The 52,209-nt window shown below is 56.7% G+C and carries 38 protein-coding genes, 3 tRNA genes and 10 pseudogenes; 27 read left to right on the top strand and 24 right to left on the bottom strand.

Annotated features, from left to right (window positions below):
* Positions 1 to 178: 178 nt before the first annotated feature.
* The 6 genes from B4968_RS10035 to B4968_RS10015 form a co-directional block, all read right to left on the bottom strand.
* Positions 179 to 255 (bottom strand) — tRNA-Arg (locus B4968_RS10035).
* A 149-nt stretch (positions 256 to 404) separates the two neighbouring features.
* Entirely contained in the window at positions 405 to 575 is a 171-nt protein-coding gene (locus B4968_RS23480) for a hypothetical protein (RefSeq protein WP_161492569.1), read from the bottom strand.
* Positions 576 to 783: 208 nt separating this feature from the next.
* A tRNA-Leu gene (locus B4968_RS10030) sits at positions 784 to 869 on the bottom strand.
* Between the two features lie 334 nt (positions 870 to 1,203).
* A complete protein-coding gene (locus B4968_RS10025) occupies positions 1,204 to 2,991 on the bottom strand; it encodes a hypothetical protein (protein WP_083098671.1) in 1,788 nt (595 codons plus the stop codon).
* Between the two features lie 7 nt (positions 2,992 to 2,998).
* Complete coding sequence (locus B4968_RS10020) at positions 2,999 to 4,018, bottom strand: phospholipase D-like domain-containing protein (protein ID WP_083098669.1); 1,020 nt, start codon at positions 4,016 to 4,018, stop codon at positions 2,999 to 3,001.
* Positions 4,015 to 4,626 (bottom strand): hypothetical protein, encoded by a 612-nt coding sequence (locus B4968_RS10015; protein ID WP_139792717.1) that lies wholly within the window; start codon positions 4,624 to 4,626, stop codon positions 4,015 to 4,017. Before B4968_RS10015 ends, B4968_RS10020 begins: the two co-directional genes overlap by 4 nt.
* A 524-nt stretch (positions 4,627 to 5,150) precedes the next feature.
* Here B4968_RS10015 and B4968_RS10010 point away from each other — a divergent pair.
* From B4968_RS10010 to B4968_RS09980, 5 genes and pseudogenes are all read left to right on the top strand, one after another.
* Positions 5,151 to 5,255, top strand: a pseudogene (locus B4968_RS10010) (transposase); the annotation flags it as partial.
* Positions 5,256 to 6,283: 1,028 nt separating this feature from the next.
* Positions 6,284 to 6,604, top strand: coding sequence for a Fic family protein (locus B4968_RS23050; RefSeq protein WP_161492568.1), 321 nt, complete (start codon positions 6,284 to 6,286; stop codon positions 6,602 to 6,604).
* Positions 6,576 to 6,998 carry a Fic family protein gene (locus B4968_RS25200; protein ID WP_277620936.1) on the top strand — a complete coding sequence of 141 codons (423 nt, stop codon included), beginning with the start codon at positions 6,576 to 6,578 and terminating at the stop codon, positions 6,996 to 6,998. Before B4968_RS23050 ends, B4968_RS25200 begins: the two co-directional genes overlap by 29 nt.
* A gap of 144 nt (positions 6,999 to 7,142) precedes the next feature.
* Positions 7,143 to 7,352: pseudogene (locus B4968_RS26380) on the top strand (IS110 family transposase); the annotation flags it as partial.
* Between the two features lie 983 nt (positions 7,353 to 8,335).
* A pseudogene (locus B4968_RS09980) lies at positions 8,336 to 8,629 on the top strand (DDE-type integrase/transposase/recombinase); the annotation flags it as partial.
* A 235-nt stretch (positions 8,630 to 8,864) separates the two neighbouring features.
* On the opposite strand, the gene B4968_RS09975 reads toward B4968_RS09980, so the two are convergent.
* Positions 8,865 to 9,170 (bottom strand): transposase, encoded by a 306-nt coding sequence (locus tag B4968_RS09975; RefSeq protein ID WP_083098655.1) that lies wholly within the window; start codon positions 9,168 to 9,170, stop codon positions 8,865 to 8,867.
* Between the two features lie 1,171 nt (positions 9,171 to 10,341).
* Here B4968_RS09975 and B4968_RS09965 point away from each other — a divergent pair.
* Positions 10,342 to 10,530, top strand: coding sequence for a hypothetical protein (locus tag B4968_RS09965; protein ID WP_083098650.1), 189 nt, complete (start codon positions 10,342 to 10,344; stop codon positions 10,528 to 10,530).
* A gap of 58 nt (positions 10,531 to 10,588) precedes the next feature.
* Positions 10,589 to 10,921 (top strand): IS66 family transposase, encoded by a 333-nt coding sequence (locus B4968_RS26130; RefSeq protein ID WP_420916503.1) that lies wholly within the window; start codon positions 10,589 to 10,591, stop codon positions 10,919 to 10,921.
* Here the strand turns inward: B4968_RS26130 and B4968_RS09955 are convergent.
* From B4968_RS09955 to B4968_RS09945, 3 genes are all read right to left on the bottom strand, one after another.
* Complete coding sequence (locus B4968_RS09955) at positions 10,809 to 13,478, bottom strand: tyrosine-type recombinase/integrase (RefSeq protein ID WP_083098647.1); 2,670 nt, start codon at positions 13,476 to 13,478, stop codon at positions 10,809 to 10,811. The genes B4968_RS26130 and B4968_RS09955 overlap by 113 nt on opposite strands.
* Before the next feature lie 153 nt (positions 13,479 to 13,631).
* Positions 13,632 to 13,706, bottom strand: a tRNA-Asn gene (locus B4968_RS09950).
* 436 nt (positions 13,707 to 14,142) lie between these two features.
* Positions 14,143 to 14,508 (bottom strand): hypothetical protein, encoded by a 366-nt coding sequence (locus B4968_RS09945; protein ID WP_083098644.1) that lies wholly within the window; start codon positions 14,506 to 14,508, stop codon positions 14,143 to 14,145.
* Positions 14,509 to 14,811: 303 nt separating this feature from the next.
* Between B4968_RS09945 and B4968_RS09940 the strand changes: the two genes are divergently transcribed.
* A complete protein-coding gene (locus B4968_RS09940; protein WP_241525671.1) occupies positions 14,812 to 15,327 on the top strand; it encodes a hypothetical protein in 516 nt (171 codons plus the stop codon).
* 39 nt (positions 15,328 to 15,366) lie between these two features.
* Here the strand turns inward: B4968_RS09940 and ocd are convergent.
* Positions 15,367 to 16,413, bottom strand: a pseudogene (ocd, locus tag B4968_RS09935) (ornithine cyclodeaminase).
* A 125-nt stretch (positions 16,414 to 16,538) separates the two neighbouring features.
* Positions 16,539 to 17,462: an arginase gene (gene rocF / locus B4968_RS09930; RefSeq protein WP_420916502.1), complete on the bottom strand. Its 924-nt coding sequence runs from the start codon at positions 17,460 to 17,462 to the stop codon at positions 16,539 to 16,541.
* Between the two features lie 117 nt (positions 17,463 to 17,579).
* Between rocF and B4968_RS09925 the strand changes: the two genes are divergently transcribed.
* Positions 17,580 to 18,005 (top strand): Lrp/AsnC family transcriptional regulator, encoded by a 426-nt coding sequence (locus B4968_RS09925; protein ID WP_083098636.1) that lies wholly within the window; start codon positions 17,580 to 17,582, stop codon positions 18,003 to 18,005.
* Between the two features lie 99 nt (positions 18,006 to 18,104).
* On the opposite strand, the gene B4968_RS09920 is transcribed toward B4968_RS09925, so the two are convergent.
* From B4968_RS09920 to mepK, 3 genes are all read right to left on the bottom strand, one after another.
* The gene (locus tag B4968_RS09920; protein ID WP_083098634.1) at positions 18,105 to 18,563 is read right to left on the bottom strand and encodes a disulfide bond formation protein B; all 459 of its coding nucleotides are present in this window, start codon (positions 18,561 to 18,563) and stop codon (positions 18,105 to 18,107) included.
* Position 18,564: 1 nt separating this feature from the next.
* Positions 18,565 to 19,143 carry a YqaA family protein gene (locus B4968_RS09915; RefSeq protein ID WP_083098631.1) on the bottom strand — a complete coding sequence of 193 codons (579 nt, stop codon included), beginning with the start codon at positions 19,141 to 19,143 and terminating at the stop codon, positions 18,565 to 18,567.
* Between the two features lie 452 nt (positions 19,144 to 19,595).
* Positions 19,596 to 20,165: a peptidoglycan L,D-endopeptidase MepK gene (mepK, locus tag B4968_RS09910; protein WP_083098628.1), complete on the bottom strand. Its 570-nt coding sequence runs from the start codon at positions 20,163 to 20,165 to the stop codon at positions 19,596 to 19,598.
* 352 nt (positions 20,166 to 20,517) lie between these two features.
* On the opposite strand from mepK, the pseudogene B4968_RS09905 reads away from it, so the two are divergent.
* The 4 genes and pseudogenes from B4968_RS09905 (at position 20,518) to B4968_RS09890 (ending at position 24,806) form a co-directional block, all read left to right on the top strand.
* Positions 20,518 to 22,141: pseudogene (locus B4968_RS09905) on the top strand (L,D-transpeptidase family protein).
* Between the two features lie 45 nt (positions 22,142 to 22,186).
* Positions 22,187 to 23,260, top strand: a complete 1,074-nt coding sequence (gene lpxD / locus B4968_RS09900; RefSeq protein ID WP_083098625.1) for a UDP-3-O-(3-hydroxymyristoyl)glucosamine N-acyltransferase — start codon at positions 22,187 to 22,189, stop codon at positions 23,258 to 23,260.
* A gap of 48 nt (positions 23,261 to 23,308) precedes the next feature.
* Positions 23,309 to 23,566 (top strand): acyl carrier protein, encoded by a 258-nt coding sequence (locus B4968_RS09895; RefSeq protein WP_083098623.1) that lies wholly within the window; start codon positions 23,309 to 23,311, stop codon positions 23,564 to 23,566.
* A 31-nt stretch (positions 23,567 to 23,597) separates the two neighbouring features.
* Positions 23,598 to 24,806 (top strand): beta-ketoacyl-[acyl-carrier-protein] synthase family protein, encoded by a 1,209-nt coding sequence (locus B4968_RS09890; protein WP_083098621.1) that lies wholly within the window; start codon positions 23,598 to 23,600, stop codon positions 24,804 to 24,806.
* Positions 24,807 to 25,005: 199 nt separating this feature from the next.
* Here the strand turns inward: B4968_RS09890 and B4968_RS09885 are convergent, their stop codons facing one another.
* The gene (locus B4968_RS09885; protein WP_083098619.1) at positions 25,006 to 25,641 is read right to left on the bottom strand and encodes an invasion associated locus B family protein; all 636 of its coding nucleotides are present in this window, start codon (positions 25,639 to 25,641) and stop codon (positions 25,006 to 25,008) included.
* Between the two features lie 605 nt (positions 25,642 to 26,246).
* Between B4968_RS09885 and B4968_RS09875 the strand changes: the two genes are divergently transcribed.
* The gene (locus B4968_RS09875) at positions 26,247 to 27,791 is read left to right on the top strand and encodes a helicase HerA-like domain-containing protein (protein ID WP_083098615.1); all 1,545 of its coding nucleotides are present in this window, start codon (positions 26,247 to 26,249) and stop codon (positions 27,789 to 27,791) included.
* A gap of 71 nt (positions 27,792 to 27,862) precedes the next feature.
* On the opposite strand, the pseudogene B4968_RS09870 reads toward B4968_RS09875, so the two are convergent.
* From B4968_RS09870 to B4968_RS09845, 6 genes and pseudogenes are all read right to left on the bottom strand, one after another.
* Positions 27,863 to 29,186, bottom strand: a pseudogene (locus tag B4968_RS09870) (ABC transporter permease subunit).
* Positions 29,183 to 30,193 (bottom strand): branched-chain amino acid ABC transporter permease, encoded by a 1,011-nt coding sequence (locus tag B4968_RS09865; protein ID WP_083098613.1) that lies wholly within the window; start codon positions 30,191 to 30,193, stop codon positions 29,183 to 29,185. The pseudogene B4968_RS09870 and the gene B4968_RS09865 overlap by 4 nt, the downstream one beginning before the upstream one ends.
* Positions 30,194 to 30,196: 3 nt before the next feature.
* On the bottom strand, positions 30,197 to 30,910 hold the full coding sequence (locus tag B4968_RS09860) for an ABC transporter ATP-binding protein (RefSeq protein WP_083098610.1): 714 nt from the start codon (positions 30,908 to 30,910) through the stop codon (positions 30,197 to 30,199).
* A 107-nt stretch (positions 30,911 to 31,017) separates the two neighbouring features.
* Positions 31,018 to 31,804: pseudogene (locus B4968_RS25195) on the bottom strand (ABC transporter ATP-binding protein).
* 99 nt (positions 31,805 to 31,903) lie between these two features.
* Positions 31,904 to 33,097, bottom strand: coding sequence for an ABC transporter substrate-binding protein (locus B4968_RS09850; RefSeq protein WP_083098607.1), 1,194 nt, complete (start codon positions 33,095 to 33,097; stop codon positions 31,904 to 31,906).
* 538 nt (positions 33,098 to 33,635) lie between these two features.
* The gene (locus B4968_RS09845; RefSeq protein ID WP_083098606.1) at positions 33,636 to 34,634 is read right to left on the bottom strand and encodes a GlxA family transcriptional regulator; all 999 of its coding nucleotides are present in this window, start codon (positions 34,632 to 34,634) and stop codon (positions 33,636 to 33,638) included.
* A 195-nt stretch (positions 34,635 to 34,829) separates the two neighbouring features.
* Between B4968_RS09845 and B4968_RS09840 the strand changes: the two genes are divergently transcribed.
* On the top strand, positions 34,830 to 36,206 hold the full coding sequence (locus B4968_RS09840; RefSeq protein WP_083098604.1) for a class II 3-deoxy-7-phosphoheptulonate synthase: 1,377 nt from the start codon (positions 34,830 to 34,832) through the stop codon (positions 36,204 to 36,206).
* Between the two features lie 203 nt (positions 36,207 to 36,409).
* Here the strand turns inward: B4968_RS09840 and B4968_RS09835 are convergent, their stop codons facing one another.
* Positions 36,410 to 37,210 carry a PAS domain-containing protein gene (locus B4968_RS09835; protein WP_083098602.1) on the bottom strand — a complete coding sequence of 267 codons (801 nt, stop codon included), beginning with the start codon at positions 37,208 to 37,210 and terminating at the stop codon, positions 36,410 to 36,412.
* A gap of 251 nt (positions 37,211 to 37,461) precedes the next feature.
* Here B4968_RS09835 and B4968_RS09830 point away from each other — a divergent pair, with 251 nt between their 5' ends.
* The 10 genes and pseudogenes from B4968_RS09830 to phoB all read left to right on the top strand — a co-directional run bounded on the left by B4968_RS09830 (position 37,462) and on the right by phoB (position 47,222).
* Positions 37,462 to 38,358, top strand: coding sequence for a YicC/YloC family endoribonuclease (locus B4968_RS09830; RefSeq protein ID WP_083098600.1), 897 nt, complete (start codon positions 37,462 to 37,464; stop codon positions 38,356 to 38,358).
* A 19-nt stretch (positions 38,359 to 38,377) separates the two neighbouring features.
* Positions 38,378 to 39,019 (top strand): guanylate kinase, encoded by a 642-nt coding sequence (gene gmk, locus B4968_RS09825; RefSeq protein ID WP_083098674.1) that lies wholly within the window; start codon positions 38,378 to 38,380, stop codon positions 39,017 to 39,019.
* The gene (locus tag B4968_RS09820) at positions 39,016 to 39,537 is read left to right on the top strand and encodes a gamma carbonic anhydrase family protein (protein WP_083098598.1); all 522 of its coding nucleotides are present in this window, start codon (positions 39,016 to 39,018) and stop codon (positions 39,535 to 39,537) included. Before gmk ends, B4968_RS09820 begins: the two co-directional genes overlap by 4 nt.
* A gap of 133 nt (positions 39,538 to 39,670) precedes the next feature.
* Positions 39,671 to 40,717, top strand: a complete 1,047-nt coding sequence (locus tag B4968_RS09815; protein ID WP_083098596.1) for an ATP-binding protein — start codon at positions 39,671 to 39,673, stop codon at positions 40,715 to 40,717.
* A gap of 277 nt (positions 40,718 to 40,994) precedes the next feature.
* Positions 40,995 to 42,050 carry a substrate-binding domain-containing protein gene (locus B4968_RS09810; protein ID WP_083098594.1) on the top strand — a complete coding sequence of 352 codons (1,056 nt, stop codon included), beginning with the start codon at positions 40,995 to 40,997 and terminating at the stop codon, positions 42,048 to 42,050.
* Between the two features lie 105 nt (positions 42,051 to 42,155).
* Positions 42,156 to 43,635 (top strand): annotated as a pseudogene (pstC, locus tag B4968_RS09805) (phosphate ABC transporter permease subunit PstC).
* A complete protein-coding gene (pstA, locus tag B4968_RS09800; protein ID WP_083098593.1) occupies positions 43,635 to 44,987 on the top strand; it encodes a phosphate ABC transporter permease PstA in 1,353 nt (450 codons plus the stop codon). Before pstC ends, pstA begins: the two are co-directional and overlap by 1 nt.
* 14 nt (positions 44,988 to 45,001) lie before the next feature.
* Positions 45,002 to 45,799, top strand: coding sequence for a phosphate ABC transporter ATP-binding protein PstB (gene pstB, locus B4968_RS09795; RefSeq protein ID WP_083098591.1), 798 nt, complete (start codon positions 45,002 to 45,004; stop codon positions 45,797 to 45,799).
* Positions 45,800 to 45,818: 19 nt separating this feature from the next.
* Positions 45,819 to 46,529, top strand: a complete 711-nt coding sequence (phoU, locus tag B4968_RS09790) for a phosphate signaling complex protein PhoU (RefSeq protein WP_083098589.1) — start codon at positions 45,819 to 45,821, stop codon at positions 46,527 to 46,529.
* Positions 46,530 to 46,532: 3 nt separating this feature from the next.
* On the top strand, positions 46,533 to 47,222 hold the full coding sequence (phoB, locus tag B4968_RS09785; RefSeq protein WP_083098587.1) for a phosphate regulon transcriptional regulator PhoB: 690 nt from the start codon (positions 46,533 to 46,535) through the stop codon (positions 47,220 to 47,222).
* Positions 47,223 to 47,298: 76 nt separating this feature from the next.
* Here phoB and B4968_RS09780 read toward each other — a convergent pair whose 3' ends face one another.
* Complete coding sequence (locus B4968_RS09780; protein WP_083098585.1) at positions 47,299 to 48,213, bottom strand: LysR family transcriptional regulator; 915 nt, start codon at positions 48,211 to 48,213, stop codon at positions 47,299 to 47,301.
* 109 nt (positions 48,214 to 48,322) lie between these two features.
* Between B4968_RS09780 and B4968_RS09775 the strand changes: the two are divergent.
* Both B4968_RS09775 and B4968_RS09770 read left to right on the top strand, forming a co-directional pair.
* A pseudogene (locus B4968_RS09775) lies at positions 48,323 to 49,542 on the top strand (acyl-CoA dehydrogenase).
* Between the two features lie 760 nt (positions 49,543 to 50,302).
* Positions 50,303 to 52,074 (top strand): annotated as a pseudogene (locus B4968_RS09770) (SulP family inorganic anion transporter).
* Positions 52,075 to 52,209: the final 135 nt, after the last annotated feature.

The raw sequence follows: 52,209 nt of genomic DNA, 5'->3' as shown, positions 1-52,209 counted from the left end.
TTCATAAGGGCGGCTGCGCCAGACGCTTACGAAATGATCGACTTCGCAGGGCTTCCAGATTCTGTTTTTGAGGCACTTAACAGATGCAAGAATTGCCAGACAGAGGCTGATCTTCTGCGGTTTCTGTTACGTGGAACAGAAACCTCGAAACACATGATCTGCTAAGTCATTGAAGTAATGGTGCACCTGAGAGGATTCGAACCTCTGGCCTCTGCCTTCGGAGGGCAGCGCTCTATCCAGCTGAGCTACAGGTGCTTAGGGTAGGGCGTATATAGCGGGCAAGCCAATGCTGTGCAATGGAAAAAACCGAAAAAATCGGGTGAACAAACAGCTGATTTCAGATGGTAGGCTATGACCCAAAGGAGGAGTAGGCAAGACAGCCAATAAGCTTAGTACAGGCATCTTCAAGCGGCGCGCTGCCCCCCAATTTGGATGTGGTTTGCAGTGCGTCTTGGCACCGATGCTTGGTCGCGATGCTTGCCAACAATGAAGGTGACAGTGGTGAAATCAGGAATGGGCAAATCGGGCATCGCGAAATCAGGCATCGCGAAATCTGGAATGGCGAAATCGGGCATCACGTCCTCTTGTTAACGCCCCCAAAGGTCGTAGTCACACCAATTTACCCGAGCATGTACCATCCGCGTCAAGGCGCTCTGAAGATCACAGACAAATGTGCCCCCTTCGCTGTTTGGGGATCCAGTTCCTCACAGTCATAAAGAGGATTATCGCTGGCCAAAAAGAAAAAACGAGATCTTCACCACAACAGTAAAGACCTCTTTGTTTTGGTACCGGTGGCCGGGCTCGAACCGGCACGCCCTTGCGAGCAAGAGATTTTGAATCTCTCGTGTCTACCATTCCACCACACCGGCAGTATCGGTGTGATAAAGGAGGTTAGACAGCAACGCAAGTAAGAAAAATGCGTTGGATCCGGCCTAGTCAATACTAGGTTAGTCCATTGAAATAAAAGGTATATTCAAACTTTCTCGCCCTCACGGACGGATCGCCCAGCTCTCTCCTGGCCCAGGCTGCCATAGAGAGGACTTTGACTTCAGGGCTGACTGTCCAGATCAAGGCGGAAGCAGGGCGTTTGATGAAGCGATCTTTGCTCACGTTGAACCGCCAACTGCGCTTCCACAAGGGGGCGTTCCGGTGCGATGGCGCGCACATGATCCGATGCTGTGATTTCAAATCGCACCAGCTCGGTCAAAAACCCGTGCCATCAGACCTGTTTCCATCTGTGCAGCGCCTCTCGCATAGCCCCGTCAGACGGCCTTTGGTGCGTCGGAAGCTCAAGGGCTGGCTTTGTTTGCGAAACACATCCGAATAGCGGTGAATCAACCCGTCCATCCCCATCGCACGCTCACTGTTGTAGGACAGCAGGGCCGCGATGGCATCGGGCACCATGGCCCATTGCGAAAAGATCAACAGTTTGCTCGCCGAAACGCGCGGCCCGAAGTAGGGCAGGCTGGGCGGCACCCAAAGGCGTTTCGCCATGTCGTCCTGAAAGGCGATCGTTTTTAATGCCCGCATCCGGCCATTGTTTTCGGAAACCGGGCGATAATTCTCGACATCTTCAACGTCAATTTGGGCAGATTTTGCCGCCCGAATGGCATTTGTCAAAGCCTCTGATGGAGCGTCTTTGAGGTGATCCAGCCGCTGCCCCAGTTTGTAGTCGCGCAAAAAGTTGAGCAGGTACGGCGCGGATTTCCAGTATTCGACAGTGTTTGGGGCATCCGCAGCAGCCGCGACATGGGCGACGGCGCGGGCCGCGATCAGATCGGCGGGTTCTACGGATATCGGTACGTCGACGTCGCGCATCATGGCGTCACGTTGTTCGGTTTCCGAAACGCGTTCGGTTCGGGCGATGACTTGGCGCAACGTCCCTTCGATCCCGGACTTGACCTGACGCGCGGTGTCAAAACTGCCGGGCAGGGCCTGCATCGCATTGCGAAAGCGGCGCATCTCGGTTTCCAGCTCCGCGCGCACAGCGGGCCCCCGGTCCCCGAAAAGAAACCCCAGCACATCCAGAAACTCGCGGTAGTGATCCGCGGCATCGGCATCATCCTCACGCAGCGACAGCATCCTATAGGGGGTGGCCGACAGCAGCAGGACCTTGGCCCGGTTTCCTTGCGGGTCCTCAGCATCAAAGAGCCTGCGGGCAAGTTCTGCGGCTTCTCCTTCGCCGTGCAGAAGGTCGGTGAAGCGCTGGAATTCGTCCATAACGATCAGGTCCGGCTCAAGTGCCTCTGCGCTTTCGCGGGCAAGGATCGTGCGGAACGCGCCAACCAGTGCCTCGCGGCGGCGATTGAGATCGGTGTTGCCTTCAGGATTGGCCTTGTAGACCTGTGCACAGTCTTCCATGGCCTTCAGTAAGTCCGATTCCTTGGCAACGGCGGTGCGAAAACGCGCGACGATTGTATGCTCAAGTTCAGTGACGCGCGGTGATTTCCGTCTGGTGCGAAGCCACCCCTTTCGGCGGGAATATCCTTGGAACATACGCGGAACGGCGACTCTGTCGCATAGAAAAGGCCACAGTAGTTTCAAAAGCAACGCGCGTTCTTTAGCCATGCCGCCACCCTGTTTGAGGTCCAGCGACGTTCCGGGGGTCAGGCTGAAGAAATTCACGCCTTTATCTTTGATTCCGCCAGCGCTGCCCAGTTCCTGTGCCAGCATCGTCAGGCGTGTCGGCAAAACCTGTGCATTCGCGTCGCCCATGACATTCAGGCGAGCCACGTTCTGTTTGGCGATCGCGCCGTTTGAACAAATATAGACAATATCGATCCGGGGAACGGTGTCCTGCAAGGCTTCAATCGTGCGGGCGATTACGCCACGTGCCACCATCGTCTTGCCCAGCCCCACCTCGTCAGCTACCAGAAAATGCCGCACGGAATCCGCATCTATCAGCAGGCGGCGCGAAACATAGTCGACCGTCGTGCGCTGAAAGGCCTTGAGCGGGCGTAGGGCATCCTCGGCACTGAAACGTTCAGTCATTGCGGCGCTACTTAGGCAGCACTTGTCGAAATGTTGCCCAAAGGTCGAGAAACTCTTCCGGGATCACGTCGCTTTGGCCGGTGTCCGGATCGCTGAGGCGGGTCACCAGCCGTTCGATGTCGCGCAGTTGACGACCATCACCTGACAGCGCGCGCACCATGTCTTCAAGGATCGGCGATTCCTGACCGGATCCGAACATGCCTGAAAAAATTCCGCCCTGACCGGCCGCGAAAAGCGCCTTGGCGGCCCCTGACACGTCGCCCAGCAAAATGCGGATATAGCGAAGGAATTTTTCTCGATCTTCGATTATGGATCGCAGTATTTCGGCCGTGCGGGTATCGCGCAGGTCTATCAGCTCGGTGCCGAGGGAGAATTCCTGCGTCACACCGGTCGCGTTGTCGTGCAATTGCACGCCGATCCAGCGCGTGACGTCCTTCAGGGCGAGCCGTGCCAGCAGGCGTTCATCCCTGTCGATGTTTGTCAGGTTGATGCCATGTTCCCTGCCTGGGACCAGCGGCCAGATCCGCAGGGCGATGTCGTGGGGCAGTTGGGTCGACTTTCGGAACTCAAGCAACAAACGGATACGTTCCTCATCGGCCGGGTCCTCTTGGCAGTGCAGCGCGGGGTCTGCCACGGCCAACCGACGACGGGTCTCGTCGAGGCGCCTGTCGGCGGCGAGTTCGACAGAGATATCCTCCGGCGTGAAGGGCACGAATTCGCGCAGATAACGGCCCAACCGGTCAGGCGTCAGCTGTTCTTCCACGGTGCCAAGGTCGCTGGTGCGTCCTGACAATGTGGCGAAGACTTCGACATTCTCGCCGCCAATCAGCGCGGGCGCTGTGGCGTTGCCGGACCCCATGGTGATCTCGGTGCTGGAATAGCGTTCCGTAATAAAGGCCTTTGCGTGCAAACCGCGCGCGGGCACTGGGCCAGTTCCTGTATCCTCGGTTTCCTCGCCGTCTTCGGTTTCCGCCATTTCATCCAGCACGTATTTCTTGCCGAAACGGGCAAGGGTTTCAGGCTTCAAGAGGGCCATTTCCTCACCACGGCCCAGAAGGCAAGCGTTGTCCGGCGAACAGAACCTGATGACGATCCGGTAGCCTTCGGAAGGTTCATGACGATGCCGTGCCGCCGCCATAGTACGACATCAAGGGGGCGGTACATGATGCGGTTTGATGACAGCTCTATCGGCTGTATCGGTGGCAGGTTGATGTCCCCAGACTTCAGCTTCTTGCGAAAAGTGTCGTAGGCATATCCGTATTCCACAGCGAGATCTGAGATATGGATCAGGCCCTGATCCCAGAGCGCGGAGGCCAGATTATTGATGCCTGAGAGTCCATCAATAAGGCAGATCCGGCCGACAGTATCATCGGCGTCGCAGGTGCCATCCCCGATGGTGCACCCGTGTGCCGTAATGAAGTTGGCAAGAGCAGCGTCCATCAACAACGGTTCCAGCCCGTGGACTTGGCGAAACACATCGTACTTGCGAAATCTGTTGTTCCTTTTCGTCAGCGCAAATTTCGCCATGATCGCAGGCACAGAATTTCTGGAAATGCCCAAATGCCCTGCCAAGGCATTGGATGTTATATCCTCGTCAGGGTTGCTCCCCAAACCGTCGCAGATTTGTTTTGCCATTTATCAGCTCCTTTCGAAGGAACTGGTGACAATGGCTGCGTAGGCAAAATGCTACACCGCAAAAAAAAGGTCGATTGTAGGAAAATATTTCAATATCGTGTAAACACGGCTATCAGAGATCTGGGATGAGCCTGAGACCTTGATAAAGGGCGGAAAACAGCCCTTCGCGGCGGCACCGCCCAAGGGCCGCTTTTGGCTTAATTTGCCTATCCGCTCAGCGAGGAATAATTGCGAAAAGTTGCCCGGCAGCCGCCAATTAAATCCAAGTCCACCTTTCCGGAGTCGTTTTGAAGATATCACCGACGCCGGAAGCGTGCGAATACCCGCCGAACGGTAGCCTGCACCCCGGCATTGAGCTCGTAATCGTTCGCAAGATCGGATCGGCCATATAGTCCAAACTCGTCCGAAGACCGAGCAAGCTCGTATCCAGACGCGTCGAGCCAGATTACTTCGTTTCCATCGGCCATAGGAAGAACATTGTATAGGGCGTTATGACAGGTTCCTGATGCACGTTTTTGTAGGCGCTGCGCTTGACCCCGCGCAACCACTCCAGTGGCGGTAAGGAGCGGTTGGGAAAGATCACAAAAATGGGGGACCGATACCCCAGCCCCTTACGGAAAATGTTGATATGAGCGCTTCCATTTGCCCCCGGAAGGGCCAGCATTGCTTTTGAAACAAGGTTCTTGTGGAAACTCTGAGGGAGAACGCAAGTGTGTTAAGTCTCGAAAATATCTTCGAGAGGGCTCCGAGCGGCTCGCTGCGAGTATCCTCGGCATTTACGTGAGCTTGGACGACATCATTTACTTGAAATTGGACTATGATGTTTACTTGATAACGGACAAGGCTATATACTTGAAATTGGACGCATGTGATGAATCGGGACGGTTATGGTAGACAAACGGGAGATCTTGGCCGACGCGATGGAAGCCCTGCCCACCTTGCAGAAGCAAGGACTTCTTGTTGTTCGCAGCGGCGAGATCGACCCGGTGAGGATCAAGGCGCTAAGAAAGGCGGGCTATCTTCAGCCCATCATGAAGGGCTGGTATCATCTGTCGGACCCCAGTTCGCGTCCTGGTGACACGACGCCGTGGACGATGAGCTACTGGTCATTTGTCCAGAGATACTGCGAGCATCGTTTCGGTAGCGACTGGGTTCTCAGTCCTGAGATTTGCCTTAGCCTGCATACTGGATCTCAGGTGCCGGTTACCCAGGTGATGGTGCATGCCCCCAAGGGAGGCAACAATGCTGTCGAACTCCCTGGCAAGCGGTCGCTCTTCGATCTGAGGGTCAGGGAGCTTCCTGAGCAGGGACGGAGGATGCAGCTGCCGAATGGGCTGAGGGTTTACACTCCGGAGGCCACGCTGATCCATATGGCAGAGAATTGCTATCATACGCAGGCTATGTCGGTGGCAGCACTGATGGGCAGCTACCGAAATGTCGATGTCCTGTTGCGCGCGGTGGTGGGCGGGGCGCACAGGCGCCCGGGTAACCGCCTGGTTGGCGCGTTCAAGCACTTGGGGATGGACGATCACGCCAAGCGCCTGGCCGATGGCATGCGCCGCGCAGATATGGATCTGAGGAATGAAAACCCCTTTACGGGGGAAGGCATTGCTGTTGTTGCTGGTGCGGCCCCGATCTCTAACATGTTGCGAGCGATATGCAGAGGGACCGACAAGCGATCATTGACCTGCTACCGGCCCCGGGAGGGCCTGTGGAAGTCGACGAGGTGCTTGGGCGGATCGACGATGTCTACACCCATGATGCCTGGAACTCGCTCTCGATCGAAGGTTATCGGGTCTCCGAAGAGATGATCGAGAAGATTCGCAGCGGTAGCTGGGACCCGGAGGCCGACAAGTCGGACGCCACCTCTCGTGATGCTATGGCCGCAAAGGGCTACTGGAATGTTTTCCAGTCTGCCCGCGAGGTGGTGAAAACATCCATCGAGCGAGGTGCCCGGTCTCGGTGCGCGACAATCTAAGCGATTGGTATCAGGATCTCTTCGAGCCGTCGATCGACGCAGGCATCCTGACGCGAGGCCAACTGATCGGATATCGCAATCACCCGGTATTTATTCGCACAGCCAATCATGTGCCCCCGGCGTGCGAAAGCTTATGGATGCGATGGAGACCTACTTCGACCTCCTTGACGAGGAGGAGCATTCCGGAGTGCGCGCGGTGCTTGGTCACTGGCTTTTGGGCTACATCCACCCTTATCCCGACGGAAACGGGCGCCTCGCTCGTTTCGTGATGAACGCGGTGCTCGCGAGTTCGGGCTATCCATGGGCTGTGATCCGGCTCGATCAGCGGAGGCGCTATATGCAGGCTCTCGAGCTGCGAGTTTTGGAGGCGATATCGCTCCCTTCGCGAAGCTAATAAGTGAGCATCTTGGCAACAAGCCCTGACAGAAAGGCTATGTCTCGAAGCGTATCGGCGCGCCAACACGCTTCGAGCCTTACTCCACAGCACGGAATGGTCACCCAAAGAGGGACGCCATCAACATTTACCGTCAGGGGCTGGGACCGATACCTGCGCCAGCTCATCGTCGGCGGAATGACGTCGCGCGTACGGCAGGTCACCAACCATCCCGAGCGCGCAGATCCCTGGCTGACGAAACTGTTGCAACGAAAACCCGCCCGGCTTGCCACAGCCGCCATGGCGAACAAGACGGCACGGATCATGTGGGCCGTCTTGACCAGGGATGAGTCCTACAAGCCGCACGTCGCATAAGTCTGCGCGCGCCCACGAGATAGCAAGTCCAAAGATGTGATGGTGTACCCTTCAGCCGCAACGATCCGGACGCTCCGCCGAATGTCCCGGGCACTTTTGCCCGCGAAGCAGATAGGAACCTGATCTGCGGATCCCATCAGGGCCAGCGGTGATGACCGCGCAAACAGGCCGGACACAAGACCGCTTCTGAAAAGGGTCACGTAATCTCATTTAAGCCTTGCCATGCGGGAGCCATCCACACAAGACATTTGATCGGATTTGGCAGAAAGGCGGCTCTGGGCCGCGAGTGACGTGGCAGGTCTCCGTCAAATTCAGCGATGTTGGATAGCCGAAAGTGGCAAGGATACCTTTTTCTACGACCCTCTTGCAAGAAAGATGAAACGAGAAAATGGGCAAGGAACCAACCGTATGGTTCTCAACAGTTTGCAAGGCTGTTCCACGCGTTCTGACAGTACGGTTCTGAGCGCGCTGGCGACGAAGCCTTCAAGTAGCTGTCTGATCGAATAGATTCCTCACACGCGGGCGGGACTTTCGATGCAAATCAACGTGTCAAAAAATAAATCTCGATTTGTACATCCCTCGCATTTTTTTGTCGTGATGAAACACACCACTTATTTGAATGGGCGCGTGCCCAACAACGTCAATTAGGAAGGTCAACATGAGCCCGAAGTATCCAGATATTCAAGTTCAACTCACGGTGCAGATAGCTCAGCGCCAGCGATCGTAAGAAGCTGCCGTGCGGCTGCACAGCACGCTGGTCTTAGTAAGTCAGAGCGCGACAAATTCATGCGAGAGGCGTTCTCCGGAGACTACGGAAACGTAGTTGCAACCGCGATGGCGTGGTTTGACTGCCGATGACGGTGGGTTTGACTTCAGGGCCCGTCCGATTGGCCCGCCGAGTCACGATTTGTCCAGCAAAATATGTTGTACGATCCACAAATGGCTGCACCGCAACATCGTCCCAGCAACTCAATGGTCAGTGGGGATGGCGGGTCTCACGGTCCGCCAAAACGGACTTTGTTTTCGATGCTTTGGAGCAGGCCCTGCACGATCGACGGCCCGTCCAGAGAAGTGGACTGGTTCACCATTCGGACCGCTGCGGGCAATATTTGTCCATCCGATACACCGAGCGTTTGGCTGAGGCTGGCATCGAACCGTCGGTCGGCAGTGTCGGTGACTCGTATGACAACGCACTCGCCGAGACGATAAACAGTCTCTACAAAACCGAACTGGTCCATCGCCAAAGACCGTGGCGCAACATGCAGGATCTGGAAATGGTACGCGGACTGCCATAGCTGCCATTCGCCAGGGCAAAGGCAGTGCGAAAAGGGCCAAGTACACCATGTCCTGCCGCTGACGGTGACAAGCAGGTCGGTCGTGCCAGGCAAAGAAACCGCTCTGGCTGACGCCCAGGACACGACACATCCGACTGATGGGGAAACTCGCATTCTCCGCCTCGATGAAGTCGAAGCTCATCGACTTGCGTACTTCGCGAAGAAGGCTGCGGTGGTTTCAACCGATCAGCGCAACATCTTTGATTTGAGATGTTCTGAAAGGATCCACGATGGCTTTTTTTAGGATGTCGCGCTCCTGCTTGAGGATGGTCACCTCCTTGCGTAACCGCTTCAGTTCCGAATGTAGGTCGATCTGCTCATCTCGCGGCTCCTCCGCATCACGATCCTCGCGCACCCACCGTGTCAGCGTCGACAATCCGACACCCAGATCACCCGCGATCTCTCGCCTTGTTCGGCCGCTGGTTAACGCCAGCCGCACCGCTTCGCGCCTGAACTCCGGCGTTTGTCGTTTTCCGTGGGACATAGAACACCTCCTGGTTCCTCAGTTGGCGCTCTCCAGTTTTTCCGGGCAAGTCCAGTAGGAATGAATTTTGGTCCAGGGAAATGATTTCCGTGAGACTCCTCAAAAAGTAGCGCAGATGTCGGTCGAGGTATTTGCAGGCGTAAGATAGGCGGCCCAGCGAGCTACAGGTGTTCACTCCTTTTCTTTTGCCGTCGGCTCTCAGAGCTCCTGGTGATTTTCAGTGCCTGCGAACAAAATGCATTTACCGAATTGGTCACACGATTTCGCCATCATTCCTGATTGCTAACCACCTGTTGCGCCGCTACAAAAATAACATCAGTGCAGGGCAGGCGTGTAACTGGCGCTCGAATAATGGTCAGAGTTCCATCAGGTCGAGGACGCCGACCTATGACCCGCGCCAGCCAACCCACGACACGTGGAAAGACAGACAGAGGTCCGGTGCCGGATCTTATGCCAACGCTATCAGCATTGAGATGAGGCGTCGCGGCGAAAGGAAATGTGAATGAACCCGGTTGAGATCGAACAGGCCATCTCTGAGCTTGCTGAGGCCCCCTTCGACGCGGCTGAGTTCCCCTTTGCCTTCTTGGAAGCCTTCGGGCGCAAAACGCTTGTTTCCCCCGAAAGCCTCCGGCCGGTTCGACTTCGCCACGATATGGGGCACGAGGCCCCGAACTCGCTTCGCCCCGCATGGGAAAAAGCACTCGCATGGTCGCCAAGGCGACGTTTGTGTTTTCAAACAAGATCCCGAGTTGTCACATTGCTGCGCGCCGCAATGCTTCAACCCAGGGTCCCGCTTGGCGGATGCATCTGCTGAACACGAAAGGTATATGAGGTCCTTTCCCGAAAAGGAAAAACGGCGAGCACAATTTTTATTGTGCCGCCTCTTTCTAATAGATTCATGATTCTTCTTGATTCAGGGGCTGAATAGGTATTTGAAATCATACTCTTACAGAGGGCGCGACGCGGAAATTCCCCGTTGCGACGCAGAAACTCCCCACACAGACGCAGAAGTTCCCCGTTGCGACGCAAAAATTCCCCGCAAAGACGCAAAAACTCCCCGGTATATTTGCGTTGGAAGCTTTGGAAAGTAAGCGGTTTCCCGGCCCCACCTTCCGGTCGTCCTGACAATTTGGGAGTCCCTGTTCGGGCGTAGATTTGTTTGGAGGGCTCCATGGGAGATCGTCGGGATATCCATTTGGAGTCCGGTTTCATCGGTGAGATCGTGATCGGTGCCACCTGGCCTGCGATCCGGGACGGCGTCATGGCGTTGAACCATGCCCAGTTCGAGGCGCTGTTTTCCGGTCTCGACTGGCGGAAAGTGCGGGCAGTTACGGCGCGTCCGCCGACTGCGGCAGAGTGAATCACCGGATCGTTCTGGCAGGCGTCCTGGGGCTGATGTTGATAGATCGGCTGCATGAATGCGGACAAATCTTACCGATGACATGGATGCGCTCAAGGCCATTATCCTGGCCCAGAGCGAACAGAACGCGCGGCTGGAGGCTCTGATTGCGGCCCTCAGGCAAGCCATGTTCGGGCGCAAATCCGAGAAGATCGATCCCGATCAGTTCGAACTGGCGCTGGAGGATATCGAGGCTGGGATCGCCGTGGTCGAGGCCGAGGGCGAAGCCAATGAGCTGGTCACGCCGACACAGACCTCCTGGCCCCGCAAGACCAATCGCGGTTCACGCTGCTCGGTTTGGCGTCTTCGAACGGGCTACGGATCATCGAAATGTCGATCTCGACGGCGTTGACGTCCTGTACCAGAAGCTTCTTGGAAAAACCGTCCGGGTTGTAGTTTGTGATACCGACATCCCGATCGACGTGCCCCATGATGTAGCGTCGGTGGCTATCCTGACACCCGGACTCAATCAAAAAGTGGTTAAATGTCGTACGGAAGCTATGGAAGTCGCGTTGAGGGTCATAGCAGCCAACATCCTGACGATAGCGCGTGAACTTTTTCGAGAAGTTCTCAGTGAAGGTTTTTTTCGATGCGCTCCGCTGCAGCCATGGGAACAGGCACTCCTCGCCGTCACGCCTCCGCTCCTCGGCCAGCTGCAAAAAACCAAGGTCGATCAGGTTTTGATGAATCGGGACAGTACGGCGGGCGGCACGGCTCTTCCGGTTTTGACCCGGCCCTTGTTTGAGACAGATGCACGGAACGCCGCTGATGGTTTCGATGTCAGAGAGGTTCAACTGCAAGATTTCTTCGCTGCGGAAGCCCATATGGACCGCGATAAGCGGTGCCCAAAACAGTGGATCCCCGATGTCGTCAAGTTTGTCCTGGAAGACAGAGCTCCGGAACAGCTTATCCAGGCGGCCGACCCACGTCTGGCGTTCTGTATCATCCGCCTCAAGGACGCGTTGTTCGACGTCTGATTTTTCCCAGATTTGGTCTGCCATGATGTTATGTGAGAGATCACCCTGGATGACCGCAAACAGACGATGGGAATTGGCGCGGCGGCGCTGCTCGACGAGGTGAAGGAGCCCCAGGTCGATCAGCGTCGGATGAACCGGCAGGCGACGCTGTGACTCGATGGTCTTGACGTTATTCGCGTCGAGCACCTTCACGTCGACATAGGCAATGCCCTTGTCGGTTCCGAAATCGTCTGGCCCGAGTTGGCAGGCCTCTTCCTCCCGCAGCCCCATCAGACGCGCGATCAATGGCACCCAATAGAAGGGGGCTCCCTGATCTTCAAAAGGACCCTGAAAGGCGGGCGAGCGCAGGAACGTGAAAATCCGATCGTCCCAGCAAACCCGCTTGCGCTTCTCCTCACCTTTTTTCCATTTGGCCTTATCCTTGTTGCTTACGCCGCAGATCTCGAACGGGTTGCGGTCAATCAACTGGAGATCGTAGAGCATTTTCCCGACTGATTTGATGTAGCCGCGGTGCTTGGCGCGGGTTTCTGCTCGAATTCGCGATATCCGCGATTCAAGACGCACCTTCTCCCGATCAGCTTCGGTCACGCCACGGCGGTTTTCGAGGGCCTTCAAACCGATCGTTTCCGCATGTACCTCCTCGGCGTTGACTTCCTCAATAAGTGCTCTGAAGCCGTTCTTTGCGACGAATTTTTCCTTTCCTTTCGAATGCTGCTGAGGGAGCTGCGGCAGAAATCTCAGGGCATCTCGGATGTCTTCTGAACAGGCTTCTTCGAACGGGACATCTCCGATAAACTCGACCCAGAATTTACGTGCAACATGGCCTTTGCTTCCGCTGCCACTTTTCCACTTCTTGCCGGCCGCTTCGTCACCTGTCTGTTCTGTCGCGAAGTTGTCACCGTATCCTGCAGTTTTCAATTGCCACATCAGTTCAATGCCTTCTTGCAGAGTGATTCCACGCGGCTTTGTTTCGAGGATATGACGCATTTCCGTAGTGAGATCCCGCAGGTCGATATTTTCAAGCTGCGGCGGACGCGTTTTGATCCGGAAAGCAGTTTCGTCCGCTTGGTCGGCCATCCCAACGATGTTTGCCGAGGCACTTGTGGTCGTACCCAGGAGGCTCGTCGTGTCAGGCGCCGCTGATTTGGTCGCCAGATCTGCCTCCCGTTGATCTATGACATGAGTAGATGATGTCGGCTTTTCTGACGCCGGTGGAACGGATGGCGGTATACAATGTGATGCAGAAGGGACGGCGGCACACACAGGCACCACTGCCGTGATGGGCGCCACGGTTTGCGCCATGCTCCGAGGCGGCGATTGATCAAGAGTGTCCGAACGCTCCGCCATGACTGAGCGGAAGACTGGAGTTGGGGCTTCGTATTGGCCGACCTCACGACGCTCTCGCTCTTGGGCGACGTCAAGCAATACGCGCAGCGCCTCGAAGGCGAGGGCGCGCCATTCGGCAGTTGTTTCATTCAGAGTAACGCCGAGTCTGGCGGCAACTGCCCGTAGGGGATCAATGGACAAGCTCCGATCTCCCAGTGCAATTGCACGCTTCAAGACGTCCTGCGCGGCACGCTCAGATGTTGCAGCAAAATTTGCAGCTTCCTCAGACCGAGGATCGGCAATTGCCCGAGCAGCCTCGTGGGCAGCGATCTGGCATCGGGCCAATTCGGTCAACAGGGTCAGGTCCTGGGCGCTCAAATGATTCACGGGTCTCTCCGACATCAGCGCGAAGGCCATGTCGCTCAAAGCCGTGAGGCTGCGCGCGAGGGTCTTCGCTTCGGAGAGGACGTCGGTCCGTATCGACAGACAAATTGCAGATCCGTGCGCAACGTTCGATATCTCCCGCAGTCGGGTCGGATACCGGCGTCGGAAGAAGTACCCCGAGGGGCGTTTTTCGAGGTAGGGGATGTGTGCGACTCCGGCCATACGGGTAGCCTCCGAAACAGGTTCCAGGGCATCTCGGAGTCGGGCGTGTGCACCGGTCTGTGACCGCAGTCGTGTACCGTTTTGTGCACGTGCACAAAGGGAACCACCCCCGTAGGGGGCATTCTCTTTGAAATCAGTAGCTTGGGAAGTTTTTGGCCCCGGCGGTAGGGAGCGAACCTACGACCAATTGATTAACAGTCAACTGCTCTACCGCTGAGCTACGCCGGAATATGGGCTGATATATCTTTGGTGTTTTTGCGCGTCCAGAGGAAAAACACCCCACGCAAGATTTTTTTTCACCTTCAGCGCTGTTAGGCTGCCCTGGGTTTCTGGGCCGGTTTACGGCTCGAAAAATGAGACCTCTGGCATAGGCCGCGATACGGCCCGCTACATTTGCATCAGGTTAAACGATGCGTGGACAGGCGATTGTCCAGCAGGCGTTTGTCCAGCAGGCGCTCGCAGGAGCCACTCACCGTTGCTGACCACGTTGCTGACGATTGGCACTGTGTCGCCTTGAACAAGAATTGTCTCTTTGTCGTCTAGAGCAATCATAACCCGTCCGATTGTTGGCCTGGACGGTTTTTACACCATTTCCCGACAGTTCTGGTGCCAGCCTTCCTGTTGTCGTCAGGCAGGCCAAGCAAGAGACGACTACATCGATTTGTTATTGGTCGCCGCCCGCTGTTGTCGTTGAGGTCGATGTTGTTGTTGCGCTGCCGTCATCGCCGCCTGCCACGCCCAGAATGATAGCGGTGAGAACAGCGCCTGCGCCGGCTGCGCCTGAGCTAATACCGGTATTTCGCAAAGCTTCGGTTGAGCTGGAATTGCTGGGGCTGCGGCAGGTCACTTTGATTTGGCCGTTTGGAAGGTACTCGGCCGAAATTGGCGTACCGGCGCCACAAGCGACCCGGGCCTTTGCCGCGTTCAGGGCTGGGGGCAATGCCTGGCTGTAGCCTGCATTTGCCGAAAGCAGTGCCGCAGTGAAGACAAGTGTCATAGGGAGGAAAAATTTGGTGCTGGTAAAGTGCATAATGTGTATCCAAACCAATAAAACAATTAACTGCCCTGAAGGTGACAAGGATTCAGTTCGCTTGCAACTGTCTTCTTTGAGTGGAAGACTAACCCCAGCGGCCCCGTAGTGCCCGTCTGAGGTCGCCCGTTTGTGGTGCCCGTTTGTGGCGGAGGCCTGAGATGCCCGTTTTTGGTGGCAGCCTGAGGAGCAGCTCTGGGGTGAAGCGCAAAATTTTATTTATGAATAGGTGTGAAAATGGTTTCTTATTTGCTGAAAAACGGAGCTGCAGCGCTCGCAATTCTAAGTCTGGGGGCAGTCCCTGTGGCGGCTCAGGGCATTGGGCCCGGGATCTATACCGTTGTTATTCCGCCAAATGGCTTTGGCTCGAACGCATTTTTAAAGGAGCTGGTTTCTGGCCTGAATGCTGTCAGGTCCTTTTGTGGCGGGCTGCAGGACGAGTCCTTTAAGGTCGATTGTCTGGCGGAAAGGCTCGAGAAAATCTCTGGCGAAATTCCCGAGGGCACCGACTATGAAGAGGTCCGAACCGTTTTGAAGAAGACCGCTGACAAGGTTGAGCGCCTGGTTCGGGATAATCGCGACACCTCTAAGGCGCGCATCAACATGTCACTTGCACAGGCGCCTGCAGACAAAACGCTGCGGCCTCTGACCGCTGTAAAGATGGCCCGTCAGTTTGAGGTGAACCGTCAGGCGGCCCAAATTCTGGAAGAGGCGACAACAATTTTGTTGCGAAGTGCCGCCTCTGCGCAGGAACGCAGCAATCAATATACAAAGATCGCCAGCGCGTTAGGATCCAACAAGGTGCTGTTGCGGTCTTAGGCCCTCAGGTGGGGCCTCAGGTGGGGGCTCATGGGTGCCTCACCCCTTTGAGCGCTGCAACATACCAAACAGGTCCCGTGGGTCATCCGGGTCCGCCAACATGTCCAGATCAATATAAAACGCGGTATCCTTGATGCGGTCACGGATGTAACGCAGGGCGCTAAAGTCTTCGATTGCAAAGCCAACGCTGTCAAACAGCGTGATCTGCTTGTCGTCGCGGCGCCCTTGCTTTTGCCCTGTGATCACTTCCCACAGCTCGATCACCGGAAAATCGTCCGGCATTTGCTGGATTTCACCTTAAATGCGGGTCTGGGGGGGGAATTCTACAAAGACGTCAGACCGCGACAGGATCCCTGCGGCCAGTTCGGTTTGCCCCGGCCAGTCACCGCCGATGGCGTTGATGTGCACACCGGCTCCAACCATGTTGTCGGTCAGGATGGTGGCGCTTTGCTTGTCTGCGGTGCAGGTCGTGAGGATCTGCGCCCCTTCAATGGCCTCTTCGGGCGATTTGCAACGCACCACGTTGAGGCCTGCCTGCGCCAGATTGCGGGCACATTTCTCGGTCGCGGCTGGATCCTTGTCAAACAAACGCACGGTTTTCAGACCGCAAATGGCCTTCATGGCCAGGGTCTGGACCTCGGATTGGGCGCCATTGCCGATCATCGCCATGGTGTCAGCACCCTTTGGCGCCAGATGCTTAGCAGCAACAGCTGATGTGGCGGCAGTGCGGAGTGCTGTCAGCAGGGTCATTTCGGTCAGCAGCACGGGGTAGCCGGTGTAGACATCTGCCAGCAGACCAAAGGCGGTGACGGTCTGCAGCCCTTCGCTGGTGTTTTTGGGATGCCCATTGACGTATTTAAAGCCATAAGCCTCGCCATCAGATGTTGGCATCAGCTCAATCACCCCAACGTCAGAATGGCTGGCCACCCGCGGGGTTTTGTCGAACAATTCCCAGCGCTTAAAGTCCGCTTCTACATAGTCGGCCAGATCGCGAAGCATGGTTTCAATGCCAATGCTGTGTACCAGCTGCATCATGTTGTCGACGCTGACAAAGGGGACAAGGGCCTTGTGGGAAGGAGTGGTCATGGGGTTATCCTTTTACGAGGGGCAGAAGCTGGATGCCTGCCTGCAGGCCGTGCAGCTGGCCCCGGAGTGTTTCAAGTGGTGCAATGGAAAGAGGCTAGCCCGAGCCAGTCCAACTGTCGCTTTGGTCAACTGTAGCTCCGGGTTGGGCGATCAAAGACACGACGCCCCAAAGCCGAGGCGCAGAGGTCCACCATCAAATGTGCCGTGCGGCCACGTTCATCCAGAAACGGGTTCAGCTCGACCAGATCCAATGAGGTCATCAGCCCGGAATCATGCAGCATTTCACAGACCAGATGGCCTTCGCGCACGGTGGCGCCGCCTGGCACGGTGGTGCCAACCGCCGGGGCCACCGAGGGGTCGAGAAAGTCCACATCCAACGAGACATGCAACAGTCCGTTTGCGTTTGAGACCCGGTCCAAAAAGCGTGCCAGTGGTCCCGCAATGCCGCTTTCGTCGATATCACGCATATCGTGGCGGTGGATTGCACTGGCCTCAAGCGCCAGACGCTCGGGGGTGTCAACCGAGCGCAGCCCGATCATGCAGACATTCTCCTCCGGCACGGGATTGGTGACTTTGGGAAAACCTTCGAAGCCATCACGGCCGGTGAAATACCCAACCGGGGTGCCGTGCAGATTGCCACTGTCCGAGGTTTGCGGCGTATGGAAATCGGTATGGGCATCCAGCCACAGCACAAACAGGGGACGCCCCACCGAAGCTGCGTAATCCGCAACACCTGTGACCGACCCCAGCGACAGCGAATGATCACCGCCCAAAAAGACCGGCAAGCCCTGCGGCATGGTCTCGCGGGCCACTTTTGCCAGGCTTTGCGTCCAGCCAATGGATTGATTGCGGGCAAAGACAGTCGCCTCCGGGGTGTCAGCTGGATGTGGGGCAGGGGCAAGATTGCCAAGATCCCTAACCTGATGCCCAAGCCCTGTCAGAGCCTCTGCAAGCCCCGCTGTGCGGTAGGCATCCGGCCCCATGAGGCAGCCAGAGCGCCGCTTACCACTGTCCACCGGGGCTCCTATCAGGAAACATGTCTTCGACATCACAACACGACGCTCCACTAAAATCTCTATCCCCCCCTTAAAACCTCCGATTTGGGGTGGAGGAAACCATACATTTTGCTCATTATGCAAAGGGAGTGAACATTATGGAGGTCTGATATGGATAAAACGGACGAGAGATTGATTGCCGCGTTACGGCACAACGCCCGTGCCAGCCTCTCGGATCTGGCGCTACAATTGGATCTGTCGCGTACAACGGTCCGCGCCCGGATCGAGCGGCTGCAGATCAAGGGCGATATCCTTGGCTTTACGGTGGTGTTGAAAGAAGATGCCCTGCAGGATCCGGTGCGTGGGCTGATGATGATAGGGATCGAGGGGCGCGGCGCCAGCCGGATCATTCGCCAGCTTCAGGGCCTGTCAGAGGTGCGGGCCATCCACACCACCAACGGGCGCTGGGATCTGATTGTTGAGCTCGGCACCGAAACGCTTGAGACCCTGGATGCGGCATTGGCCAAGATCCGCACATTTGACGGGGTGGTCAGCAGTGAAACCAACCTTTTATTGGCGACCAAAAAGGATTCCTGAGCGCTTTGATCTGGGTGCTGGGGCTAGGGTGCCGGGACCAGGGTGCCGAGGTCGGAGTAGTCGGGGCCTGAGTAGTTGGGGGCTAGGGACGGCGCCCTGTCAGGATTTGCTGCGCGCAGCGGCGATCCAAACACAGGCAAGGCCAAGGGAAGCAACCGCGTTCCAGCTGGCCATTGACAGGCCAAGCATCTCCCAGGGCACCTCGTCACAGCGCACCAGTGGTGCGCCCATGATCTGCTCCAGCAACTGCTCCGGTGTCAGCCCACCAATGGGGCCGGAGGTGCAGGTGGTGGGGCCTTCCCAAAAGCCACGCTCAACCCCGCTGTGATAGATGCCGATGCCGGCCGTGGTCAGAGCCGCCAATGCGCCCAGATAGAGCAGGGCGGAGCTGGGCAGCATCAGGGCCAACACCCCGATGCCGATGGCGGCCACATGCGGATAGCGCTGCCAATAGCACAGTTTGCAGGGCGGCATTTCACCGATGTACTGAAAGCCAAGCGCGCCAAGCATCATCGCGGCAGAACCTGCCGCGGCGGCCAGGATCAAAACTCTTCGCATATCAAATGTACCTCAGGACTATAAATCCGCCAAAAAGGAGCACAACAAAGACACTGAAGACAAGCCCCAAACGCTGTTCGATAAAGTCACGAATGGGTGCACCAAAAGCCCTTAGCAAGCCGGCCACGATAAAAAAACGCAGCGAACGGGCCAGGATAGAGGTGGCAATGAACGTCATCAGCGGCATGCCGGTCCAGCCCGACATAATGGTGATCACCTTATAGGGAAAGGGCGTGATCCCGGCGGCCAACACGGCCCAGAAGCCAAAGTCGTTGAACTTACTATTGAACTCTTCAATTGCGGCACCTTTCCCCATGGCCTCAAGAATAGGCTGGCCGAGACCCTCATAGAACAGGGCGCCGATGGCATAGCCCAACATGCCACCCGCGACAGATGCGACAAGGGCGACCAAAGCAATCAGCCAGGCCCGCGATGGGCGCGCCAGGATCATGGGGATCATCAACACATCTGGTGGGATTGGAAAAACAGAGCTTTCGACAAAGGCAACGACAGCAAGCCACCACAGCGCATGGGGATGATCCGCAAGGGACATGGTTCGATCGTACAGCCGTCGCAGCATATCAGTCACCTATCGTTTCTTGTCATAGGTGGGCGTCGCATGGGCGCGCGGTGGCGTCAACATCCCGAGCGTACCACCAGGAAATTCTTTACAATATTTCTGTTTGACCTGTTGGCCTTGGGGCGTTTTCTGACCAACAGCGCGGCGTTGCCTTACGCAGAGATAGACCTCTGTTGGGGTTTGGCTCCGCTCCTTTGAGAACATCTCGTGCCAAGCACGCGATACAAAAGGGGCTGCAACGGAAGGGGGGAAATTTCGCAAGGGCGCGGTGCCTCTCGCGCTGGCAAATGGGGGGGGGGATGGCCCAGCAAGCGCTGCTTGCACCGGGCCATTCTACTGGGTCATTCTAAAAGTTTCGCGCGCGCCTGCGCATGGTCGACGACCTGACAGCGCACGTGGCTCACAAAGCAAGCCGACGCGTACAGGCGGTGCGGGACCGCAGGGCGAAATGCCTAGCCGTTCCAGCTGCGGACGATACCGCAGTCCATGTGGACGAAGTTGGAGCGATTGTATTTGCCGACGCCGCCGGCCCTGCAGGCCTTGGCAGCATTTGCCATCTGGCCGACTGACCGGGTGGCGAGCCGCAGATCGGCAGCTTGTCCGCGCATGTGCAACGAGTTTTTGGCAACACCGCGGGACCGACTGCGCAGCATGGCGTTGGTCTTGGGGCTGCGATAGCCGGAAAGCATCATATAGGGTTCTGACACATCCAGCAGGTTGTGCGAGGCTGCCATGATGTCAATTGTGCGCAGATCGATCGATTTCACCTGATCGTTGCGCCAGTCGCGCATGAAGTGATTGATCTCGCGCACCGAGTCTTTGATGTAGTCGCCATCAATCCAGTAGACCATATCAATCCGCTCACCGGTGCGACCGGAGAACATTCTGATACGGCGGATATCGCCGCCACCGCGCAGGAAACCTACCGCTTTTGAAAATGTCGGAGCTGCGGCAACAGTCGTTGCTGCAAACGCACCGAGAAGTGCCCGTCGGGTCATGCCCGTCTGTATTGTCTCTGCCATGTCTTAACTACGCCATCCCGAACGTGTTTAATCCTGCCTATGCCCGATGTTACGAGCCTACTGCGCATTTTCAGTCTGTATGCCACAGGCAGAATCAATAACCAAGTTCCGTTTCGCCTGCTTTTGCCTCGCCAGAGTTTTTCGGCAAAATTTTGCGCAAACGGGGACGAAAGGTTAATTATTCCCCTAAGAGTTAAGAGAATTCGCCTGTTTATGCGACTGCAACGCACCACTCATAAGGTGACACATGCTGGTTTCGTAAACGTGAATGGACAATGTCCCCCATCTTTCACCAAAACTTCATAGACCTGCCACCATATTTTCTGCGCACCGCTGCTGAGGACCGTAAAACATGACCAATTCTGACACCCAAAGCCGGGCTACGCGCCTAAAATACGGGCTTTTTGCGCTGGCGTTATGTGGTGTGGGGAGCTTTGGTTTGGGCACTCAGGTGGCAGCGCAGTCGACCGCCTTTCGCCAGGCTGTCGCAGAAAAGGCATCAGTTAACGATGACGTTGCGAAGTTTTATCGGGAAAATACCTATGCAGCCCTCTGGACGGGCGCTGATGAGGCCTCGTCCCTGCGGCGCGCAGCCCTGTTGCGGGCGTTGCAGGAGGCCTCGGATCATGGGCTGCCGGACCAATCCGGCACGGCCGCTGATCTGGTAGAACAGATGCGGGCCGCGCGCACCGCCCGCGATTTTGGTCAGGTCGAAGCCGCCCTGAGCGCGGCCTTTGTTACCTATGCCGAGATGTTGCAGACCGGATTGTTGCGCCCTTCAACCATTGATGACGGTATGGTGCGGACCAAACGCGACAGCGATGGGACGGCCATCCTCAATGGGATGCGCGACAGCCAGCCTTTTGCCTATCTGCGCACTCTTGTGCCGGCATCGCCGCAATATCGTGCGCTGATGCGTGAAAAAATCCGCCTTGAGCAGCGCATCAGGGCTGGCGGCTGGGGACCCACCGTGCCGGGTAAGAAGCTTGAGCCAGGTGATCAGGGCCGAAGTGTTGTTGCCCTCAGGAACCGGCTGATCGCGCAGGGCTATATGCAGCGCAATGCAACGGCCCGCTATGATTCAGAGATGGAGCGCGCCGTTGAGCGGTTCCAGTCGGATCATGGCCTTGAGGTGGACGGCGTCGCAGGCGCTGGCACGCTGAAAGAGATCAACCGCCCGGTGCGTGATCGCCTGAAATCGGTGATCATCGCGATGGAACGCGGGTTGGCTGACGCCTGATCGTGGTGAGCGGCATGTGCGGGTGAACCAGACCGATTTCACCGCCAAGATCGTGGACAATGGCGATGTGACCTTTGAAACCCGCTCTGTGATTGGCAAAAACCAGCCAGACCGCCGCTCGCCCGAATTTTCGGACATCATGGAGCATATGGTGATCAATCCAAGCTGGTATGTGCCGCGCTCGATCATACCAAAGGAATACCTGCCACAACTGCGCAATAACCCAAATGCCGTTGGTCATATCCAGATCACCGACAACCGGGGGCGGGTGGTCAGTCGGGGATCGGTCGATTTTTCCCAGTTTACCGCCCGCAGCTTTCCCTATGCGATGAAACAGCCCCCCAGCAGCCGAAATGCGCTTGGGCTGGTCAAATTCATGTTCCCCAACAAATACAACATTTACCTGCATGACACGCCGCAAAAGAGCCTGTTCAAACGCGAAGTGCGCGCCTTTTCGCACGGCTGCATCCGTCTCGCGCAACCTTTTGAATTTGCCTATGCTCTTTTGGCCAGGCAAACCGAAGATCCGCATGCGTTTTTCAACCTGATCCTGAAGTCCGGCAAAGAGACCAAGGTTGAACTGGACCAGCAGGTGCCTGTTCACATTATCTACCGGACCGCATATGTGTCCAACAAAGGTCGGGCCGAGTTCCGCCGGGATGTCTATGGGCGTGATGCCAAAGTCTGGGCTGCATTGGAGCAGGCCGGGGTGGCCCTGCCGGACCTACAGGGGTAAATTCGGGGCCCGCTTGCGGAATTTGAGCCGGGAAAGGGCCCCATTATGTATACTGTTCGCCAGATTGCCGAGGCTCTGGGCCTTGCGGCGCAAGGGGACCTGGACCGTGTCATAACGCGGGCTGCCGAGCCACAGGACGCCGGTCCCACTGACCTGGCTATGGCCACATCGGCCAAATATGCCGAGGGCCTGTCGCAGGGGCGCGCAGAGGTTGCCCTGCTTTGGGAGGGCGCCGATTGGCAGGGGCTGGGGCTAAAGGCTGCCCTTTTTGCCACGCGCCCCCGTATGGCGCTTGGCGGCGTCTCTACCATGCTGGACCGCGGCCAGGGGTTTGAACCTGGCATTCACCCCTCAGCTGTTATTCATCCTAGCGCTGTTCTGGCTGAGAATGTCTCTGTTGGCCCGCTGAGCATCGTGGCGGCCGGCGCCCGGATTGGCAAAGGGTCGCAGATTGGGCCGCATTGCTACATCGGGGCTGAGGTTGAAATCGGCGAAGAGGCCCAGCTGCGCGAGATGGTCTCTATCGGGGCCCGGGCCCGGATCGGTGATCGGCTCCGCGCACAGCCCGGCGCCCGCATTGGCAGCGATGGCTTCTCCTATGTCACCCCCGAGGTCTCTGGCGTGGAAAATGTGCGTAAAACCGTTGGTGATCAAGGTACAGCACGGGCGCAAAGCTGGCTGCGCATTCACTCTCTGGGGGCGGTCAGTATTGGCGATGATGTTGAGGTCGGTGCCAACTGTACCATCGATAACGGCACCATTCGCGACACCGAAATTGGCTCTGGCAGCAAGTTGGACAACCAGGTTCATGTGGGCCACAACACCCGCATCGGGCGCGATTGTCTGATCTGCGGCCAATGCGGTCTCTCGGGGTCGGTGAATGTCGGCAACAATGTTGTGATGGGCGGCCAATGTGGCGCCGCCGACAATATCTTTATTGGCGACGGCGGGATGGCCGGTGGCGCCACCAAGATCATCTCCAACGTTCCTGCCGGGCGGGTTGTGATGGGCTACCCGGCCGTAAAGATGGAAACGCATACCGAGATGTATAAGGCACAGCGCCGCCTGCCACGGCTGATGAGTGATATCGAAAAGCTTAAAAAGGCTGTTTTCAAATAGAGTTTTAGCCGGTACATCTTCCACGACATCACAGATCAGGGGGCCAGCATGAGCACTCAGGACAAGGTCATTGCAATCGTCGCCGAACAGGCGCTGCTAGAGCCATCAGATGTAGCCCTGACCAGCACTCTGGAAGATCTCGGGATCGACAGTATGGGGCTGGTGGAGTGCATTTTTGCCATCGAAGAAGAATTCGACATCACCATTCCCTTTAATGCCAACACACCTGAGGACAGCGATTTTGATATCTCAAATGTTGCGGCAATCATCGCGGGGATTGATACGCTTGTGTCACAAAAGACGTGATATCAGCGCCTGACTCCCAGGGGAACTCATTATGAAACGCGTTGTCATCACCGGGGCCGGGACCATCAATGCGCTGGGGCATTCTGCTGACGCCACCTATGAGGCGATGCGCGAGGGGCGCTGCGGTATCGGCCCGGTGGAGTTTCGCGATGTTGACCGGCTTGCGATCAAGATCGGCGGCCAGGTGCAGGGGTTCGAGGCCGAAGGACGCTTTAACCGCCAGCAGATCAGCCTTTATGATCGCTTTACGCAGTTCACTTTGACGGCTGCCAAAGAGGCGATTGCCCAGTCTGGCCTCGAATTTCACGGCGAGCTGGCAGCCAAATCCGGCGTGGTTCTGGGCACTGCGGGCGGCGGGGTCTCAACCTGGGATGACAACTACCGTTCCGTCTATGAGGATGGTAAGAACCGGGTGCATCCCTTTGTTGTTCCTAAACTCATGAACAATGCGGCCGCCAGCCATGTCTCGATGGAATTCAACCTCAAAGGCCCCAGCTTTACCGTCTCCACCGCCTGTGCTTCGTCCAATCACGCCATGGCGCAGGCGTTTCAGATGGTGCGCTCCGGCATGAGCCCGGCCATGGTGACGGGGGGCTCTGAATCGATGCTCTGCTTTGGTGGCGTCAAGGCCTGGGAAGGGCTGCGGGTGATGTCAAAAGAGGCCTGCCGTCCGTTCAGTGCCAATCGCAATGGCATGGTGCAGGGCGAAGGGGCCGGCATTTTTGTCTTTGAAGACTACGATCATGCCCGCGCCCGTGGTGCCGCGATCCTCTGCGAAGTGCTTGGCTTTGCCATGTCCTCGGATGCGTCTGATATTGTAATGCCGAGCAAACAGGGCGCCGCGCGGGCCATTGCCGGCGCTCTGAAAGATGCCGGAGTGAGCCGGGAGAGTGTTGGCTATATCAACGCCCATGGCACCGGAACCGTGGCCAATGACAAAACCGAATGCGCCGCGGTGGCAGATGTTTTTGGCCCACATGCGGACAGTTTGATGATCTCGTCGACCAAATCCATGCATGGGCACCTGATCGGCGGCACCGGCGCCGTAGAGCTGTTGGCCTGCATTATGGCCCTGAAGGACGGCATCGTCGCGCCAACCATTGGCTATGAAGAGCCAGACCCGGAATGTGCGCTGGATGTGGTTCCCAATGAGGCGCGCGAGGTGCGGGTTGAGGTTGCCCTGTCCAATGCCTTTGCCTTTGGTGGCATGAACGCCGTGCTGGCTTTGGGTCGGGTATAATCACAGCGCGGGACTATTCTGCTCTGACAGGAGAGCCTATGTCAGCTCCCATGTGATATTTGCGAAATAAGGCCACTGCTGGGCGCATCCCGGCAGTGGCCTTTTTAAATTTGCAAAGCAAACTGGCACTGGTTCATATCTGCACAGCGGATCACCGCCTCAGGTCTCAGCAGACCCAGGGCGGCTAGAAACGGTTGCCTTACTGTTTGACCACATCCACCACATTATAGCCGGCGGTGAAGCCTTTGAGGGACATCTTCATCTCAACCAGCTGATCGGGTGCGGGGGCCGGACGCAGCGACAGCGAGGCTTCGCTACCCTGTTTGAAGGTATCCACATCCGCCTGTGTCAAACCGATCTGTGCCACACAGCCAAGCGGGTTGCAGAAGGAGTAGTTATAGCGTTTGCCAGGGGCGCCATCGACAGAAATGGTCAGGGCCGCAGGCAGCAGAGTTTCCAAAGGCACGATGATTGTGGCGCCGGCAACCGCCTGCCCACCTGGCTGGTCTATGCGAAACAGCGAGACTTCGGCCATGGGGTTGCCCGCAGGATCTGACAGGATCTGCAACAAAGAGCAGGGATCCGTTTCAGCTTCGGTTTTGACACAGGCCAGTTCCCAGTCGCCATGGGTGGATTTTGAATAGCGATCTCCCAGCTTTGGGGTGCCATCATCAACGGGCTGGCCCAGATCTAAAACCTGGTCAGCGGCTGATTCGCCAGCTTGTGTCGCGGGCTCTGCAGAACCTGCGTCAACTGTGTCGCTCTGCTGAGCGGACAGAGAAGTGGTCAAAGCCAGCAGAGCTGCCAGAGTGATCGGCGAAAGGGACTTGATCATGAATGCCTCATTTGTCTCAGGTCGTTTGTATAGGCTTTACCATGTCACATCAGAGGTGTCAGGTCACAATTCCCCAATAGGCGGGGAATTGTTGAAGCAAAAATTCACAGGTGAAAACCTTGGTTTGAAAGCAAAAAAGGAAGCTCTGCGGCTTCCTTTTTTGTGTCGTTTCTCCCCGTCGGACTGGCCGACTTAGTTATTGCGTTGAGATTACGAAAGGGCTGTGCGTTGGTCAATAAGCAATAACAAAAAAATGTGACAACACGCCTCTTTCCTGAAATTTGTGCGTTTGACACGCAGATCCTGGGTGCCTTTTGGGGTTCGTGCCCATGAAAGAGGCAAAAGCATCAGGTAAAACTGGATGAAAAAAGGGCTGTGCGGCAAAAAAAAGGCCGTGCACGAGGCACGGCCAGTCTGACAGGGAGGAAATGCCCGTCGACATCTCGATTAAGAGAGGACGGGCATGTCATAGATCGCATATAAAGGTTAATGATCGGTGTTCAAGAGGGGGTTTTGATCAAATAGCGCACAACATCCCCACGATCACCACAGAGCATGACCTTAACATATGGTCCGAAGCAGCCCGAAATGGGCAAAGGAAGACAATGACGGATAAGATTTTCATAGGCGGTGGTGGCGAAGACTATGCCACAGCTCAGGAGATGAGCTTTAAATATGCCAATCGTCACGGCTTGATTGCCGGGGCCACCGGGACCGGCAAAACCGTAACGCTGCAGATCCTCGCCGAGAGCTTTTCTCAGGCCGGTGTTCCGGTGATCATGGCGGATGTTAAGGGCGACCTCTCCGGTCTGGCAAAAACCGGCACAGCGACCCATAAGCTGCATGATGCCTTCATGGCGCGGGCCGAAAAAATTGGATTTGGTGACTATCACTACCACAGCTGCCCGGTGACCTTCTGGGACCTTTTTGGCCAACAGGGCCATCCCGTACGGACAACGGTCGCAGAAATGGGGCCACTGCTTCTGGCGCAGTTGCTTGAGCTGAGCGAGGCACAGGAAGGCATCCTGAATATCGCCTTCCGTCTTGCGGATGAGCAGGCCTTGCCGCTGTTGGACCTGAAAGACCTGCAGGCGCTGCTGGTCTGGATTGGTGAGAACAGGGGCGAGCTGTCCCTGCGCTATGGCAATGTGTCTCCTGCCTCGGTTGGTGCCATCCAGCGACGGCTTCTGGTGCTGGAAAACCAGGGCGGTGCCGATCTGTTTGGCGAGCCCGCGCTGGAACTTAGTGATTTGATGCGACAAGACGCACAGGGGCGCGGCATGGTGAATATCCTCGCCTCAGATAAGCTGATGGCGGCGCCGAAACTCTATGCCACCTTCCTGCTCTGGCTGCTGAGCGAGCTGTTCGAAGAACTCCCCGAAGTGGGCGATCCGGAAAAGCCAAAGCTGGTGTTTTTCTTTGACGAGGCACATCTGCTATTTGAGGACGCCCCCAAGGCCCTGATCGACAAGGTTGAACAAGTGGCGCGTCTCATCCGTTCCAAAGGCGTCGGTATCTACTTTATCACACAGAATCCTGCGGATGTTCCCGAAGACATCCTTGGCCAGCTCGGCAACCGGTTTCAGCACGCGCTGCGCGCCTTTACCGCGCGCGACCGCAAGAACCTCAAACTGGCGGCCGAAACCTACCGGGAGAACCCCCGGTTTTCGACCATGGAGGCCATTCGCGAGGTGGGTGTTGGTGAGGCCGTAACCTCGATGCTGCAAAAGAAGGGCGTGCCCGGCATTGTCGAGCGCACGCTGATCCGACCCCCCAGCAGCCAGTTGGGGCCTATCTCAGCAGCTGAGAGGGCTGCGATCCTGAAAGCCTCTGATATGGCGGGGAAATATGACAAGCCACTTGATCGTCACTCGGCCTATGAAATCCTGAGCCAACGCACGCAAGAGGCCGCGCAAGCCGCTGAAATTGCGGAAAACAAGGCCGAAGAGGCGCCGGAACAAATGGCACGGGAATTCAACGCCGCACGGCGCTATTCAGGCTCCCGCATTCCGCGGTCCACCTCGCGCAGCTACCGGCCAAAAGAAACCTTTGCCTCGGCCATGTCAGAGGCGGTGATCAAGGAATTAAAAGGCACCACGGGACGCCGTCTTGTGCGTGGCATTCTGGGTGGGCTGTTTAAAGGTCGCTAATAAATCACAGATTTACAACGAAAAACGCCGCCCCGGATTTGGAGCGGCGTTTTGTGTTTGGCATGTCCGGACTATTTTTCCGGGATCAATCCGCGCGGACTGAACCGCAGAACCAGCAGCAGGATCAACCCCATGGTAAAGAGCCGCATATGGGCCGCATTCTCCATAAGGTGCAGCTTCAGGGCACTGTCTTCGCCCATACCAGAGGTCAGCAGCGTGATCAGCCCAGGCTCATGGGCTCGACCTTGATCCAGAGGAACCAGATCAGGATGCCGCCCAGCACAGAGCCAAAGTTATTGCCAGAGCCCCCGACCGATCACCATGACCCAGATCAGGAAGGTAAACCGCAGCGGATTATAGGTTCCCGGCGTCAACTGCCCGTCCAATGTGGTCATCATGGCACCGGCCAGGCCACAGATGGCAGAGCCCAGAACAAAGATCTGCAAATGCCGCTTGGTGACGTTTTTGCCCATGGCCTGTGCGGCCACCTCATTGTCGCGGATCGCCCGCATCATCCGCCCCCAGGGGCTTTTGAGCGCCATCTGCGCCATCCACAGCAGCGTAATCAACACCACAGCAAACAGTGCCGCATAGCCCAGTTTCACGTAGAGCGTAGAGGCAAGCACGGGATCCAAACCCAAGCCGGACGCGCGCTCGACAAAGCCGGGATCATTCTGCAAATCGACCTCAAAGGGCAGGGGACGCGGCAGGCCCACGACGTTTTTCACGCCGCGCGACAGCCAGTCCTCGTTCTTGAGGATAGCGATGATGATTTGCGGCAATGCCCAGCGTGGCAATCGCCAGATAGTCAGAGCGCAGCCCCAGTGCAGTCTTGCCAATCAACCAGGCGGCACCGGCAGCCAGAAGGCCTCCCACAGGCCAGGACAGCAGCACCGGCCAGCCTAGCCCACCGATATTGCCCGATATGGCTGGATTGATGGATTCAACCGCCTCAACCGCCGGGTCAAACAGCGCCCGATAGATAACAAAGCCAACCACAAGGATCGCAAGGGTGACCAGCGCGCGCAGGCGGCCCTTTGGCACCATACGGTTGGCCGCAACAGCCGAGACAACGGTCAAGGCCCCCATAACCATCGCCATCAGGATTGCGGGCCCACCCGCACTCCAGGCGCCGGGCGTCGGCGCTGTCGCGGTGAGAACAACGGCAAGGCCACCAAGAGCGGTAAAGCCCATGATGCCCACGTTGAACAACCCGGCAAAGCCCCACTGCAGGTTGACCCCCAGCGCCATGATGGCCGAAATCAGCCCCATATTGAGGATCACCAGCGAGGAGTTCCACGACCCGGAGAAAAAGCTCCAGTCCGTCAGGCCTTCAAGCAGGATCAGGACCCCCACTGCAACAAACATCAGGCTGTGTTTCATAGTGTCAGTCATACCGATTTCCCTTTGAAGAGCCCTGTTGGTTTGAACAGAAGGACAATGATCAGGATCGCAAAGGAGACCGCGAATTTGTAGTCCGTGCTGAGAACCTGCACCAGGCTGTCAGGCTGCAGGCCTTCCGGCATCAGGTAGCCCAGCACTTTTTTCCAGGCATAGGTGATTGTCACCTCAGAGAAGGCGATGATAAAGCCGCCGGCAATCGCCCCCTGCGGACTGCCCAGCCCGCCCACGATGGCGGAGGCAAAGATCGGCAACAGCAGCTGGAAATAGGTGAAGGGCTTGAAGCTCTTGTCGAGGCCATAAAGCACCCCGGCAATGGTCGCCAGTGTTGCCACGATCAGCCAGGTATACATCACCACCCGTTCGGGGTTGATCCCCGACAGCAGCGCCAGATCCTCATTGTCGGAATAGGCCCGCATGGATTTACCCGTGCGGGTTTTATTCAGGAACCAGAACAGGATAGCCACAACAATGATGGCGGTCACAACGGTGATGCCCTGGGTGGTTTTGATCGCCAGACCTTCACTGAGGCCGGTCATTTTCTTAAAGGCGCGGGCCTTGATGATAAAGCGCTCGCCATCGGTAAAGCGTTGATCGCCCGGCCCAATGATAAACCGCACCAGACCGTTCATCATGAACATCACACCAAGGGAGACCATGACAAAGACCACGGGTTTAGCCCTTTGCTCGCGGTAAAACCTGTAAACCGCGCGATCCGTGACAAGCACCAGCGCCATGGTTGCCAGGATACCAAAGGGCAGCGCCAACAGGGCGGTGGGCAGCGGGCCAAAGCCAATCCCCCAGTCCTGGAACAACCAGGTGACCAGGATGGTCATCATGGTGCCAAAGCCCATAGTGTCACCATGGGCAAAGTTGGAAAACCGCAGGATGATGTAGATCAGCGTCACCCCAAGGGCGCCAAGCGCCAGCTGGCTGCCATAGGCCACCGCCGGGATCATGACAAAGTTGGTAAGCGCCACAAGGGCGTTGAGGAAATCCATTGATCAGCCCCCCAAAAATGATTTGCGCACTTCGGGATCCGCCAAAAGCTCTTCTCCGGTGCCAGTATAGGCATTGCGCCCCTGCACCAGGACATAGCCTTTGTCTGCGATCTCAAGTGCTTGCTTGGCGTTCTGTTCCACCATCAGAATGGGCAGCCCGGTGCGGGCGACCTCAATAATGCGGTCAAACAGCTCGTCCATCACGATGGGCGAAACCCCCGCAGTGGGCTCGTCCAGCATCAGAACCTTCGGCTTGGTCATCAGCGCACGCCCCACGGCAACCTGCTGGCGTTGGCCGCCAGACAGCTCTCCGGCGGGCTGGCTACGTTTGTCGCGCAGGATCGGGAAGAGGTCATAGACTTGCTCCATGGTCTCGCGGATGTCATCGGTGCGGATAAAGGCGCCCATCTCCAGGTTCTCTTCCACCGTCATCGAGGTAAAGATATTGCTGGTTTGCGGCACAAACCCCATGCCCTTGATGACCCGGTCCTGCGGGCTGAGGCTGGTGATGTCTTCACCGCCCAGCCGCACGGAACCTGAACGCACATTCAGCATGCCAAAGACGGCCTTCATGGCGGTGGATTTTCCAGCCCCGTTGGGGCCTACGATCACGGCAATCTCACCGGGATTCACAGCGATGGTACAGTCATGCAGAATATCCGGCCCCTTGCCGTATCCTCCGGTCATGCTGTCGCCGATCAAAAAGGGTTCAGACATGCGCGCCTCCCTTATTCATTTTGCAAAAAATACCTCGGGGGAGCTGCGCAGCGGCGGGGGCAGAGCCCCTGAGTGTGGCAGACCCCCCATCGTCGTTGGGGCCTGCATCAGGTCTTCTCCAACTTGTCTTTATTCTTCAGACCAGTGCCCAAATAGGCCTCGATGACCTGCTCGTTGGCTTTTATCTCAGCCAAAGACCCCTCGGCCAGCTTTTTGCCCTCGGCCATGCAGATCACCGGATCACACAGGCGACCGATGAATTCCATGTCGTGCTCAATCACCACAAAGGTGTAGCCACGCTCCTCATTGAGGCGCTTGATGGCATCGGCAATGGTATAGAGCAGGGTGCGGTTCACACCGGCACCAACCTCGTCGAGAAAGACGATCTTGGCATCCCCCATCATGGTCCGGCCCAGTTCCAGCAGTTTTTTCTGCCCACCAGAGACTTCGCCTGCCCGCAAATCAGCGATATGGCTGATGGTCAGGAACTCAAGCACCTCATCGGCCTTGGCGCGGCAGGGCGCGTTCCTCCTCGGCGATCCGTTTGCGGCCAAACCAGGTGTTCCACAGGCTTTCACCCGACTGCTGGCCGGGAACCATCATCAGGTTCTCACGGCAGGTCATCGACGAAAACTCATGCGCGATCTGGAACGTGCGCAGCAAGCCTTTGTGAAACAACTCATGCGGCGCCAGGCCAGTGATATCTTCCCCATCCATGGTTACACGCCCGGATGTGGGTGGAAGAACGCCTGCGATCACATTGAAAAGAGTGGTTTTTCCCGCGCCGTTTGGCCCGATCAAACCGGTTATGGAGCCCTTGGCGATTTCAAGCGAAGCGCCGTCAACCGCGTGGAACCCGCCGAAGTGCTTGTGCAAGTCCTCGACGACGATCATATCATTTCATCCCCTGCCATTATTTTATGGCTTTCAAATTTGGAACAGCCCGGGCAAAACCCGGGCTGTTCGGTGCTAGATGGATCCTAAAGCGTGGGATCAGCGGAAACGCACAGTGGTGTTCATGCCGTCTTTGACTTCGATTTCACGATAAGAACCTGCGCTCTCACCTGGGCCAATCAGCTCAACGCCAGTGGCACCTTGATAATCAACGTCTTTACCCGCTTTGATCAGCTCCAGTGCTTTGCCGAGATCACCCGGGTTGATCACTTCACCAGGCGCGTTGGCCACATCCATGATCTTTGCGCCATAGGCGGCTGGATCGGTGGAGTTTGCCGCCTGCATGGCCAGCATGATCAGCGCCGCCGCATCATAGGATTCAGACGCATAGGCAGAGGTTCCGTCAAAGCCGAGCTCTTTTGCCTGGGCGGCAAAGATTTCAGCGCCTTTGCTGTCTGACCCGGCGATCTGACCGTAAGAGCCATCCAGGTCTGATCCGACGTTTTTGGGCAGGCTGTCACCGATCATGCCACCGGGCAGACCAAAGGTGTCAAACGCGCCAGAGTCGAGCGAGGACTGAATGATGCCAAGACCGCCCTGGTCGAGGTAGCCGGCAACAACCAGAATATCACCACCAGCAGAGGCCAATGAGGCAACTTCTGCAGAGTAGTCACCTTTGCCGTCCTCATGGGCCGCAACGATGGAGATTTTGCCGCCAACTTTTTCAAAAGACGTCTGGATGGCATCGGCAAGACCCTTGCCATAGTCGTTGTTGGTATAGGTCAGCGCGATTTCCTTGACGCCGCGCTCTTGCAGAACCATCGCCATGACTTCGCCTTCACGTGCATCTGACGGCGAGGTGCGGAAGAACAATCCGTTGTCTTCCATGGTGGTCAGGCCGGGCGAGGTGGCCGAAGGAGAAACCATGACCATGCCGTTTGGAATCGCCACGTTTTGCAGGATCGCGCCGGTCACACCGGAACAGTCACCACCGATGATACCGTTGACGCCTTCGGCGATCAGCTTTTCACCGTTTGCAACGGCGAGGCCATTATCGATGCAGCCTGTGTCGGCGCGGACCGGGGTCACCGTGGCGCTGTCGAGCAGCTTGCCGGATTTGGTGACCTCTTCCATCGCCATTTCAGCAGCAGCTGCCATCGCGGGGGTCAGGGATTCGATCGGGCCGGTATAGCCCAAGAGGATGCCAAGTTTTACTTCCTTGCCGTGGCCACCCGCGTAGGCGGTGCCAGCAGTCAGGGCGAGGGCCGCAGTGGCCATCATCAATTTTTTCATCGTTTATCTCCCAGTTTTTGGAACAAGCGTGTTCGTATAGAACCCTAGGCAAGGAGCTTTGAAAAGAAAAGTCCCTTCGCCCGGAACAGCATTCTGCAAACCGCCTGTTCTCGTTTTTGGACCAGCCCCTTTGGCCGGCCTGATGAGGCGGATGCTCTACAGGGTTCGGCGCTATAGGGAAAGCAGGCATTGGCGATTTTGTCGCACCCATGATTGGCCCGACGCGTTGGCCAAAATCAACAAGATCCGATTTCACATCCAGGATTGCCGAAAACGCATAGCGGCTACCCAGTAAAAGGGAGGCTCATCACATTGAAGCATAAAAGGAAAATCCACGTCACTGGAGTGATGACTGGATTGAGGCCGCGGGTCTCAAGCCATGCCTTTGCTCAAATCAGCAAGGTGCATGACGCGGCAGAAATAATTCGGGGATAGCTGCAAACGACCATTCGTATCAGGGCGAACAAGGCCTATTCTACCCAACAAAAGGCTGAGGCCAGCCGTTTAGGGGCGGTAACAGAATCACAAGGAGCCAGAATCACAGGGTGCCAGACTTGCTGCCGCGCTCCCTGTAGGGCGTGGTGTCATAGTGAGACCGGTAACATTTTGAGAAATGCGATGGCGACGCAAACCCGCAGGCCAGCGCCACATTGATCACGCTCATATCGGTTTGCATCAACAGATTGCGCGCCTTTTGCAGCCGAAGCTCCATATAGTAGCGTTTTGGACTGCGGTTCAGATAGCGGCGAAACAGGCGTTCCAGCTGACGAGTCGACATGCTGACGTCCTGCGCCAGAACCGAGGGGCTGATTGGCTCCTCGATATTGGCTTCCATCATCTGGACAACCATCGAAAGCTTTGGGTGGCGCACGCCAATACGGGTCGGAATGGACAGGCGCTGGGTGTCCTGATCGGTGCGGATCGAGGAGTAAATCAGCTGATCCGCGACAGAGTTCGCCAGATCCTCACCAAGATCATTGGCCAACAGTTTCAGCATCAAATCAATAGATGATGTGCCACCTGCGGTGGACAGCCTGTTGTTATCAATAACAAAAACAGATTTCGTCAGGGTCACATCTTCAAACTCTTCCGCAAAGCTATCGGTGTTTTCCCAGTGGATAGTCGCGCGTTTCCCATCCAAAAGCCCTGCTTTTGCCAGCACATAAGAGGCGGTACACAGACCGCCAATCACCACGCCTTTACGGGCCTCTCGGCGCAGCCAGGCGAGCAGCTTTTTACTGGTGGCGCTTTGCACATCTACACCGGAACACACCAGAATCGTGTCGTCGCGTTGCAATTCGCAAAGATCACCATCCACCGCAAAGGTCGTCCCAGCCGAGCAGGTTACGTTTTCACCCCCTTCGCCCAACAGGGTCCAGCTATAGATTTTGCGCCCGGCCATCCGGTTTGCGATCCGCAGGCATTCAATTGACGACGCAAAAGACAGCATCGAAAATCTATCCATCAAAACAAACACATACTGTTTGGGCTGGCCGACAGTTTTGCTCATTTCAGTCGGTTTGCTTTGCGCTTGCATGAGGCACATCCTTGGCTGGTTTTGAATGCACCGGGAGAAACTTGCGTGAAGTCAGCCCCGTGTGAGACAGAAAAACCGTGCTCATAGGTTTGTCGCAGGGTCAAGAGGGGGAAAATCAAAACTGGTCACAGTGGGTGCGGTTTTGTATAGATGGCTTCCGTTCTACTATTGAGACCTCTTAAGCGGAGAAAAGCTATGAGTGAGTGGCAAAAATCGACCTGGCGCAACAAACCCCGCGTTCAGATGCCCGACTATACTGATGCTGCGGCCCTCGGGACCGTTGAGGCACAGCTTTCAAACTATCCGCCGCTGGTCTTTGCCGGAGAAGCGCGGCGTTTGAAACAGCATCTGGCAGCCGCCGGACGCGGTGAAGCCTTTTTGTTGCAGGGCGGCGATTGCGCTGAAAGCTTTGAACAATTCAGTGCAGACGCCATTCGTGACACCTTTAAGGTGATGCTGCAGATGGCCATGGTTCTGACCTATGGCGCCAAGGTTCCCGTGATCAAGGTCGGCCGCATGGCTGGCCAGTTTGCTAAACCCCGCAGTGCGCCAACAGAGACCATCAACGGGGTCGAGCTGCCCAGCTATCGTGGCGATATCATCAATGATCTCGCCTTTACCGAATCCTCGCGCATTCCAGATCCCAGCCGGATGCTGCAGGCCTATACGCAGGCGGCGGCAACCCTGAACCTTTTGCGGGCTTTTTCAACCGGCGGCTATGCCGATGTGAACCAGGTCCACGCCTGGACCCTGGGCTTTACCGAAGGCGAGAAGGCGCAGACCTATCGTGAAATGGCCAATCGGATCACCGACACGCTGGACTTCATGAAGGCAGCCGGCGTTAATAACGACGCTTCGCATGCCCTTCAAACTGTTGAGTTTTATACCAGCCACGAAGGCTTGTTGCTGGAGTATGAAGAGGCCCTGACCCGCCTCGATTCGACCTCCGGGAAATGGCTGGCTGGCTCTGGCCACATGTTGTGGATCGGCGATCGCACCCGTCAGCCAGATGGTGCACATGTCGAATTCTGCCGCGGGGTTCTGAACCCGATAGGTATGAAATGCGGCCCCACCACCAGCGCTGATGATTTGAAAGTTCTGATGCAGCGTCTCAACCCGGAAAACGAAGAGGGGCGTTTGACGCTGATCGCGCGTTTTGGGGCTGGAAAAGTGGCAGAGCACCTGCCGCGTCTGGTCAAGGCGGTTGAAGAAGAAGGCGCCAAGGTGACTTGGGTGTGTGATCCGATGCATGGCAACACTGTCAAATCCTCCACGGGTTACAAAACCCGGCCGTTTGAAAGCGTGCTGCGCGAAGTGCAGGACTTCTTTGCGGTTCATACCGCCGAAGGCACCATCCCTGGCGGCGTGCACTTTGAGATGACCGGGCAGGATGTGACGGAATGCACCGGTGGTGTGCGCGACGTAACGGATGAAAATCTGAGCGATCGCTACCACACCGCCTGTGATCCGCGTCTCAATGCAAGCCAGTCTCTGGAACTGGCCTTTTTGGTCGCCGAAGAGCTGTCGTCGCTGCGCAGTGAACGTCAGGCCCGCACGGCAGAAGCCAGCTAAGACCGCGGAACACCGTGACTTAAAACCAACCCGCTCCCCGATTTTTTGGAGCGGGTTTTTTTGTGTCTCACGCTCCCCTGTGACACAGGGGATGAGAGCGGTTAAAAAAGGGAAACGCCCCGGGAATTCTTCCGCGGGGCGCTGGTAACTAGACTATGACCAAATAGACTAGAAACAGACTAAAATTGTCACTAACGGGGACGTTAATCGCGGCTGGAGACCAGACGCAAGTGTCCTGATTTTGCTTTACTTTTTGCATCATTACGCGCGGTATCACGGGCCGGTTTTGCTGATTTGCGTCCCGCCAGATCACGCGCTTCCTGCAAGATGGAGGTCTCAGTTTTCATACGAGACTGCAGTTGTGCAAAGGCAGGGTTTGGTGTGTTGACCTCTTCCGGGCTGCGCGGCTTGGCCTTGAACGCGGTATCATCCGCAGCTTTGCCAACGGCGCGCATTTCGATCGACGTGATGCCAAAGCGCTGCGAGGTCTTGGTTGGATTGCCCTCAGAGATAAAGACCCCAAGCGCCCGGCTCACATCGCCCAGATCGCTGCGCAGCGGCAGCAGCAACATGCGGGCGTCACGGCGGCCACGCATCCGCGATGGCTCTGTGTGCATTTCAATCTCAACAATGGCAGGAGTTTCAAACATATGCTCCAGCGCAGCACTCATCTGTTTGCGGGCATCCGGGGTAAAGAAGGCGGTGACAGGCATGCCACGCACTTCCATGCCTGCCATTTCATTGACCTTTTGGCCAGCGAGACGGAAACGGGCAATGCCGGGGGCGACGCGCTCAAGAATGAAAGTCTGAGACAGGATATTCTCAAGACCGCGCGGATCAATTTGCGACCGGTTTGGCACGTCATCACCGCGACGCAGTGCAGTCCAATAGGCCTCGGCCTGACGCATCGGCGATACCGGAACGGTGTTACGGAAATTAGTCATGGGAACCACCTTGTTGTGCCCCTTTTCCTGCTCTGAATTTTTGCTACCGCCAAAAAACATGTGCTTTTCCTTACGTTGTTCGGGCACTGGCCATCGAGTACGCAACACAATCTGTCGACTGCCTTATTTGTACCGTGTAGATGGTTACCTCACAGTTAACATGACACAATGTTATTCAAATTTGGACTAAAATTTAAAGCAATGGTTAACACCTTCGGATACACCCCTATCCTTTTGCGTCGTTCAGCCCTGCTGACGCGCCACTGGGAATGCTGCTTTAAGACGTCTGGAGGCCAGAAAGGGATGGTTTTATGAAAATTCGAAGCATGACGGGCTTTGCCTCGGGGCAGGGCTCACTTGGGGTGCATAGCTGGAGCTGGGAAATGCGCTCGGTCAACGCCAAGGGGCTTGATCTGCGTCTTAGGGTTCCGGACTGGCTGGAAGGGCTCGAGGCGCATCTGCGCCGGGCTATGGGGGCTAAACTTGCGCGGGGCAATGTGTCCTTAGGTCTGCGCATCAGCCGCGGCGAGGACAGCGCCGACACCCTCACGCTGAACAAGCCTTTGCTCAGCTCTGTGCTCAAGGCGCTGGCCGAAGCCGAAGCGCTTGCGCAGTCTGCAGGGGTTGATCTTTCTGTGACCTCCGGCGCGGATCTGCTGTCAATTCGGGGCGTGTTGGAGGCAACAGCCAGCGAGGATGATCCGGCACCTTTGGTTGCGGTGCTGCAAAAGGAATTCGAAAACCTTTTGTCACAATTCGTTCAAATGCGTGCAGCGGAAGGGGCAGCCCTAACACAAGTTTTGCAGGATCAGCTGGCAGAGGTGAGCCGTCTGACGCAATTGGCCGCAAAGCTGGCCGAAGCACGCAAACCTCTGGTGGCCGAGGCGCTGAGGGCCAATCTGGCCCGGGTTCTGGACAATGCCGACGGCGTAGACGCCAACCGCGTGGCGCTTGAGCTTGCGATGCTGGCGGTTAAATCTGATGTGACCGAGGAAATTGACCGGCTGGCGGCCCATGTGAGCGCCGCGCAGGAGCTGCTGGACAAGGGCGGCGCTGTCGGTCGCAAGATGGATTTCCTGATGCAGGAATTTAACCGTGAGGCCAATACCCTGTGTTCAAAGGCGCTGAACAGTGACTTGACCTCGGTTGGTCTAGAGTTGAAAGCAGTGATCGACCAAATGCGCGAACAGGTGCAGAATATTGAGTAACTCCAAAGGAGACGACATGATGGCAGATCGGCGTGGCCTATTGATCATCCTGTCCTCGCCATCCGGCGCGGGCAAATCCACTCTGGCAAAGCGCTTGCGCAGCTGGGACGACAGTATCAGCTTTTCGGTCTCTGCCACCACGCGCAACCCGCGTCCCGGAGAGCAGAACGGGCAAGACTATCATTTTGTCTCGGTCGAGGACTTTAAGACGGCCGTCACCGAAGGCGAGATGCTGGAACATGCCCATGTTTTCGGCAACTTCTACGGCTCCCCCAAGGGTCCGGTGCGCCAGGCCATCGAGAGCGGACAGGATGTGCTGTTTGATATTGACTGGCAGGGCGCGCAGCAAATCCGCAACTCGGAACTGGGCCAGCACACGCTGTCGATCTTTTTGTTGCCGCCTTCAATCACCGAGCTGCGCCGCCGTCTGGAAAGCCGTGGTCAGGACGATGCAGAAACCATCAAACGGCGGATGGAGAAAAGCTGGGACGAGATCAGCCACTGGGGCAGCTATGATCATGTGCTGATCAATGATGATCTGGACGCCACTGAGGAAGCCCTGAAAACCGTGATCACCGCCACGCGTCTGCGGCGCATTCAACAGCCCCGTCTGGTGGATCACGTGCGTGTCTTGCAAAGCGAATTTGAGGAAATGTCATGACAATATATGCCCTTGGTGCGCATCAGCCGCAGCTTCACATTGATACCTGGGTGGCCCCGGATGCCAATCTGATCGGGCAGGTGGTGCTTGAGGCCGGCGCCTCGGTCTGGTTCGGCTGCACCCTGCGTGCCGACCACGAAGAGATCCGCATCTGCGAAGGATCAAACGTGCAGGAAAATGTGGTCATGCACGTTGATGCGGGTTTTGCGCTGACCGTCGGCAAGAACTGCACCATTGGTCACAAGGTCATGCTGCACGGCTGCACCATTGGGGAAAACAGCCTCATTGGCATGGGGGCCACCGTGTTGAATGGGGCCAAGATCGGCAAAAACTGCCTGATTGGTGCCGGGGCTTTGATCACTGAAAACAAGGTCATCCCCGACAACTCTCTGGTGATGGGGGCGCCCGGCAAAGTGGTGCGTGAGGTCTCAGAGGCACAGGTGCAGGTTCTGACCCTCAGTGCGGTTCACTATCAGGAGAACATGCGCCGGTTTCGCGACGAGATGCGCGAGGTTTGAGCGCAGCAGCTCTGCCCAGAGGCCTTTTGCGCAGAGCTGCCAATACTGGAGGCACAGGGCGAAAGCGGGGCAAACTGCCACGTCACGTTTACATTCCCCTGCTAGGGCGTTTGGATCGCAATTGGAGAGTGGCATGCAACAAGAGATAATCGCTGGTTTTCTTGAAGCCATTCCATTGCCCTGCGTCCTGGTGGATCAGACCGAGCGGTTCATCGGAGCCAATACGGCAGGGCGCGCGCTGCTGGGACAACAGATCCCCGGGCGTCACTTTGCCACCATCCTGCGTCAGCCCGGCGTCATCGGCGCCATTGAAACATGCCTTGCGGATCGCAAAAGCCGCAATACCAGACATCTCTCCAATGATGGCGCGCAGGATACCACCTATGAGGCGACGCTGCGCTACATCGAAGGTATCGGAGCGGTTGAGGGAGGTGCGGTTCTGATCACCTTTTCCGATGTGACAGACCGGGAGCAGGCCAACCAGATGCGGCGTGATTTTGTCGCCAATGTCAGCCACGAGCTGCGCACGCCGCTGACGGCGCTGATGGGCTTTATCGAGACGCTGCGGGGGGCTGCGCGGGATGATCCGGCAGCGCGGGACAGGTTTTTGGCGATCATGGAGGCCGAGGCCAGCCGCATGAACCGGCTTGTGGGCGATCTGCTGTCGCTCAACCGGGTTGAGAGCAAAGAACGCATCCGCCCCACAGAAGAGCTGGACCTTGTGGCGCATCTTTGCTCGACCCTTAAAACCATGCAGCCGCTGGCCGAGGCGGGCGGCGTGACGCTCCTGTTTACGCCGCCCCATGATCCGGTGTTGATTACCGGCGACCCTGACCAACTGCTGCAGGTCTTTATAAATCTCGTAGAAAACGCCATTAAATACGGTGGTGACCGCGTTGAGGTGACTTTGGAGGTGCTGGAACGCGACCCCTCCCTGCGGGCGTCTGCCGCGCGGGTGCAGGTGATCGACAATGGCCCTGGCATTGACGCCATTCATTTGCCGCGTTTGACCGAGCGCTTTTATCGCGCCGACAATCACCGCTCGCGCGAGAAAGGCGGCACCGGGCTGGGGCTGGCCATCGTCAAGCATATCGTGAATCGTCACCGGGGCAGGTTCCGGGTGGAAAGCGAGCTGGGGCAGGGTGCGTGTTTTTCCGTCACCCTCCCACTGGCACAGTAGTGCCCTCGCTGCGCTGGTTTCACCTTTGCGCCAGGCCATGTTTGATCACTGGTATCTGACCGGGGGCATTAAAAATCAGGCGGCCGACCCAGGGAAACCCAGAAAAAATGAGCAAAGGTTAAGCCAGAGCCGGATTTTTGTGACATTTTTCGAGCTAATCGGTATCTTGTCATACAGCTGTTACACAGGTGTCACAAAAGCCTCATGCCAGCCTTTTAGGAGGGGCGCATGATCATCACAAAGATGGTCACACATTTTAAACCTCATGGAGACTCCAATGTCCTTTGTGAAACTGACCGCTTCTGCCCTGACCATCGCCGCCGCTACGGCGACTGCCGCTACAGCACGTGACCAGGTTCAAGTCGCGGGCTCCTCGACAGTTCTGCCCTACGCCTCCATCGTAGCCGAGGCCTTTGGCGAAAACTTTGACTTCCCAACGCCGGTTGTTGAATCGGGCGGCTCTTCGGCCGGTCTCAAACGGTTCTGCGAAGGTGTTGGCGAAAACACCATCGACGTGGCCAACGCCTCGCGCCGCATCAAGGCCAAAGAGCTCGCAGCCTGCGCCGATGCCGGCGTCACCGACATCATCGAAGTGCGCATTGGCTATGACGGTATCGTTTTTGCCAGCGACATCAAAGGCAATGCCTTTGAATTCACCCCAACCGACTGGTTCCTGGCCCTGTCCAACGAGATCATGGTTGATGGCAAAATGGTTGCCAACCCAAACAAAACCTGGGCCGATGTAAACCCTGCCTTCCCGGCGCAGGACATTCAGGCCTTTATTCCTGGCACCAAGCACGGCACCCGTGAAGTGTTTGAAGACAAAGTCATCCTGGCCGGCTGTGAAGCCACCGGCGCCTTTGAACACCTGCTGGCCCATGCCGAAGGTGACAGCGCCAAGGCGCAAAAGAAAGCCGCCGAGAAGGCCTGTATCTCGCTGCGTACCGATGGCGTCTCTGTCGACATCGATGGCGACTACACCGAGACCCTTGCCCGCATCGAGAGCAACAAGGACGGCATCGGCGTCTTTGGTCTGGCGTTTTATGAGAACAACACCGACAAGCTGCAGGTCGCAACCATGTCCGGTATCGTGCCCTCGACCGAGAGCATCGCAACTGGCGAATACCCTGTGTCGCGCCCGCTGTTCTTTTACGTCAAGAAAGCCCACATCGGTGTGATCCCCGGCCTGAAAGAATATGCTGAGTTCTTCATCGCTGACGAAGTTGCCGGTGCTGACGGCCCGCTTTCCGAATACGGCCTGGTTGCCGATCCTGAGTTGAACATGACCCAGGAAGCCGTTGCAAACGAAACCACAATGGGCGGCAATTCCTAAAGCCCTTTGAAAAAGACTTAAGGCTGGGGCGGCTCATTCGCCCCAGTCATGTTTCTGGACCAGATCCAGCGCCATCTTCCTGCTGCTGCTATACCGGAGCTCTTGATGCCAATATTCTGGCTTGTCGTCGTCTTGCTGGCGCTTACCGCGCTTGGCTTTTGGCTGGGGCGCCGCCGCGCCCTGATATCTGCGCAGGGCAACCCGCGCGATTTGCATTCTTTGCCAATATATTATGGGGCCAATGTCGCCATGAGCGTGGCCATTCCAGCCCTGCTCCCCCTGGTGATCTGGCTGCTGGCCCAGCCTATGGTGATTGAAAACCGGGTTGCAGCAACCCTGCCGCAGGAGTTGATCCCGGAAAACACCAGCATCGGCCTGGTGATGAGCGATGTGCGGCGCCTGGCTGAAGGTCTTGACGAGCTTGTTGCTCAGAACGTTATGACAAAAAAACAGTCGGCTACACTGGATAGTGAAACCAGTGATATCCGCGCCACGCTTGGCTCTGTTGGTGTTGCTCTTGGCTCTGAGGTGCGCCCTGAGGTGCTGCAGGCCGCGCAAAGCTATCGTAAACTGTCCAGTAGCGGATCAACGGCGATGACCGCGGTGACGCTGCTGCTGGCGCTGGTTGGGTTTGCTCTGGCCTTTCGCAATTCCCACAAAGAGTTTCGTGCGCGAAACGTTGTTGAGCGCGGCGTGCTGGCGTTGCTGGTGCTGGCGGCCTCGCTGGCGATCCTCACCACGCTGGGCATTGTCTTGTCCATGCTGTTTGAAACCGTGAACTTTTTTGGCCTGCACGCCTGGACTGACTTTTTCTTTGGCAGCACCTGGGCGCCAAACTTTCGCGGAGACAGTGAGCTGTCAATGTTGCCGCTGTTGTGGGGCACACTCTATATCTCTGCTATCGCGCTGATGGTGGCGGTTCCTGTTGGGCTGTTTGCAGCGATCTATCTGTCTGAAGTATGCAGGCTCCACGGTGCGCTCCTTTGCAAAGCCGCTGCTGGAAATCCTCGCGGGCATTCCGACGATCGTCTACGGCTTGTTCGCCTTGCTGACGGTAGGGCCTTTGTTGCTCAAACTGTTTGGTCAGGGCGAAGACGGGGTTTTTGGGCTCAACTGGATGAGCGGCGCGACCTCGGTTCTGACCGCGGGCGTCGTCATGGGGATCATGTTGATCCCATTTGTGTCCTCTCTGTCGGACGACATCATCAATGCCGTGCCACAATCCCTGCGGGATGGATCATTGGGCCTCGGTGCCACCAAATCCGAGACGGTGCGTCAGGTGGTTCTGCCGGCCGCGCTGCCCGGTATTGTCGGTGCAATCCTGCTGGCCGCATCGCGCGCGATTGGTGAGACCATGATTGTGGTTATGGGGGCAGGTGCCATCGCCAAGTTCTCGGCCAACCCCTTTGAATCCATGACAACAATCACCACGCGTGTTGTTAGTCAGCTGACCGGCGATACCGACTTTGCCAGCCCCGAAACACTGGTCGCCTTTGCCCTCGGCCTGTCCCTCTTTGTCCTCACTTTGGGGCTTAACGTCCTGGCGCTATATATCGTGCGCAAATACCGGGAGCAGTACGACTAATGACCGATCTCAGCTCATCCCCGACCCAACCTGCAGCGCCTGAGAACTCGCTTCTCACCCTTAACAAGCGCACAAAGGCACGAAACGCCGCTGAAAGACGCTTTAAGGCCTATGGTATCGCCGCCATCTCCGTTGGTCTGATCATGTTGCTGGTGCTGGTCACCACAATCGTGAGCCGCGGGACCGGCGCGTTCCAACAGACGTTTGTCACCCTGAATGTTGAGCTTTTGGAGAGCAAGCTGGACAAGTCAGGTCAGCGAAATATCGAGGATATTAAAAAGGTTACAACCTTTGGTTACGCGCCAATTGTCAAAAGCGCTATGAAAGAGACCGTTAACGGCCTGGGCCTGCAAACGGGTCTGAAGTCCAAAGAGCTGGCCGGGCTATTGTCCAAGAGCGCCGTCGCACAGCTGCGCGCCTTTGTTCTCGCCAACCCCGAGCAGATTGGCAAAACGGTCGAATTTCGCTTTTTGGCGCAAAGCCGGGTTGATGGCTATCTCAAAGGCAGAGTCACGCGGGAAAGCATTGAAAACGATAAGAACATATCGCCAGAACAGCTGGATCTGGTAGATGCGCTGGTCGCCGCCGGGGTTATCGAAAAATCGTTCAATCTGGACTTTATCCTCGGCTCCGACGCCTCTGACCAACGCCCCGAGGCCGCCGGCATGGGGGTGTCCATGATGGGGTCCCTTTTCATGATGCTGGTGGTTCTGGCCCTGGCGCTGCCGATCGGTGTCGCCGCCTCAATCTATCTTGAGGAATTTGCACCAAAGAACTGGATGACCGATGTTATCGAGGTGAATATCGCCAATCTCGCGGCTGTGCCGTCGATTGTCTATGGCATCCTGGGGCTGGCGGTCTTTATCAACTATAGGCACCTGCCGATGTCGGCGCCGCTGGTTGGTGGCCTGGTGCTGACCCTGATGACCCTGCCGACGATTATCATCTCGACCCGTGCCTCGCTCAAGGCGGTGCCACCATCGATCCGCGATGCCGCACTGGGGGTTGGTGCCTCAAAGATGCAGTCGGTTTTCCACCATGTTCTGCCTCTGGCCGCGCCTGGCAATCTGACCGGGACGATTATTGGTCTGGCTCAGGCGCTGGGGGAAACCGCGCCGCTGCTGCTGATCGGGATGGTTGGCTTCATTGCTTCAAACGCACCGGAAACCCTGTCCGAAGGCCTGCTGTCGCCAAACTCTGCAATGCCTGCTCAGATCTACGAATGGGCCAAACGGGCCGACCCGGCGTTTTATGAGCGCGCCTGGGGCGGTATCATCATCCTTTTGCTCTTTCTTGTAACCATGAATACGGTGGCTGTGATCCTGCGCCGCCGCTTTGAACGCCGCTGGTAGCTGGAGGTGAGGATATGAACACCATGAATATGATGGATAAAGCCTTGAACACAACGACAACCAAAATCGCCGCGCGCAACGTCAATGTCTACTATGGTGACAGCCATGCCATTAAAGACGTGAACGTAGAGATCGACGCAAATACCGTCACGGCCTTTATCGGCCCGTCGGGCTGCGGGAAGTCAACTTTCCTGCGTTGGATCAATAGGATGAACGACACAATTGATATTTGTCGCGTCACAGGGGATATCCTTTTGGACGGTGAAGACATCTATGACAAACGTGTCGATCCGGTGCAGCTGCGCGCCCAGGCGGGGCTGGTCTTTCAAAAGCCAAACCCCTTTCCGAAATCCATTTATGACAACGTCTCTTATGGCCCCCGGATCCACGGACTGGCCCGTAACAAGGCGGAAATGAATGAGATTGTTGAGAAATCCCTGCGTCGTGCTGCGATCTGGGACGAGGTAAAAGACCGGCTTGACGCGCCCGGCACCGGGCTTTCGGGTGGACAACAGCAGCGTTTGTGCATTGCGCGTGCCATCGCGACCGAGCCAGAAGTCCTGCTGATGGATGAGCCTTGCTCGGCGCTTGACCCCATAGCGACTGCCCAGGTCGAAGAGCTGATCGACGAGCTGCGCGCCAGCTTTTCCGTGGTTATCGTGACCCATTCGATGCAGCAGGCCGCGCGGGTCAGCCAGAAAACTGCCTTTTTCCACCTGGGAAATCTGGTTGAATTCGGCCCCACCGGACAGATCTTTACCAATCCCGAAGATCCCCGCACCGAGAGCTATATTACCGGCCGTATCGGCTAGTCCCACAGAGGCAATTACCATGGGAGAACAACATATTGCCTCCGCCTTTGATCGGGATCTCGAAACCATCCAGGCCCATATCATGAAGATGGGTGGTTTGGTTGAGGCTGCGATCATTGACTCAGCGCGCGCACTGGAAACCCGCGATGAAGAGCTGGCCCAACAGGTCCGGGGCCGCGACAAGGCGATCGATGCTCTGGAAGAGCTGATCAACGAAGAGGCCGCCCGCGTCATCGCCATCCGGGCTCCCGCCGCGATAGATTTGCGTCTTGTTCTGTCGGTGATGAAGATTGCCGGCAACCTGGAACGCATTGCCGACTATGCAAAAAACATTGCCAAGCGTACAGGCGTGCTGATCCAGGGGCAGGACAATTCTGACAGTGCCGCCGCGCTGCGGCGCATGGCGCGCGAGGTGGAGCTGATGCTCAAGGACGCCTTGGATTCCTACATTCAGCGCGATGTTGAGCTTGCAGAAGATGTCATCGCCCGCGACCGTGAAGTGTATCAGATGTACAATGCGCTGTTTCGCGAATTCCTCACCCATATGATGGAAGATCCGCGCAACATAACCCCTTGTATGCATTTACATTTCATCGCCAAAAATATCGAACGCATGGGCGATCACGTCACCTCGATCTCGGAAGAGCTGATCTATCTGGTGACCGGATACCGCCCCGAGGACGAGCGCCCCAAGGCCGACACCACATCCACTGTGCCGCAGGAGGTTTGATCAATGACTGCCGATCAGCCAACCGTTCTGATCATCGAAGATGAATTGGCGCAACGCGAGGTCCTGACCTATAATCTTGAGGCCGATGGGTTTCGCGTCATCACCGCAGAGAACGGCGAAGAGGGCCTGCTGCGGGTCGATGAAGACATGCCCGATATCATCGTGCTCGACTGGATGATGCCCAATCTGAGTGGCATCGAGGTCTGCCGTCGGCTTAAAACCCGCACGGAGACGCGCAATATTCCGATCATCATGCTCTCTGCGCGCTCGGAAGAGGTCGACAAGGTGCTCGGCCTGGAAACCGGCGCCGATGATTATGTGGTGAAACCCTATTCGGTGATCGAGCTGATGGCGCGTGTGCGCACGCAGCTGCGCCGGGTACGCCCCTCGACCGTCGGGGTGCGTCTCGAATTTGACGATATCGTGCTGGACGCGGAAACGCATAAGGTCAGCCGGTCTGAAAATGCCCTGAAACTGGGGCCGACCGAGTTTCGCCTCCTGTCCACCTTTATGGAAAAGCCGGGCAGGGTCTGGAGCCGTGAGCAGCTTTTGGACCGGGTCTGGGGGCGCGATATCTACGTTGATACCCGCACGGTTGATGTCCATATTGGGCGCCTGCGCAAGGCGCTGACCCAGTTTGGTGGCGCCGATCCTGTCCGCACGGTACGCGGTGCTGGCTACGCCTTGGGATGATATAGAAATAGGTCCCGATTGAGCCGCGACTGAGCGGCAACTGGGGCCTGTTTTTCTATTTTGTCGTTTTTTTCCGTCACCTTGGCAGAGGATCTTCAGGCTGCGCCTTACCTTCCAGCCAGTGGCGGAATTTCTGCAAAGCCGGATCCTTTGATTTTGTCTTTGGCCAGACCAGATAGTATGCGCCCGTGGCCTCGGTGGCTTGCGGGCGCAAGGCAATCAATCGGCCGGTCGCCACATCCTGCTCGACCAGATAGTCCGGCATCAAAGCGACGCCAAGCCCGTGGAGGGCGGCCTGGGTAATTGTTGCGAATTGGTCATACATGGTCCCCCCAAGGTCATCTGACGACACCGCAACGCCTTGCAGCTCAAACCAATCCCGCCAGGCCTCAGGCCGGGTTTGAATATGCAACAGGGGCAACTTCTGGATGTCACTGGGGGTGCTTATGCCAGCTGCTGTCGCCAGTTGCGGCGCACAGACCGGCAAAAGTTGCTCATGCTTTAGCAAAAGCGCCTCTGTTCCCGGCCATTCCGCAGTGCCAAAATGTAATGCTGCATCAAAGGGTTCACTGCCAAAACTAAAAGGTTGCAGCCGGGTGCTCATATTGATGGTCACATCCGGATGCTGTCGCGCAAACTCTGGCAGACGTGGCATCAGCCACCGCATACCAAAGGCCGGCAAGATCGCCAGATTCAAAGTGCCCGCCAGCGGGGCGGACTGCACCCGTACGGTCGCCTGCGTGATCTGGTTCAGGGCCTGACGGACCTGTTGTGCGTAGATCTCGGCCTCTGGCGACAGGTGCAACTTTTTGCGATCCCGCTGCACCAAAGAGATTCCCAATTGCGTTTCAAGCGTTTGGAGCTGTCGGCTAACAGCCCCTTGCGTAAGGCATAACTCTTCGGCTGCGGCCGAAGCACTTCCAAGGCGGTCAAGCGCTTCAAGAGCGCGGAGGGCGGAAATGGAGGGGAGGAATCGTCGTGGCAGCTGCATCTATGCGATATGCTCATACTTCGGGGCCAAAGTCTCGCTGTTTTTCCGACAGATCCCTTGTTAAGGTTTCAGCAATAGACGCCACAAACCTTTGCTGAGGGTAAAACTCATGACCGAAACTCCAAAACTCCGCGCCAAAGATGCGCCTGACCTGGGACGCTTTACCTGGGAAGATCCGCTGCGCATGGATGACCAGCTCAGCGAAGATGAGCGTATGATCGCCGCCTCCGCGCGCGCCTATGCGCAGGAAAAGCTGCAGCCGCGTGTCACTGCGGCCTATGAAAACGAGGAAACCGATCCGGCAATCTTTCGCGAAATGGGGGACATGGGTCTGCTTGGCACCACCATCCCCGAGGAATATGGTGGATTGGGTGGCAGCTATGTGTCCTACGGTCTGGTTGCACGTGAGGTAGAGCGCGTAGACAGCGGATATCGCTCCATGATGTCGGTGCAAAGCTCTCTGGTTATGTACCCGATCTATGCCTATGGCAGTGAAGAGCAACGCAAGAAATACCTGCCGAAACTGGCCTCGGGTGAGTGGATCGGCTGTTTTGGTCTGACCGAGCCCGATGCGGGATCTGATCCTGCGGGCATGAAGACACGCGCCGTAAAGACCGCCACAGGGTATAAGATCACCGGCTCAAAAATGTGGATCTCAAATGCGCCGATCGCGGATGTCTTTGTTGTCTGGGCCAAATCAGAAGAGCACGGCGGCAAGATCCGTGGTTTTGTGCTGGAAAAGGGCATGACAGGCCTGTCTGCGCCAAAGATTAAAAACAAAGCCTCGCTGCGCGCCTCTATTACGGGTGAGATCGTAATGGACAACGTTGAGGTTGGTGACGACGCATTGCTGCCGCATGTTCAGGGCTTGAAGGGTCCCTTTGGCTGTCTGAACCGGGCGCGCATGGCATTAGCTGGGGCGCCATGGGGGCCGCTGAGGCCTGCTGGCATGCCGCACGCCAATATGGCCTTGATCGGCATCAGTTTGGCCGCCCGCTGGCCAACACTCAGCTGTTCCAGTTGAAGCTCGCAAATATGCAGACCGAAATCACTCTGGGTTTGCAGGCTAGCCTGCGGGTCGGGCGCTTGATGGACGAAGCCAATGCGGCGCCTGAAATGATTTCGATTGTCAAACGCAACAACTGTGGCAAGGCGCTGGAGATTGCGCGTCACGCCCGCGATATGCATGGCGGAAACGGTATCAGCCTGGAATTCAACGTCATCCGTCATATGGTCAACCTGGAGACGGTCAATACCTACGAGGGCACACATGACGTTCATGCGCTGATCCTTGGGCGTGCCCAGACCGGTTTGCAGGCGTTTTTCTAAACGAAATCGCGGCCAAATCACGGATTTGTAGAAATTTGCCAAAATTATCAGGCGGAGGGGCGTTTCACACCCTTCGCCTTTTTTCATGCCCATGCGTCGCTTTTCGCAAATCCAATTTGTGTTTTTGCAAGATGGGAATGAAGCCCTCGCATACGGGAAGGCGCACAAAGGAAAATGCGCTATATTTTCCGGCCTCTAAGCCCTTTCGGATCCCAAAGTCTTAAAAGGTCTAGTCACGCTCTTGCAGCAAGGTCGCGGCCAAGTTTGCGCGCTGACATCCATAGCTAGCCCATATAATAGCAGCGGGCATTCCACCTGAGATCTGCCTTCCCTCGATTTTCAAATGTGCCGGAAAGGTTAAGAGGGCGAGTTATCGCCTGCAGAAACGCACCGAAAATTCCGTGCAATCGCTGCCTGCATTGCAAATAGCCAAAGCCTGAAAAAGGAGTGGGAATTTCAGCGTGTCCTGCATAAATGCAGGCCTGTGGGAAAACCCTCACGCCGCACCGCCAGCACAATGCAATTATGCAAGATGAATTTTGCGCAGTTGCGCGCCAAAAACTGCAAAGCCGAACCAATACTCAGCCCGAGCGGAGCGGCATTTTTGCACCTTTACAGTATGTTAACGTAATTTTTCGCAGTGGGGAAGCGAAATGTGAAATAGTTCTTGCGGTAGGGGGTTACGCTCCTTGAGAACGACATATATAGAATAATGAATGTGTTGGTTGATCAGCACAGCTTTCCGTGAGAGTGACGACTGATGAGTGATCCCGCGACAAACAATTCAAAAGCCAGTCCCAATTGGGCGAAAATCTTGCCGATCCTCAATTGGGGCGCTCAGTACGACCGCCAGGATCTGCAGGGCGACCTCACAGCGGCTTTGATCGTGACGATCATGTTGATCCCACAATCTCTTGCTTACGTTCTGGCCGGTCTGCCACCAGAAGTGGGGCTTTATGCCTCTATCTTGCCTTTGGTCGCCTATGCGATTTTTGGAAGCTCCCGCGTTCTGGCGGTCGGCCCCGTGGCAGTGGTCTCATTGATGTCCGCCTCTGCATTGGCGCCATTGGGCCTGGAGACAACAGCGGATTATGTCGCAGCCTCTGCCGTGCTGGCCCTGTTGTCTGGCGGCATGCTTTTGGTCATGGGGGCGCTTAAACCTGGGTTTGTCGCCAATTTGTTGTCGCATCCAGTGATCGCAGGTTTCATCACCGCGTCAGGACTGCTGATTGCCGCAAGCCAGGCAAAACACATTTTGGGCGTCTCAGCTGAGGGCCATAACCTTCCGGAAATATTGATTTCTCTGGGGCAGGGGATCCAGCACACCAACCCCCTAACCTTGCTGCTGGGTGGCGGGGTTCTGGCCTTTTTGTTCTGGCTTCGCCTGGGGTTGTCCGACATGTTGCAAAATCGGTTTGGCCTGACAAACAGCTCGCGAGCACCCTTGTGCGCGTCGGGCCCGTCTTTGCAATCGTCGGAACCATTTTGATTTCCTGGGGCTTTGACCTTCAAATGCAAGGCGTCGCTGTGGTTGGGCAGGTGCCCACGGGGCTGCCGCCGCTGGGGCTGCCAAATATTGACACCACGCTTGTCGCAGCTTTGATCGGGCCCGCGGCCCTGATCACCATCATTGGCTACGTCGAAAGCGTTTCTGTCGCCCAAACCCTGGCTGCCAAGAGACGCCAAAAAATTGATCCCAATCAAGAGCTCACCGCTCTTGGCGCTGCAAATATCGCGTCAGGGCTGTCTGGCGGCTATGCGGTGACCGGTGGATTTGCCAGATCCGTGGTGAATTTTGATGCAGGCGCGCGAACTCCAGCCGCTGGGGCGCTTACAGCTATAGGGCTAACAGTTGCTGCTATCTATCTGACACCTCTCTTGTATTTCCTTCCAACGGCAACCCTGTCCGCGACAATCATTGTCGCAGTGCTGTCCCTTGTTGATCTCTCGATCCTAAAGCGGGCCTGGACCTATTCCCATGCCGATTTCGCGGCCGTCTTGGTGACGATCTTGTTGACGCTTTTGGTTGGGGTAGAAACCGGCGTAGGCGCCGGGGTTGCGACCTCTATCGTGCTGTTTTTGTGGAAAGCCTCACGTCCGCATGTCGCGGAGGTCGGGCAGGTGCCCGGGAGCGAGCATTGCAGAAATATTGACCGCCACGATGTGCTGACAGACCCACGGGTGGTGACACTTAGAATTGACGAAAGCCTCTATTTTGCAAATGCCCGGCGCATGGAGGACCTGATACTCGATCGTGTTCATGCTGGTGAACGGCGAATTTCCCATGTCATATTGATGTGTTCGGCGGTGAACGAAGTCGACCTGAGCGCGCTGGAGTCACTGGAGGCGATCAATCACCAACTGCATGATCTTGGCGTGACCTTGCATCTGTCGGAAGTGAAGGGACCCGTTATGGACCGTTTGAAACGCAGCGCCTTTCTTGAAGAGTTGACTGGCGAAGTGTTCCTGTCTCAGAACGCAGCATTTCATCATGTGCTTGGTCTCTTGCCGCCAGTTGATGAGATTAAGTAGATCCCAGGATACGGGAGTTGCTCGCAACACCTTGTGATTACGTCACAAACCGAGGCGCAGGGCAATTTGTTCCAGTCAGCATTGGCGTGGGTGACATCACGGCTTTGTGTGAGCGATATCTGAACTGCGACTCTT

Source organism: Pseudophaeobacter leonis, from assembly GCF_002087335.1.
Classification (GTDB): Bacteria; Pseudomonadota; Alphaproteobacteria; order Rhodobacterales; family Rhodobacteraceae; genus Pseudophaeobacter; species Pseudophaeobacter leonis.
The sequence above is the reverse complement of the archived record's forward strand: the minus strand, read 5'-3'. Positions and strand labels throughout refer to the sequence as shown.

What these genes read in the sequence shown, in the direction of transcription:
- B4968_RS09945 (WP_083098644.1), bottom strand. Translation starts at nt 14,508, where the DNA reads ATGCACTTTACCAGCACCAAATTTTTCCTCCCTATGACACTTGTCTTC.
- B4968_RS09810 (WP_083098594.1), top strand. Translation starts at nt 40,995, where the DNA reads ATGTCCTTTGTGAAACTGACCGCTTCTGCCCTGACCATCGCCGCCGCT.
- B4968_RS09865 (WP_083098613.1), bottom strand. Translation starts at nt 30,193, where the DNA reads ATGGATTTCCTCAACGCCCTTGTGGCGCTTACCAACTTTGTCATGATC.
- B4968_RS09955 (WP_083098647.1), bottom strand. Translation starts at nt 13,478, where the DNA reads ATGGCCGGAGTCGCACACATCCCCTACCTCGAAAAACGCCCCTCGGGG.
- B4968_RS09975 (WP_083098655.1), bottom strand. Translation starts at nt 9,170, where the DNA reads ATGTCCCACGGAAAACGACAAACGCCGGAGTTCAGGCGCGAAGCGGTG.
- B4968_RS09850 (WP_083098607.1), bottom strand. Translation starts at nt 33,097, where the DNA reads ATGAAAAAATTGATGATGGCCACTGCGGCCCTCGCCCTGACTGCTGGC.
- B4968_RS09875 (WP_083098615.1), top strand. Translation starts at nt 26,247, where the DNA reads ATGACGGATAAGATTTTCATAGGCGGTGGTGGCGAAGACTATGCCACA.
- B4968_RS09820 (WP_083098598.1), top strand. Translation starts at nt 39,016, where the DNA reads ATGACAATATATGCCCTTGGTGCGCATCAGCCGCAGCTTCACATTGAT.
- B4968_RS10025 (WP_083098671.1), bottom strand. Translation starts at nt 2,991, where the DNA reads ATGACTGAACGTTTCAGTGCCGAGGATGCCCTACGCCCGCTCAAGGCC.
- B4968_RS09845 (WP_083098606.1), bottom strand. Translation starts at nt 34,634, where the DNA reads ATGCAAGCGCAAAGCAAACCGACTGAAATGAGCAAAACTGTCGGCCAG.
- B4968_RS09780 (WP_083098585.1), bottom strand. Translation starts at nt 48,213, where the DNA reads ATGCAGCTGCCACGACGATTCCTCCCCTCCATTTCCGCCCTCCGCGCT.
- mepK (WP_083098628.1), bottom strand. Translation starts at nt 20,165, where the DNA reads ATGGCAGAGACAATACAGACGGGCATGACCCGACGGGCACTTCTCGGT.
- B4968_RS09920 (WP_083098634.1), bottom strand. Translation starts at nt 18,563, where the DNA reads ATGCGAAGAGTTTTGATCCTGGCCGCCGCGGCAGGTTCTGCCGCGATG.
- B4968_RS09815 (WP_083098596.1), top strand. Translation starts at nt 39,671, where the DNA reads ATGCAACAAGAGATAATCGCTGGTTTTCTTGAAGCCATTCCATTGCCC.
- rocF (WP_420916502.1), bottom strand. Translation starts at nt 17,462, where the DNA reads ATGTCGAAGACATGTTTCCTGATAGGAGCCCCGGTGGACAGTGGTAAG.
- B4968_RS09965 (WP_083098650.1), top strand. Translation starts at nt 10,342, where the DNA reads ATGGGAGATCGTCGGGATATCCATTTGGAGTCCGGTTTCATCGGTGAG.
- B4968_RS09830 (WP_083098600.1), top strand. Translation starts at nt 37,462, where the DNA reads ATGAAAATTCGAAGCATGACGGGCTTTGCCTCGGGGCAGGGCTCACTT.
- B4968_RS09860 (WP_083098610.1), bottom strand. Translation starts at nt 30,910, where the DNA reads ATGTCTGAACCCTTTTTGATCGGCGACAGCATGACCGGAGGATACGGC.
- lpxD (WP_083098625.1), top strand. Translation starts at nt 22,187, where the DNA reads ATGTATACTGTTCGCCAGATTGCCGAGGCTCTGGGCCTTGCGGCGCAA.
- B4968_RS09895 (WP_083098623.1), top strand. Translation starts at nt 23,309, where the DNA reads ATGAGCACTCAGGACAAGGTCATTGCAATCGTCGCCGAACAGGCGCTG.
- phoU (WP_083098589.1), top strand. Translation starts at nt 45,819, where the DNA reads ATGGGAGAACAACATATTGCCTCCGCCTTTGATCGGGATCTCGAAACC.
- B4968_RS09835 (WP_083098602.1), bottom strand. Translation starts at nt 37,210, where the DNA reads ATGTTTTTTGGCGGTAGCAAAAATTCAGAGCAGGAAAAGGGGCACAAC.
- B4968_RS23050 (WP_161492568.1), top strand. Translation starts at nt 6,284, where the DNA reads ATGCAGAGGGACCGACAAGCGATCATTGACCTGCTACCGGCCCCGGGA.
- pstB (WP_083098591.1), top strand. Translation starts at nt 45,002, where the DNA reads ATGAACACCATGAATATGATGGATAAAGCCTTGAACACAACGACAACC.
- B4968_RS26130 (WP_420916503.1), top strand. Translation starts at nt 10,589, where the DNA reads ATGCGGACAAATCTTACCGATGACATGGATGCGCTCAAGGCCATTATC.
- B4968_RS10015 (WP_139792717.1), bottom strand. Translation starts at nt 4,626, where the DNA reads ATGGCAAAACAAATCTGCGACGGTTTGGGGAGCAACCCTGACGAGGAT.
- B4968_RS09840 (WP_083098604.1), top strand. Translation starts at nt 34,830, where the DNA reads ATGAGTGAGTGGCAAAAATCGACCTGGCGCAACAAACCCCGCGTTCAG.
- B4968_RS23480 (WP_161492569.1), bottom strand. Translation starts at nt 575, where the DNA reads ATGCCCGATTTCGCCATTCCAGATTTCGCGATGCCTGATTTCGCGATG.
- B4968_RS09885 (WP_083098619.1), bottom strand. Translation starts at nt 25,641, where the DNA reads ATGATCAAGTCCCTTTCGCCGATCACTCTGGCAGCTCTGCTGGCTTTG.
- B4968_RS09890 (WP_083098621.1), top strand. Translation starts at nt 23,598, where the DNA reads ATGAAACGCGTTGTCATCACCGGGGCCGGGACCATCAATGCGCTGGGG.
- phoB (WP_083098587.1), top strand. Translation starts at nt 46,533, where the DNA reads ATGACTGCCGATCAGCCAACCGTTCTGATCATCGAAGATGAATTGGCG.
- B4968_RS09925 (WP_083098636.1), top strand. Translation starts at nt 17,580, where the DNA reads ATGGATAAAACGGACGAGAGATTGATTGCCGCGTTACGGCACAACGCC.
- B4968_RS09915 (WP_083098631.1), bottom strand. Translation starts at nt 19,143, where the DNA reads ATGCTGCGACGGCTGTACGATCGAACCATGTCCCTTGCGGATCATCCC.
- pstA (WP_083098593.1), top strand. Translation starts at nt 43,635, where the DNA reads ATGACCGATCTCAGCTCATCCCCGACCCAACCTGCAGCGCCTGAGAAC.
- gmk (WP_083098674.1), top strand. Translation starts at nt 38,378, where the DNA reads ATGGCAGATCGGCGTGGCCTATTGATCATCCTGTCCTCGCCATCCGGC.